The organism is Micropruina sp., assembly GCF_047602385.1.
Taxonomy (GTDB): Bacteria; Actinomycetota; Actinomycetes; order Propionibacteriales; family Propionibacteriaceae; genus Micropruina.
On the sequence record NZ_JASGHL010000005.1, the window covers coordinates 398,879 to 456,549 of the forward strand.

Annotated in this window: 45 protein-coding genes, 3 tRNA genes and 2 CRISPR repeat arrays (2 of these 50 running past the window's edge); of the genes, 10 read left to right on the forward strand and 38 right to left on the reverse strand. The window is 68.4% G+C overall.

Annotated elements, in window-relative coordinates; genetic code table 11:
* Positions 1–464 carry the 5' portion of an ABC transporter permease gene (locus QM711_RS17395; RefSeq protein ID WP_415101648.1) on the reverse strand. Its footprint begins 355 nt before the window's first position, so the window shows 464 of its 819 coding nt (coding positions 1–464); the start codon lies at positions 462–464; the stop codon falls past the left edge of the window.
* 195 nt (positions 465–659) lie between these two features.
* On the opposite strand from QM711_RS17395, the gene QM711_RS17400 reads away from it, so the two are divergent.
* On the forward strand, positions 660–1,613 hold the full coding sequence (locus QM711_RS17400; RefSeq protein WP_415101650.1) for a LacI family DNA-binding transcriptional regulator: 954 nt from the start codon (positions 660–662) through the stop codon (positions 1,611–1,613).
* 101 nt (positions 1,614–1,714) lie between these two features.
* Here the strand turns inward: QM711_RS17400 and QM711_RS17405 are convergent, their stop codons facing one another.
* Genes QM711_RS17405 through QM711_RS17415 form a run of 3 tightly spaced genes read right to left on the reverse strand, consistent with a single transcriptional unit; the run spans position 1,715 to position 5,468 of the window.
* Positions 1,715–2,623, reverse strand: a complete 909-nt coding sequence (locus QM711_RS17405) for a 1,4-dihydroxy-2-naphthoyl-CoA synthase (protein WP_415101652.1) — start codon at positions 2,621–2,623, stop codon at positions 1,715–1,717.
* Positions 2,624–2,649: 26 nt separating this feature from the next.
* Positions 2,650–3,363 carry a glycerophosphodiester phosphodiesterase gene (locus QM711_RS17410; RefSeq protein WP_415101654.1) on the reverse strand — a complete coding sequence of 238 codons (714 nt, stop codon included), beginning with the start codon at positions 3,361–3,363 and terminating at the stop codon, positions 2,650–2,652.
* A 2-nt stretch (positions 3,364–3,365) separates the two neighbouring features.
* Positions 3,366–5,468, reverse strand: a complete 2,103-nt coding sequence (locus QM711_RS17415; RefSeq protein ID WP_415101656.1) for an acyltransferase family protein — start codon at positions 5,466–5,468, stop codon at positions 3,366–3,368.
* Between the two features lie 86 nt (positions 5,469–5,554).
* Here QM711_RS17415 and QM711_RS17420 point away from each other — a divergent pair, with 86 nt between their 5' ends.
* Complete coding sequence (locus QM711_RS17420) at positions 5,555–7,219, forward strand: DUF885 domain-containing protein (protein ID WP_415101658.1); 1,665 nt, start codon at positions 5,555–5,557, stop codon at positions 7,217–7,219.
* Between the two features lie 73 nt (positions 7,220–7,292).
* Here the strand turns inward: QM711_RS17420 and QM711_RS17425 are convergent, their stop codons facing one another.
* Both QM711_RS17425 and QM711_RS17430 read right to left on the reverse strand, forming a co-directional pair.
* Positions 7,293–9,206, reverse strand: coding sequence for a M3 family metallopeptidase (locus QM711_RS17425; RefSeq protein ID WP_415101660.1), 1,914 nt, complete (start codon positions 9,204–9,206; stop codon positions 7,293–7,295).
* Positions 9,207–9,325: 119 nt separating this feature from the next.
* Entirely contained in the window at positions 9,326–10,261 is a 936-nt protein-coding gene (locus tag QM711_RS17430) for a DNA-3-methyladenine glycosylase family protein (RefSeq protein ID WP_415101662.1), read from the reverse strand.
* A 136-nt stretch (positions 10,262–10,397) separates the two neighbouring features.
* Here QM711_RS17430 and QM711_RS17435 point away from each other — a divergent pair, with 136 nt between their 5' ends.
* Positions 10,398–11,930 carry an ATP-dependent DNA ligase gene (locus QM711_RS17435; protein ID WP_415101664.1) on the forward strand — a complete coding sequence of 511 codons (1,533 nt, stop codon included), beginning with the start codon at positions 10,398–10,400 and terminating at the stop codon, positions 11,928–11,930.
* A 51-nt stretch (positions 11,931–11,981) separates the two neighbouring features.
* Here QM711_RS17435 and QM711_RS17440 read toward each other — a convergent pair whose 3' ends face one another.
* From QM711_RS17440 to cas7u, 15 genes are all read right to left on the reverse strand, one after another.
* Positions 11,982–12,278, reverse strand: a complete 297-nt coding sequence (locus QM711_RS17440; RefSeq protein ID WP_415101666.1) for a hypothetical protein — start codon at positions 12,276–12,278, stop codon at positions 11,982–11,984.
* A 264-nt stretch (positions 12,279–12,542) separates the two neighbouring features.
* Entirely contained in the window at positions 12,543–13,496 is a 954-nt protein-coding gene (locus tag QM711_RS17445) for a histidine phosphatase family protein (protein ID WP_415101668.1), read from the reverse strand.
* Between the two features lie 130 nt (positions 13,497–13,626).
* On the reverse strand, positions 13,627–15,402 hold the full coding sequence (locus tag QM711_RS17450) for an ABC transporter permease subunit (protein WP_415101670.1): 1,776 nt from the start codon (positions 15,400–15,402) through the stop codon (positions 13,627–13,629).
* Positions 15,399–16,952 (reverse strand): ABC transporter substrate-binding protein, encoded by a 1,554-nt coding sequence (locus tag QM711_RS17455; RefSeq protein WP_415101672.1) that lies wholly within the window; start codon positions 16,950–16,952, stop codon positions 15,399–15,401. The genes QM711_RS17450 and QM711_RS17455 overlap by 4 nt, the downstream gene beginning before the upstream one ends.
* On the reverse strand, positions 16,949–17,761 hold the full coding sequence (locus tag QM711_RS17460; RefSeq protein WP_415101674.1) for an ABC transporter ATP-binding protein: 813 nt from the start codon (positions 17,759–17,761) through the stop codon (positions 16,949–16,951). The genes QM711_RS17455 and QM711_RS17460 overlap by 4 nt, the downstream gene beginning before the upstream one ends.
* On the reverse strand, positions 17,758–18,453 hold the full coding sequence (locus tag QM711_RS17465; RefSeq protein WP_415101676.1) for a dipeptide/oligopeptide/nickel ABC transporter ATP-binding protein: 696 nt from the start codon (positions 18,451–18,453) through the stop codon (positions 17,758–17,760). Before QM711_RS17465 ends, QM711_RS17460 begins: the two co-directional genes overlap by 4 nt.
* Positions 18,454–18,653: 200 nt before the next feature.
* Positions 18,654–20,135, reverse strand: coding sequence for a phosphatase PAP2 family protein (locus QM711_RS17470; RefSeq protein ID WP_415101678.1), 1,482 nt, complete (start codon positions 20,133–20,135; stop codon positions 18,654–18,656).
* A gap of 296 nt (positions 20,136–20,431) precedes the next feature.
* Positions 20,432–21,106 (reverse strand): carbonic anhydrase, encoded by a 675-nt coding sequence (locus QM711_RS17475; protein ID WP_415101681.1) that lies wholly within the window; start codon positions 21,104–21,106, stop codon positions 20,432–20,434.
* A gap of 58 nt (positions 21,107–21,164) precedes the next feature.
* Positions 21,165–22,442: a hypothetical protein gene (locus tag QM711_RS17480; RefSeq protein ID WP_415101683.1), complete on the reverse strand. Its 1,278-nt coding sequence runs from the start codon at positions 22,440–22,442 to the stop codon at positions 21,165–21,167.
* Positions 22,443–23,126: 684 nt separating this feature from the next.
* Positions 23,127–24,776: a CRISPR direct-repeat array (repeat unit 36 nt; unit sequence TCCTCAACGAAGGGCCGGCCCCGAAGGGCCAGCGAC).
* Between the two features lie 93 nt (positions 24,777–24,869).
* Positions 24,870–26,337: a CRISPR direct-repeat array (repeat unit 36 nt; unit sequence TCCTCAACGAAGGGCCGGCCCCGAAGGGCCAGCGAC).
* A gap of 178 nt (positions 26,338–26,515) precedes the next feature.
* On the reverse strand, positions 26,516–26,818 hold the full coding sequence (gene cas2 / locus QM711_RS17485) for a CRISPR-associated endonuclease Cas2 (protein ID WP_415101685.1): 303 nt from the start codon (positions 26,816–26,818) through the stop codon (positions 26,516–26,518).
* Positions 26,815–28,239: a CRISPR-associated endonuclease Cas1 gene (gene cas1, locus QM711_RS17490; RefSeq protein ID WP_415102300.1), complete on the reverse strand. Its 1,425-nt coding sequence runs from the start codon at positions 28,237–28,239 to the stop codon at positions 26,815–26,817. Before cas1 ends, cas2 begins: the two co-directional genes overlap by 4 nt.
* A gap of 169 nt (positions 28,240–28,408) precedes the next feature.
* Positions 28,409–29,431 (reverse strand): hypothetical protein, encoded by a 1,023-nt coding sequence (locus QM711_RS17495; RefSeq protein ID WP_415101687.1) that lies wholly within the window; start codon positions 29,429–29,431, stop codon positions 28,409–28,411.
* Positions 29,428–32,136 (reverse strand): type I-U CRISPR-associated helicase/endonuclease Cas3, encoded by a 2,709-nt coding sequence (gene cas3u, locus QM711_RS17500; protein ID WP_415101689.1) that lies wholly within the window; start codon positions 32,134–32,136, stop codon positions 29,428–29,430. The genes QM711_RS17495 and cas3u overlap by 4 nt, the downstream gene beginning before the upstream one ends.
* Complete coding sequence (gene csb2, locus QM711_RS17505; RefSeq protein ID WP_415102302.1) at positions 32,133–33,707, reverse strand: type I-U CRISPR-associated protein Csb2; 1,575 nt, start codon at positions 33,705–33,707, stop codon at positions 32,133–32,135. Before csb2 ends, cas3u begins: the two co-directional genes overlap by 4 nt.
* Before the next feature lie 19 nt (positions 33,708–33,726).
* Positions 33,727–34,917: a type I-U CRISPR-associated RAMP protein Csb1/Cas7u gene (cas7u, locus tag QM711_RS17510; RefSeq protein ID WP_415101691.1), complete on the reverse strand. Its 1,191-nt coding sequence runs from the start codon at positions 34,915–34,917 to the stop codon at positions 33,727–33,729.
* A gap of 278 nt (positions 34,918–35,195) precedes the next feature.
* Here cas7u and QM711_RS17515 point away from each other — a divergent pair, with 278 nt between their 5' ends.
* Entirely contained in the window at positions 35,196–35,441 is a 246-nt protein-coding gene (locus tag QM711_RS17515) for an AbrB/MazE/SpoVT family DNA-binding domain-containing protein (RefSeq protein WP_415101693.1), read from the forward strand.
* The gene (locus QM711_RS17520; protein WP_415102305.1) at positions 35,438–35,875 is read left to right on the forward strand and encodes a PIN domain-containing protein; all 438 of its coding nucleotides are present in this window, start codon (positions 35,438–35,440) and stop codon (positions 35,873–35,875) included. The genes QM711_RS17515 and QM711_RS17520 overlap by 4 nt, the downstream gene beginning before the upstream one ends.
* Here the strand turns inward: QM711_RS17520 and QM711_RS17525 are convergent.
* Positions 35,831–35,906, reverse strand: a tRNA-Arg gene (locus QM711_RS17525). The genes QM711_RS17520 and QM711_RS17525 overlap by 45 nt on opposite strands.
* A 167-nt stretch (positions 35,907–36,073) precedes the next feature.
* Between QM711_RS17525 and QM711_RS17530 the strand changes: the two genes are divergently transcribed.
* The gene (locus tag QM711_RS17530) at positions 36,074–37,912 is read left to right on the forward strand and encodes a phosphoenolpyruvate carboxykinase (GTP) (protein ID WP_415101695.1); all 1,839 of its coding nucleotides are present in this window, start codon (positions 36,074–36,076) and stop codon (positions 37,910–37,912) included.
* A 34-nt stretch (positions 37,913–37,946) separates the two neighbouring features.
* On the forward strand, positions 37,947–38,552 hold the full coding sequence (locus QM711_RS17535; RefSeq protein ID WP_415101697.1) for a hypothetical protein: 606 nt from the start codon (positions 37,947–37,949) through the stop codon (positions 38,550–38,552).
* On the opposite strand, the gene QM711_RS17540 is transcribed toward QM711_RS17535, so the two are convergent.
* The 12 genes from QM711_RS17540 to QM711_RS17595 all read right to left on the reverse strand — a co-directional run bounded on the left by QM711_RS17540 (position 38,553) and on the right by QM711_RS17595 (position 52,780).
* A complete protein-coding gene (locus QM711_RS17540) occupies positions 38,553–39,797 on the reverse strand; it encodes a hypothetical protein (RefSeq protein ID WP_415101699.1) in 1,245 nt (414 codons plus the stop codon). It lies immediately after the preceding gene.
* 252 nt (positions 39,798–40,049) lie between these two features.
* Positions 40,050–42,434, reverse strand: coding sequence for an ATP-binding cassette domain-containing protein (locus QM711_RS17545; protein ID WP_415101701.1), 2,385 nt, complete (start codon positions 42,432–42,434; stop codon positions 40,050–40,052).
* Positions 42,435–42,501: 67 nt separating this feature from the next.
* Positions 42,502–43,311 (reverse strand): ABC transporter permease, encoded by an 810-nt coding sequence (locus tag QM711_RS17550; protein ID WP_415101703.1) that lies wholly within the window; start codon positions 43,309–43,311, stop codon positions 42,502–42,504.
* Positions 43,308–44,033 (reverse strand): ABC transporter ATP-binding protein, encoded by a 726-nt coding sequence (locus QM711_RS17555; RefSeq protein ID WP_415101706.1) that lies wholly within the window; start codon positions 44,031–44,033, stop codon positions 43,308–43,310. Before QM711_RS17555 ends, QM711_RS17550 begins: the two co-directional genes overlap by 4 nt.
* Positions 44,030–44,602 carry a TetR/AcrR family transcriptional regulator gene (locus QM711_RS17560; RefSeq protein WP_415101708.1) on the reverse strand — a complete coding sequence of 191 codons (573 nt, stop codon included), beginning with the start codon at positions 44,600–44,602 and terminating at the stop codon, positions 44,030–44,032. The genes QM711_RS17555 and QM711_RS17560 overlap by 4 nt, the downstream gene beginning before the upstream one ends.
* Positions 44,603–44,990: 388 nt before the next feature.
* Positions 44,991–45,587, reverse strand: coding sequence for an alpha/beta hydrolase (locus tag QM711_RS17565; RefSeq protein WP_415101710.1), 597 nt, complete (start codon positions 45,585–45,587; stop codon positions 44,991–44,993).
* Entirely contained in the window at positions 45,542–45,796 is a 255-nt protein-coding gene (locus QM711_RS17570; protein ID WP_415101712.1) for a hypothetical protein, read from the reverse strand. Before QM711_RS17570 ends, QM711_RS17565 begins: the two co-directional genes overlap by 46 nt.
* 151 nt (positions 45,797–45,947) lie before the next feature.
* On the reverse strand, positions 45,948–46,838 hold the full coding sequence (locus QM711_RS17575) for a LysR family transcriptional regulator (RefSeq protein ID WP_415101714.1): 891 nt from the start codon (positions 46,836–46,838) through the stop codon (positions 45,948–45,950).
* 1,054 nt (positions 46,839–47,892) lie between these two features.
* A complete protein-coding gene (locus QM711_RS17580; protein WP_415101716.1) occupies positions 47,893–48,783 on the reverse strand; it encodes an ATP-binding protein in 891 nt (296 codons plus the stop codon).
* A gap of 1,424 nt (positions 48,784–50,207) precedes the next feature.
* Positions 50,208–51,041, reverse strand: coding sequence for a hypothetical protein (locus QM711_RS17585; protein ID WP_415101718.1), 834 nt, complete (start codon positions 51,039–51,041; stop codon positions 50,208–50,210).
* A 603-nt stretch (positions 51,042–51,644) separates the two neighbouring features.
* A complete protein-coding gene (locus QM711_RS17590; protein WP_415101720.1) occupies positions 51,645–51,800 on the reverse strand; it encodes a hypothetical protein in 156 nt (51 codons plus the stop codon).
* Between the two features lie 14 nt (positions 51,801–51,814).
* Entirely contained in the window at positions 51,815–52,780 is a 966-nt protein-coding gene (locus QM711_RS17595) for a GAF domain-containing protein (protein ID WP_415101722.1), read from the reverse strand.
* Positions 52,781–52,828: 48 nt separating this feature from the next.
* Here QM711_RS17595 and QM711_RS17600 point away from each other — a divergent pair, with 48 nt between their 5' ends.
* Positions 52,829–53,521, forward strand: coding sequence for a tyrosine-type recombinase/integrase (locus QM711_RS17600; protein WP_415101724.1), 693 nt, complete (start codon positions 52,829–52,831; stop codon positions 53,519–53,521).
* Positions 53,522–53,737: 216 nt separating this feature from the next.
* Here the strand turns inward: QM711_RS17600 and QM711_RS17605 are convergent.
* Positions 53,738–53,830: transfer RNA gene (locus QM711_RS17605), tRNA-Ser, on the reverse strand.
* Between the two features lie 148 nt (positions 53,831–53,978).
* Between QM711_RS17605 and QM711_RS17610 the strand changes: the two genes are divergently transcribed.
* The gene (locus QM711_RS17610) at positions 53,979–55,550 is read left to right on the forward strand and encodes an LCP family protein (RefSeq protein WP_415101726.1); all 1,572 of its coding nucleotides are present in this window, start codon (positions 53,979–53,981) and stop codon (positions 55,548–55,550) included.
* Between the two features lie 16 nt (positions 55,551–55,566).
* Here QM711_RS17610 and QM711_RS17615 read toward each other — a convergent pair whose 3' ends face one another.
* Together QM711_RS17615 and QM711_RS17620 are read right to left on the reverse strand one after the other, a co-directional pair.
* Positions 55,567–56,013: a hypothetical protein gene (locus QM711_RS17615; protein WP_415101728.1), complete on the reverse strand. Its 447-nt coding sequence runs from the start codon at positions 56,011–56,013 to the stop codon at positions 55,567–55,569.
* Between the two features lies 1 nt (position 56,014).
* Positions 56,015–56,099: transfer RNA gene (locus tag QM711_RS17620), tRNA-Ser, on the reverse strand.
* Between the two features lie 152 nt (positions 56,100–56,251).
* Here QM711_RS17620 and QM711_RS17625 point away from each other — a divergent pair.
* Complete coding sequence (locus QM711_RS17625; protein ID WP_415101730.1) at positions 56,252–57,226, forward strand: NAD(P)H-quinone oxidoreductase; 975 nt, start codon at positions 56,252–56,254, stop codon at positions 57,224–57,226.
* Positions 57,227–57,600: 374 nt separating this feature from the next.
* Here the strand turns inward: QM711_RS17625 and QM711_RS17630 are convergent, their stop codons facing one another.
* Positions 57,601–57,671: the end of an ABC transporter ATP-binding protein gene (locus QM711_RS17630; protein WP_415101732.1), read on the reverse strand. 1,888 nt of this gene lie beyond the right edge of the window; the window shows 71 of its 1,959 coding nt (coding positions 1,889–1,959); its start codon lies off the right edge, out of view — the gene reads right to left on this strand; the stop codon is at positions 57,601–57,603.

The window sequence follows — 57,671 nt, forward strand, 5'->3', positions numbered from 1 at the left end:
AGCGGCAGGAACAGCTGGATCAGGCCGAGCACGATGGCGAACTCGCTGGCCAGCAGTTGCGGCGGCGTCTCGACCAGGTGCGACCCGGTCAGCAACCGGCCGAGCACTCCCTGGGAGCCGAGCACCACCAGCCAGCCGAAGGTCCGCACCACGTTGCTGAGGAGCAGCGGGAAGATCGCCAGCGCCAGCCACAGGCCGACCCAGCGCGAGGCGCTGCGGGCCAGCATGTACGCGATCGGAAAGCCCATCGCGACGCACAGCCCGGTGACCACCAGGCCGATCCACACCGTCCGCCACAGGATGCTCAGCATGAACGGATCGGTGAAGAAGCTGCCGAAGGCGGCCATCACCTCCGCCGGCCCGGAGCGCCGCGGGAAGAACAGCATGCTGACCGCGGGGACGATCAGGCCAACCACCAGGATGATCAGGCCGGGCACGAGGAGCAGGACGGCACGGCTTCTCATCGAGCTCCCTCCTGGATGACGCCGAGACCGGGTCATCCTGCAATCGTTTGCATTCGGACGCAGGAAAGCTATCCCATGCATGCGGCGACCGGTACCGTCTCGGGTAACGATTACGAGACGGCGCCCTCCTTCGGCCGGGCTCCGGGTCGCCGAGAGTAAGCCAGGACGCCCGAGGGGCGCGCGGGGAGGAGTGCCGTGGCCACCCTGTCGGACGTCGCGGCCCGGGTCGGCGTCTCCAAGGCAACGGTCTCCCGAGCGCTCAGCCGTCCGGAGTTGGTGGCGCCGGCCACCGCCGAGCGGATCCGGCAGGTCGCCGACGAACTCAACTTCGCGGTGAACCGTGCCGCCCGAGGGCTGGTCACCGGCCGCACCGGCGTGATCGCCCTCGTCGTGCCGACCCTCGACAACCTGTTCTTCACGCCGATCATCGTCGGCGCTCAGCGCCGGGCGGCGGCGCAGCAGCGACACCTCACCATCACCGCCAACCCGTTGATCAGCCAGGACGAGGTGCGTGACCTGGAGCGGTTCGCCCGCCAGGTGGACGGCCTGATCCTGGCCGCTCCGCTCGGTGCGGACGACCACATCCGGCAGCTGTGCCGGGTTCGCCCGACCGTGCTGGTCGACCGCGAGATCGCCGGCGTCCGCTCGGTCATCGCCGATGCCGCCACGGCGTTCGGACGGCTGGCCGGGCATCTGGTCGAGGCCGGTCATCGCCGGGTCGCCTACCTGGGCGGACCGCGCGGATCCTGGCAGGACGCCCAGCGCAGCCGGTCGATCGCCGAGCAGGCCGCGGGCCGGGCCGAACTGACCGCGCTGGGCCCGGTGCCACCCACCTTCGCCGCCGGGGCCGGGGCCGCCGACGACGTCCTCACCAGTGCGGCGACCGCGGTGATCCCCTACGCCACCCAGGTCGGGCTGGGCCTGATCTTCGCGCTCCGGGCCCGCGGCGTCGCCGTCCCGGACGATCTGGTGGTGACCACCGAGAGCGTCGTCACCGCCGCGCTCGGCGACACGCGCACCCCGGCGATCGACGTGGACGGCAGCGAGCTCGGCGCCGCCGCGATGGAATTGCTGGCCGAGGAACTGGACGCCGCCGGCCCGGCCGCCGCTCGCACGCTGCGGCTACCGGTCCGGGTCACCCTGCCGTGACCGTCGCGGCTCGAATCGCATCGGCCCCGGTTTCGCGGCTTCGACAAGGAGTTTCGGCGCCACGATGAGCAGCAGGCGAATCCGGGTGGCGGTCAGCCGGATCAGTAGTAGTACGGAAACCGGGACCAGTCCGGACGCCGCTTCTCCAGGAACGCGTCCCGGCCTTCGACCGCCTCGTCGGTCATGTAGGCCAGCCGGGTGCTCTCGCCGGCGAACACCTGCTGGCCGATCAGGCCGTCGTCGATGGCGTTGAAGGCGAACTTCAGCATCCGCTGCGCGGTCGGCGACTTGCCGCAGACCAGCGCGGCCCACTCCAGGCCGACGGTCTCGAGCTCGTCGTGCGGCACCACCTTGTTCACCGTGCCCATCTCGTAGGCCCGCTGGGCGTCGTAGGTCTGGCCGAGGAAGAAGATCTCCCGAGCCACCTTCTGGCCGACCTGGCGGGCCAGGTAGGCCGAACCGAAACCAGCGTCGAAGGAGCCGACATCGGCGTCGGTCTGCTTGAACCGGGCGTGCTCGGCGGACGCCAGGGTCAGGTCGCAGACCACGTGCAGGGAGTGGCCGCCGCCGGCCGCCCAGCCGTTGACCAGGGCGATCACCACCTTGGGCATGAACCGGATCAGCCGCTGCACCTCGAGGATGTGCAGGCGTCCGCCCTCGGCCTGCGCGCGACCGGCGTCGACGGTGTCCGAGGTCTCCCCCGCGGCGTACTGGTAGCCGGAGCGCCCGCGGATCCGCTGGTCGCCGCCCGAGCAGAACGCCCAGCCGCCGTCCTTGGCCGACGGACCGTTGCCGGTCAGCAGCACGCAGCCGATCCCGGACGCCTGCCGCGCGTGATCGAGGGCTGCGTACAGCTCGTCGACGGTGTGCGGCCGGAAAGCGTTGCGCACCTCGGGACGGTCGAAGGCGATCCGCACCGCGGGCACGTCCCGAGCCTGGTGGTAGGTGATGTCGGTGAAGGAGAAGCCGGGGACCTCGTCCCACAGTTCCGGACGCCACGGGCTGGTCATGGGCTCAACCTATCGCCGGCGGCCGGCTACCAGTTCGGTCCCGGCTTCATCACGTCGGTGAAGATGCCGTCCACCCCGAGCCGCAGGCAGCGCTGCCGCTGGACGGCCTTGTTCACCGTCCACACCCGGACCAGGAAGCCGGCCCGGTGCGCCCGGGTGACGAAGCCCGGCACCATCAGCACGTGCCGCGGCGGGTGTACCGCCTGGACGTCCAGCTCGCGGAAGTACCGCCAGGGCTCGCGCAGCATGCCGTCGTGGACCGCGGCCAACTCGCCCGTCCAGCCGCGCTCGCGCAACCGTTGCAGCGAGTAGTGGTTGAACGACGACAGCACCACCCGGGCGCCGAGCCCGCGCTGGTGGACCAGGCCCAGCACCTTGCCCTCGAGGCCCTTGTACGGCTTGACGCTGTTCTTCAGTTCGATGTTGATCCGCTGACTGCCGGCGGCCAGCAGGTCGAGCACCTCGGCCAGCGTCGGGATCCGGGTGAGCATCGGGTCGGCCTTCGGTTTGAGCAGCGAGCGGAGCTTCTGCAACTGGTCCAGGGTGAATCCGGACACCCAGCCGGTGCCGTCGTGGGTGCGGTCCACCTTCTCGTCGTGGATCACCACCGGCACGCCGTCGGAGGTGAGCTGCACGTCGAGTTCGACGCCGTCCGCGCCGGCTTCCATCGCGGCGGTGAACGCGGCGATCGTGTTCTCCGGCTGCCGCGCACTCGCGCCACGGTGTGCCCAGATCTCCATCGTCACGCCCTTTCGATCGCCCGGATCAGCCTGTCCCGGACGAGGTCCGTCGTCGTCTCGACATAGTCCCTGGTCAGGTGATGCTGGTCCATCCACACTCTCACATTCCCGATGGTGGGCACGCAGAGCCGCTCGGGACACACCAGCCCGGACAGGTCGAGGGCGTTCAGCCCCTTGACCCGCTTGGCCAGCGGCGCCAGCGGGTCGGGCGTGGTCAGGATCGGATGGGCGGACTCGCACGGGGCGTCGTCGGGTTTCCGGGCAGCCTCGCACTGGCTCAGCCCCGGATCGGTCCGCGGGGTGTCACGCATCACCAGCACGACGCGTCCCGGCCGCAGGTGCTCCTGCAGCGTGTCCAGCCCGGCTTCGAGCACCTCTTCGCCGTCCAACGACGACCGGGTGCCGAGGGTGATCAACAGGCCGGGGGCGAGCGGCTCGATCGCGTCGAAGACGTCCGGCCAGAAGTCCGCGCACTTTTCGGACTCGTTGCCGGGGTCGCCGGGCGGCGCCAGGTAGCAGTTCTGTTCGTAGATCAGCAGCACCTGCCAGCCGCGTTCCCGGCCGATCGCGCGGATCGCGGTGGCCCACTGCTGCACGTGCGAGTTGCCGGCCAGCAGCACCCGGGTGACGCCCTCGGGCACGGTCAGCGGCAGTTCGGACGCCGAGGTCACCCCGCCGGCGCCGGCGTCGTCGAGGCTCGGATCGGTCAGCACCTGGCATTGCTGCTGGGCCCGGGTGGGCAGCCTCCAGGCGGCCGGGCAGGCGGGACCGGCCAGTGCCCACTGGTAGGGGATGTCGGCGATGGTGGGGATCGGCGGCACGGTCGGAGTGGGTGCGCGGAAGGACGGGTCGAGCACCCGCGCCCCGGGATGCTGGGCCAGCGCGTACTGCCGGGCCTGCTCGGCCTGCGCCTGTTGTTCCACTTTCGCCCGCTCGGCCTGGGCGCTGAGCAGCTGCCGCCAGCCCGTCACCGTGCCCAGCACCAGCGCGATGCACAACCCCACCAGGACGGCGTCGCGCCACGGCCGCCAGGACGCCGTCCGCCGGCGCAGCGGCACCTCGATCAGCCGGTGCAGCGCGACCGCCAACAGCAGCGACACCGCGATGATGACGCCGCCGGCGAGCAGATCGGGCTGGCTGCTCTCGCTCGCTACCACGTAGCCGATCAGGATCGGCCAGTGCACCAGGTACAGGGCGTAGGACGCGTTGCCGAGCCCGGCCAGCCAGGGGTGGCCGAGCAGCCGTCCGACGCCGCGGCGTCCGGGATCGTCGCCGACCAGCACCAGGACGGCGGCGGCGCTCAGCGGCAGCAGCGCGATCCAGCCCGGGAAGGCGTTGCGCACGTTCACCACCACGCCGACCAGCAGCACCGCCGCGAGCGCCGCCCAGCCGGCCACCGTGCGCCAGCGGGCACCGGGGACGCCGAGCGCCCCGGCGCGTCCGGCGAACAGGGCCAGCAGCGAGCCGAGGGCGAACTCCCACAGCCGCGCCCGGGTGTCGAAATAGGCGAACGCCTGGTCGGTGGCGGTGATCCACACCGACCAGGCCAGCGAGGCGACGAAGATCGCTCCGAACACCCAGCCGAGCAGCCGGCGTCCGGAGAGTTGGGGACGGTAACGGACGAGCAACGCGACGGCCGCGAAGATCAGCGGCCAGGCCAGGAAGACGGTGCCCTGGATCGACAACGACCAGAAATGCTGCAGCGGGATCGGCGCTCCGCCGTAATAGTTGACGTCATTGGCGGCGAGCCACCAGTTCTGCAGGTACAACGCGCTGGCGATCGCCTGCTGCTGCACGTCGGGCCAGATCGCGATCGGCAGCAGCCATTGAGCGGTGGCCACCACCGCCACGATGGTCAGGGTGGCCAGCGGCACGATCCGGGCGAAGGTGCGGGTCCAGTAGCCGACCAGGGCCAGCGGCCGACCCTCGTCGAGTTTGCGGGCGAACGAGGCGGTCAGGAAGTAGGCCGAGAGTGCGAGGAAGATGTCGACGCCGCCGGAGACCCGGTCGAGCCAGACGTGGTAGACCACGACCAGTAGGACCGCGACGAATCGCAGGCCCTGGATGTCGGCGCGGAGCGGCCGGGCACGGGTGGCGCTGGTCATGGGTCGGTCAGTGTAGACCGGCTGGCTGTCCGCGGTTCACCTGGCGTCCGCCGGGACTGTCCGAGCCCGGGCGTAGGGTCAAAGCCATGACTACCCGTGAACCGAGCGAGGTCGACGCCCTCGCCGACGCCTACACGCTGGCCCGCGCCGAACTCGACCCGGTCTTCGCCACCGAGATCGGGCTCACCGGCTACGACCACCGGATGAGCGAGGCCGACCCCGACTTCTACCTCGCCGAGGACGCCCTGAACGCCGACACCCTGGCCAAGCTGGACGCGGCGGCACCCCGAGACGCCGTCGACCGGGTCACCATCGCGGCGATGCGGGAGCGGCTCGGGCTGGCTCGGGAGTTGCACGCCGCCGGTGAGCAGTTCCGGGACCTGAACAACATCGCCTCCCCGCTGCAGGGCTTCCGCGACGTGTTCGACGTGATGCCCACCGACACCGACGAGCACTGGTCGAACATCGCCTCCCGGCTGGCCGGCGTGCCCCGGGCCGTGGACGGCTACCTGGCCTGCCTGCGCGAAGGCGTCCGGCGCGGCGAGATCCCGCCGGCGCTGCAGGTGCAGGAAGGGATCAGCCATGCCGCCGAACTGGCCGAGCCGGCAACGTCGTTCTTCACCACCTTCCATCGCGGAGCCACGAGCTCAGACGCCCTGAGCGGCGACCTGGAGCGGGCCGGTGCCGCGGCCGCCGAGGCCTACGGCACGCTGACGCAGTTCCTGCGCGACCTGGCCGCGGACGCGCCCGCGGCCGACGCCGCCGGCCGGGACCGTTACCAGTTGTGGTCGCGGTACTTCCTGGGCGCCACCGTCGACCTCGACGAGACCTACGAGTGGGGGCTGGAGGAACTCGATCGGGTCGCCGCCGAGCAGGACGCCGTGGTCGAAGCGATCGCCGGGCCGGGAGCCTCGATCGAGGACGCGGTCGCCGTCCTCGACGCCGACCCGGCTCGCCGGCTGACCGGCACCGACGCGTTGCGGGCCTGGATGCAGGAGACCGCGGACGAGGCCGTCCGGGAACTCGGCGGCGTCCACTTCGACATTCCGCGCGAGGTGCAGCGGATCGAGTGCATGATCGCCCCGACCCAGAACGGCGGCATCTACTACACCGGCCCCTCCGACGACTTCTCCCGGCCCGGCCGGATGTGGTGGTCGGTGCCGCCCGGCGTGGAGACCTTCAACACCTGGCGCGAGAAGACCACCGTCTATCACGAGGGGGTCCCCGGCCATCACCTGCAGATCGGCCAGGCGGTCTACAACCGGGCCGAGCTGAACCTGTGGCGGCGGCTGGTCTGCTGGATCTCCGGGCACGGCGAGGGCTGGGCGCTGTACGCCGAACGGCTGATGGAGGAGTTCGGCTACATGGACGACCTGGGCGACAAGCTGGGCCTGCTCGACGGCCAGCGGATGCGCGCCACCCGGGTGGTGCTCGACATCGGCGTCCACCTCGGCAAGCCGGCGCCGAAGCGCTGGGGCGGTGGCACCTGGGACGCCGAGAAGGCCTGGGAGCTGCTGCGCGCCAACGTCAACATGGACGCCAAATTCCTCCGCTTCGAGCTGAACCGCTACCTCGGCTGGCCGGGCCAGGCGCCGTCCTACAAGATCGGCCAGCGACTCTGGGAGCAGTTGCGCGCCGAGGCGTCCGCGCAGGCCGGCGAGGCGTTCTCGCTGAAGGACTTCCACGCCGAAGCCCTGAACCTGGGTGCGCTGCCGCTCGGTGTGCTGCGGGACGCGGTACTGGCCGACTGACCCTGATCGGCTGGGGGTCCGCTCGTCCACCTCCGCGCTCCCCTAGGGAAGCGCGGGGCTGGGCCGCGACGGGTCAGCGGTCGAGCCAGGTGGCGAACGCCTCGGTGTCGTACGGACGGCCGAGGAAGTCGGCGACCAGATCGGCGGCGTCCTTGCTGCCGCCCGGAGCCAGCACGGCGTCCCGGTAGCGCGCCGCCACGCCGGGCTCGAGCAGGTTGCCCGGATCGAAGGCGCTGAACAGGTCCTTGGCGATGACCAGGCTCCACATGTAGGTGTAGTAGCCCGAGGTGTAGCCGGCAAGGTGACCGAAGCCGGCATAGAAATGGGTGTCGGGCAGCGGCTTGACCAGGCTGTACTCGTCGTACAGCCGAAGCATCAGCGCGGTCGGATCGACCGGTCGCTCAAGGTGGAACCGGTAGGCCAGCGCCGCGTAGAACATCTGGGTACGCGCCATGAAGCCCTTGCCGAACTCCTCCGCCGCCTTCAACCGGGCGACAAGTTCGGACGGGATCGGCTGCCCGTCCGCGTCGGTGGCGAACAACTGCAGGACGCCGGCGTCCCAGGCCCACTCCTCGAGCAGCTGGCTGGGTGCTTCGACGAAGTCCCATTCGGTGGCCACCCCGGAGAACCGCACCCAGTTCTGTGCGCCGCCGAGCAGGTGGTGGATCAGGTGCCCGAACTCGTGGAAGAGCGTCACCACATCGCGGTGCTCCATCAAGCCGCGGGGGAAGTTGCAGACCAGCACACCTTCGGGCAGCTGCCGGTCGCGAACGCCGGCGACCAGGTCGAACTGCGCGGCGTGGTTGTACTTGCGGTCGCGCGGATGCAGGTCGAGGTGAATCCGTCCGATCGTCTCCTCGCTGTCGGCGAAGCCCACGTCATAGCTGGTCACGTCGAGATGCCAGGGGCGCACGACGCTGTCGTCGACCGCGGTGAAGCGCAGCCCGAACAGCTGGCCGGTGATCTGCAGCAGACCGTCGTGCACCTTCCCGAAGTCGAAGTAGCGGCGGACCTCGTGGGCGTCGACGCCGTACTGCTCGCGTTTGACCAGCTCGCAGAAGTGCCGCCAGTTGGACGCGTCGATGACCGCCTCGCCCTCGGCGGCCGCCCGGGCCTCCAGGATCGCGATCTCGCGGGCACCGGCCGGCCCGGCCTCGGCGCTGACGGTGTCGATGAAGGTCGCGATGGCCTCGCCGGAGCCGATCATCTTGACCTCGGCGTCGTAGTCGGGCCAACCGGAGTAACCCAGCAGCGTGGCCAGCTCGTGCCGGGTCTGCAGCAACTCGGACAACACCGAGTCGTTGTCGGGGTAGGCGATGCCGAACATGGTCGTGGCGACGGCACGCCGGGCCTCGGCATCGGTGCAGAAGGTGAGGAAGGGCAGCACGTCGGGGTAGTCGGTGGAGACCACCACCAGCCCGTCCGCGTCGGCGGGATGGTCCGCCACATAGTCCTCGGGCAGGCTGGCGAGCGCGCTCACCGGCACCCTGGTCTCGCGACGGCCGTCCCTGATGTTGCGTGAGAACGCCTGGCTGAGCTCGGTCAGCCGGGCCTCGAGCTGCCGTACCTGCTCGCGGACGTCGTCGCCCCGGTCGACGCCGGAGCGGCGGAAGGCCTGCAGCGCCTTGGCCAGCATCCGGCGTCCGTCGTCGTCGAGGGTGTCGGGCGCGACCGAGCTGAGGGCACGGAACACCTCCGTGTCCAGATGCAGGTCGGTGGAGAATTTCTGCACCTCGACCTCGATCTGCTCGGCCCGCTCGATCACGTCCGCGTCGGGATGCACCGACGACAGCAGTTCGGCCACCCCGCCGGCGTTCCGCAGCGCGATCGCGGCGTCGTTCCACAGCTGCAGGATGCGCAGGCTGCCCGGTTGGGTGCCGACTAGGGCTGCGACACTGGTTCGCGCCGCATCGAGTTGACCTCCACCGCGTTCGTCGAGCCAGGTGAGCCAGTCGTCGGCCGGCAGTGCCAGCGGTGTCAAAGCCATGCCGGGCACATTACGGGCTCCCTGCGACACTTCAAAGAAACGCCGCCCGGACGGACAGCTCCGGATCGGGCCGATGTTGAATTCCGCGGGTCGGCGACGCGGTGGCCGGATGGGTCGATCTACTCGGCCGACAGATGGGTACGCGGCGCCAGTCGTGGCCCGTGCCGTTCGCGCCAGCGGCGGGTGCCGAGCAGCGCCTGCACCCGGTGCCGGTGCGGCCGGTACGGCTCCAGCAGTTCGGCGAGGGCGTCGTCGTCGAGGTCGTGGCCGAGTAGCGCGTGCCCGATCTCGTTCGGAATGTGGTAGTCGCCGAAACTGACCGCGTCGGCGTCCCCGTGGGCGCGGAAGCGGACCTCGGCCGACGTCCAGACACCGATGCCAGGCAGGGACCGCAACCGCCGGTCCGCCTCGTCGGAGTCGACCGCCAGGGTGCGTTCGAGTGCGTCGGCGAGTCGCGCGCAGTGCATCAGGGTCCGCGAGCGGGCCGGGTCGATGTGCAGCTTCAGCCACTGCCACGACGGGATCAGCCGGACGACGTCCGGGCCGGGCGGCACCCACAGCCGCAGTCCGGCACCCGGCCCAGGAGCGCGCTCGCCGTAGAAGTGGACGAGACGGCGGAAGCCGCCGAACGCCTCCTGCCCGGTGACCTTCTGTTCGATGACCGCCGGCAACAGCGCCTGCCAGACCAGGCCACCACGTCCCAGCCGCCAGTGCGGATGCTGCTTGAGCGCTTGGGCGACCTGGGGGTGTCGCGGGTCGAAACCGGACGGGTCGTCGTCGGCGCCCAGCATCGCCGGCAACCGGTCGAGCACCCAGTCGGCGCCCGGGCCCCAGGCCTCGGCCCGGATCACCCCGGCGGCGTCCAGCGGCCGGACGGCGAGGGTCGCGGGGCCGATCGGGGTGCGGATGCCGCGCCAGTGGCGTCCGGCCTCGATCCGGTAGCTGGGGTCGCCGGCGCCTTTGCGCCAGTGCGCCCAGACCGATCCCACCGGGCACGGCCACGCGGGACGCCAGTCCCGCGCCCGCGGGGCGCCTGCGCCGGCGAGGATCGTCATTGGGTGTGGTGCCTATCCGCTGGGGTTCGAAGGCGAGCGTAGCCGCCCGGTTCCCGGAGGCGCCCGGACCGTCGGCTGCTCGCGTCCCGAGCCGCCACTCCCGATTCTGTCGGTGCGCGCCTGCACAATGGTCGCCATGCTGCTGGCTGAACTCGTCACCACCTCGGCGGAGGTCGCCGCGACCCGCTCCCGGCTCGCGAAGGTGGCCGCGCTGGCCGCGACCCTGCGCCGGGCCGCGCCGGACGAGATCGAGATCGTCACCAGCTACCTGTCGGGAGCACTGCGGCAGCGCCGCACCGGGGTGGGCTGGCGCTCGGCCCGCGCCACCGTGCCGGCCGCCGCCGAGGCGTCGCTGACAGTGATCGAGGTCGATGCCGTTTTCGCCGAACTGGCCGAGCTCTCCGGGCCCGGGTCGCAGACCGCCCGCAAGGCCCGGCTCGACGAGTTGATGGGACGCGCGACCGCCGACGAGCAGCGCTGGCTGGCCGGGCTGATCACCGGCGAGACCCGGCAGGGCGCCCTGGAGGGGGTGATGGTCGACGCCGTGATCAGCGCGTCCGGGGTGCCGGCCGGGGTGATCCGCCGGGCGGTGATGCTGGCCGGCACCACCCCCGCGGTGGCGGTGGCCGCGCTCAGTGGCGACGCCGACGCGGTGGCCCGGATCGGGCTCGTGGTGGGACGTCCGATCAAGCCGATGCTGGCGGCCAGCGCCAAATCGGTCGATGAGGCGATGGCCGCGATGCCCGGCGAGGTGGCGGTCGAAGCGAAGCTGGACGGCATCCGCATCCAGGTACACCGCGACGGCGACGACATCCGGGTCTTCACCCGCAGCCTGGACGAGGTCACCGACCGGTTGCCCGACGTGGTCGAGGCGGTGGCGGCGCTGCCCGCGCGACGGCTGATCCTGGACGGCGAGGCGCTCGCGCTGGCCGTCGACGGCCGTCCGCGGCCGTTCCAGGAGACGGCTGCCCGATCGATGAGCAGCGACGCCGAAGCGCTGCGCGGCCGGACGCCGATGACGCCGTACTTCTTCGACCTGCTCGCCCTCGATGAGGAGGAACTGCTCGATCTGCCTGGACGCGAGCGGGTGGCCCGGCTGGCCGAGTTGGTGCCCGAGTCCGCCCGGGTCGGCCGGATCATCACCGACGACCCGGCGGTCGCCGAGCGGTTCACCACGGCAGTGTTGGCGTCCGGTCACGAGGGGGTCGTGGTCAAGGCGCTCGACGCGTCCTATGAGGCCGGACGCCGCGGCTCGTCCTGGGTGAAGGTGAAACCGGTGCACACCCTCGACCTGGTGGTGCTGGCGGTCGAATGGGGGTCCGGACGCCGGCGCGGCTGGCTGTCCAATATTCACCTGGGCGCCCGCGACCCGGCCACCGGTGGATTCGTCATGTTGGGCAAGACGTTCAAGGGCATGACCGACGCGATGCTCGCCTGGCAGACCGAACGCTTCCTCGCGCTCGAGGACCACCGTGACGACTGGACGGTGTACCTACGCCCCGAACAGGTGGTCGAGATCGCCTTCGACGGCCTTCAGCGCTCCACCCGCTACCCCGGCGGGCTGGCGCTGCGTTTCGCCCGGGTGCTGCGCTATCGCGACGACAAGACCGCCGCCGAGGCCGACAGCATCGAAACCGTGCGCGAGTTCGCCGGGCTACCGACGCAGTGAGCGGGTGCCCGCGAACTCATCGATGAGCGGGGCGGACCGCAATCGCACCGGTCAGCAGCTCCTGATGCCGTCGAAGCGTCCCGCGACCCCGGTCGAGTGCTTGAAGGTCTTGCCCGGCGCCAGGGTCTTGCATTCGCGGTCCGGCGCGAACGCCCAGATGATCTTCACCCGCTGCGTGGACTTGCAGTCGTTGCGGATCTTGACCCAGGGAAAGCCCCAGCTACGTCCCGAATCGATGTGCTTCACGCAGGACGGCGCCACCGCGGCCGCCGCCTGCGGAGCCGTCAGGACCACGCTGCCGAGCGTCAGGCTGAGTGCCGCCAGGCCCACTCCGAGTGTGCGCTTCATCTCACTGCTCCTTTCGGGGCCGGCAGTTCGCCGCCGGCTGGCGTCACGCTACGCGAGGGCCGCCACCGACCGCACGCAGTTGCTCACCAGACGACCAAGGGATACAGATGCGACCTCGACGGTCAGCCCTCACAGACCAGGCGGACGCCGTGCTCGAGGGGCGATGGCGCAGTTCGACTACCCAACGGGGCCGCTCGGCGACGAGCCCCCGCAGCGCGTGCTGCGGGGGCCTCGTGGTTCAACGCCCGGGCGCGGCGCCGACGGTCACTGGCGGTAGCTGGTGTCGCCGACCGACTTCACCGTCCAGACGCCCTTGGTGTATTCCAGCTTGCTGATCGCGACGTTGGAGATGGCCGTGGTCACCCGGGTGCCCAGCGAGTCGACGGCGCAGGTGATGGACAGGCCGCTGGAGACCACCAGCACTCGCTTGTCGTGATTCCGGACGGCCTTCTTGGCGATGCTGTTCAGCGACGCCATCATCCGCTTGCTGACGTCGGTGCAGTTCTCGGCGGGGAGCGTGACACCGGTCTCGGTCGGCGTCTCGGCCAGTTCCTTCATGGCCGCCATCAGCGCCGCGACACCCTTCTCGTTCACCGCCAGCAGCTGCATGGTCTGCCAGCCGCCGTTCTGTCCGGTGGTGTCCACCGGTGCGGTGGCGGGGGCGTCGTGGTTGACGGTGTAGCCGAGGTGCTCGACGATGTCGGTCCACATCTCCTTGTTCTCGGCGCCCTCGTACTTGCCGAAGTTCACCTCGCGCAAGCCGGCGTCCTTGCTAATCTTCAGCTTCTGACGGGCGCCTTCGAGCAGGTAGCGGGCGGTCTCCTGGTGGCGCTTCATATCCGCCGAGTACGCCGCGTCGAACCGTCCGTCGCGGGCGCGGACGTTCGTGCCCACCGTCACCGGCAGAATGCGCGCGTCCAGCACGGAGCCGTCGCGGTTGGTGCCGACGACCAGCGGCGAGTCGATCCAGCCCTGCACCCGCTCCAGCGTGTTGAGAATGGTCTGGCCGTGCCGGGTGAGATAGATCGTGACAGTGCGGTCATGCTGCCCGTGCGGATGCTCGGGCAGGACGATCGCCGGGGACGCCGCTTGCTGACCCGACTCGGGCGCGGCGGCACGCTGGGGGACGGCGCCCGAGGCGGACGCGCCGGCACTGAGCGTGCCGGCGGCCAGCGTGAGCGCGGCGGCCAGCGCGGCGCGCGAGATGAATGGCTTCATGATGGTTGTCTCCTTCGACGGGTCCCGGAGGAGGGATTGCCGGGACTGGCAGGAAACCTAAGCCGTTTCGGGATCTCTCCGCAAGGCCCCGGCGGGGTGGTGTCCGTGAGCTCGTCCGGCCCCGAAACACTCAGTCCCGGTCGGCGGCCAGGCCCACGGCGATCATCGCGGTCACCACCAGCGCGGCGGTGGGGGCGAGCACCGCCCACGGGGCGCGCTCCAGGTAGCCGATGCCTTCACTGACCACCAGGCCCCACTCCGGGGTCGGCTGCCGCGGACCCAGGCCGAGGAAGCCCAGGGACGCCAGCGCCAGCGCGATCCCGGGCAGCCGCAGCATCGCGTGCCGGAACACCGGTCCCCAGACGGCGGGCAGCAGGTACTGCCACAGCATCCGGACGCGTCCGACGCCGAGCACCGGCAGCAGCGCCACGTACGGTTTGGCGCGCTCCTCCTGCAGCAGCGCCGAGGTGTGTGCGGCCAGCGGCGCCCAGCTCACTGCGGCGACCGCGATCGCCGCGCCGAACACCGACGGTCCCCAGACGGCGGCCACCAACAGGCCGGCGATCACCGGCGGTGCGGCGTTGGTGACCTCGATCGGACCGGTGGCCAGCCGCGGCACCAGCCCGATCGCCAGGCCGAGGGCGAGGCAGAGCAGGGTGACCGCGACCGCCGTCCCGACGGTGGTGAGCGCGCCGTGGGCGACCCGGGCAAGCAGGTCGCGGCCGCTGGCGTCCGCCCCGAACGGAAGCCACGGCGACAGCGACGGCGGCTGTAGCCGGTGGAAGTCCGAGGCGTAGGGGCTGCGCGGCAATCCCAACGCGACAACGGCGATCACCAGCGCCGAGCCGATGATCGGCACCCACCGGACGGCCTTCGAGGTCGCCGTCGGCGCGGCGGCAACGCCCATCGCGCCGGCCCGCAGCGAGCCGCCGAGCAACAGCCGCCGGAGCACTTGGACGACCACGCCGGCGGCCACCGCGACCAGAACCAGGGCCAGCACGCCGGCCTGCAGCGCCGGCAGGTCCTGCGAACTGGCGGCCCCGAGGGTGGCGCGACCCAGGCCGGGAATGGCGAACACCTCCTCGACCGCGACCGCTCCTCCGGTCAGCCCGACCAACGCGAGGCCGACCTGACCCAGCACGGACGGCAGCGCGCGCCGGACGATGCCGGCCGCGACCCGTGCCCGGCTGAGCCCGGCGAGCGTCCAGGTGGTGACCCAGCGTTCCGCGGCGGCGTCCGCGAGGGCGTCGGAGACGAGGCGTCCGATCAGCCCACCGGCCGGCAGGCCCAGCGCGAACGCCGGCAGCACCGCGTAGAGCGGGCCGTTCCAGCCGTACGGCGGGAACCAGCCGAGCCAGACCGCGCCGAGCAGCAGCAACAGCGCGGCCAGCACGAACTCGGGCAGTGCCGTCAGCATCGCCGCGACGGCGCCCGCCCCGCGCCGGGGCACCCCTCGGACGCCGGCCAGCAGAGCCGGCAGACTGATCAGCGCGGCGACCACCGCCGCGACGGCCAGGGCGAACAGCATCAGCGTCAGCGACACTCCGAGCGCCGCCAGCACGCCGGGCAGCACCGGCGTCCCGGTGATCCAGGAGTCACCGGCATCGCCGTGCAGCAGGCCGCCCACCCAGTCGGCGAAGATCACCAGCGGGCCACGGTCGAGACCGAGTTCGGCGCGCACCATCGCCAGATTCTCCGGCGTCACCTCCAGGTCGGCGTAGCGGGCGCGCAGGATGGTGTACTCGGCGCCGTTGCCGGACAGCCAGGGCAGCAGCCCGAGGAACACCACCAGCGCCAGGATCGCCGCCGCCCGGGAGACGCCAACCACCCCCGAGCCCAGCGCCCAGGTCCGCAGCGCCCGGGCGGCCGGGCCGGTCGCCCTGGAACGCTCGGCGACCGCGGTCACGAACCGACCGTGGACTTGGCGGTGAGCAGGGCACGCTCGCGCGGGTCGCGCTCGACCCCGGTCACTCCGGACGCCTCGCCCTGGATGACCCGTTCGTGCAGCATCGGCACCGCCGCGTCGTTGCCGAGGATCAGCGCCTCGGCCTTGGCGATCGCGGCCCGGCGCTGCTCGCCGGCCGGCGCCGCGGCGGCCGCCTTCAGCGCGGCGTCCACTTCCTTGTCGCAGAACTGGGAGATGTTGAACGATCCCTCGCAGGCGAAGTCGCTGTAGAGGTACGCGACCGGGTCGCCCGAGTCGAGCACCGTGGCGCGGGACAGGATGAACGCGTCGAAGTCGCCGTCGAGGGCATCGGCCTCGATGTACTGGTATTCCCGGACGTCCTGAGTCACCTCGAAGCCGACCGCCTCCAGCTGCTGTTCGAGCAGGACGGCGACCTCGGGCAGTTCGGCCCGGTCGGTGAAGGTGCCCAGGGTGATCTTCACCTTGTCCACTTTGGCCGGCTCGGCCCTGTGACCGTCGCGAAGCCCCTTGTAGGCCTCGTTTCGCTGGCCCGCCATCCAGGGCAGCGCCGGCCCGAGCAGGCCCTCGGCGATGTCGGCGCGACCCTCGTAGACGTCGCGCACCAGCCGTGCCCGGTCGATGGCGGCGCGGGCGGCGGCACGCACCGCCGGGTCGGCGAACGGCCCCTTCTTGGTGTTCAGGTAAAGCGTGTTGGTGCGCGGCATCGGCACCTCGTGGATCAGCGCCTGGTCGACGCTGGCGGCCTGCCCGACCGGGACGGCCTCGACCACCTGGGCGGTGCCGGTGCGCAGCGCGGCGGCCCGGGCGGCGCCGTCCGGAACGAAGTTGACGTCGATGCCGGTCGCCAGCGCTTTGGTGCCCCAGTAGCCGTCGAAGCGCTGCAAGGTGGCGCTGCTGGTGCCGTTGACGGCGGTCAACTCGAACGGCCCGGTGCCGGTGCCCACCGGTGTGACCGCCTTGCCGGCGTAGGCCTTGGCGGCCAGGATGACCAGCTGCGGGCTGGACATGCGCTGCGGCACCAGCGGGTCGGGCGTCGCGGTGGCGATGGTCACGGTGGACGCGTCGTGGGTGATGGTGAGCGTGACGCCGTCCAGGATCCGCGGCTTGGGGCTGGCCTTGGTGGCGGCGGTCAGCGACGCGGCGACCCGCTCGGGGGTCAGGTCGGTGCCGTCGTGGAATTTCACGCCCTGCCGAATGGTGAACACCCAGGTCTTGGGTGCGGTCTGCTTCCACTCGGTGGCCAGCCCGGGCTGCGCCTCGCCGTTGGCGTCCAGCATGATCAGCGTTTCGGCGGTCGCCCAGCGGGACAGCTTGAACGCGTCGTCGCTGAGCGGAGTCAGCCCGGAGCGCGGCGGCTGCAGCATGGCGAGCGCGATCCGCTTGCCGCTGCCCTGGCTCTGGGGAGCCGTGGCGGTGGCATTGAAGCATCCGCCGAACAAGGTCAGGCAGGCCAGGCCGGCGAGCAGCCGGGTCGCCGGTCCGCGAACGGAACCGGGTCGGGCGGCGCGGGCGGGCGCGGAGTCAGTCATGGGGTCCTTTCGATGGAGGCTGTGGCAGGTTCGGCGAGCCGGCCGTCGGCGAGCAGCAGGGTGCGGTCGCAGAGCCGGGCGACCGCTTCGGGATCGTGCGAAACGAACAGCACGCCGAGCCGGCGTCCGCCCTTGCCGGCGCCACTTCCACCGGCATCGAGGGCGTCGGCGTCGAGGCTCAGCTCGTGCAGCAGGTCGAGCACCTGGTCGCGCAGGTCGTGGTCGAGCCCGCTGACCGGCTCGTCGGCGAGCAGGATCGCCGGCCGCAGCGCCAGCGCGCGGGCTACCGCGACCCGCTGCGCCTGTCCGCCGGAGAGTTCATGGGGACGGCGTCGCCAGAACTGTTCGCCGAGACCGACCCGCTGCAGCGCCCAGCGGGCGATCTCGAGCCGGGGCTCCGGGGCCTGCAGCCGGTTCAGCGGAAGCAGCACGTTGCGTTCGGCGCTCAGCCGTGGCACCAGCGAGGCGGCCGGATCCTGCGGGATCAGCTGGACGCGCCGCCGGTAGTCGCGCAGCGAGGCCAGTGGCCCGGGCCGGATCTCTTCGCCGTCGAAACGGACGGCGCCGGCGTCCGGGGCGGCCAGGCCGAGCAGGATGCGCAGCAGGGTGGACTTGCCGCAGCCGGAGCGTCCGACCAGGCCGACCCGCTCGCCACTGCCGACCCGCAGGCTGACCCCGTCGAGCACCAGGTGTCCGGACGGCGAACCCGGCCGGGGCGGGAACCGGAACCGCAGGTCGTCGGCGACCAGCGCGGATCCGGTCGCCGACGCCTGCTCGGCCGAGGCGGCCGGAATCTCCTGGATGCTCACCCGTCCGCCTCGCCGTCGATCAGCCGGCCCTGCGCCATCCGGATCGCCCGGTCCGTCCGGGTGGCGGCCACCCGGCGGTCGTGGGTGATCAGCATCAGAGCCGTGCCGTGTCGTTGCCGGACGCGTTCGATCGCATCCAGTACCTGCTCCTGAGTGTCCACGTCGAGGGCGGTGGTCGGCTCGTCGGCGACCAGCAGCTTGGGCCGGCACGCGAGCGCGATGGCCAGGCAGACCCGTTGCCGTTGGCCGCCGGAGAGTTCCGCCGGGTAGCGCCACAGCAGCGTGTCCGGATCGTCGAAGCCCACATCGGCGAGTAGCGCTGCGGCCACCGACGATGCCACCGACGCCCGGGTGCCGTGGGAACGCAGCACCCGTGCCAGTTGGTCGCCGACCCGCAGCAACGGGTTGAGCGCGGTGCTCGGATCCTGATGGACAGCGGCGACCCCGGCGCGCGAGCGCGGCAGCCGTCCGGGCCGCACCTCACAGCCGCAGACGCTGATCGCGCCGGACGCGTTCAGGGTCACCGGCAGCGTGCCCAGCACCGCGGCGGCAGTCAGCGACTTCCCCGAGCCGGACGCCCCGACCAGCGCGACCCGCTCCGCCTCGTCCAAGGTGAACGAGATGTCATCGACCAGCCGGGTGCCGGACGCCGTCCGCACACTCAGGCCGCGCACGTGCACGGCATGCCTCATCAGATCCCCCTTCGACGCCGAGGATACTAATGACAATCGTTCTTGTTATCAACGTGGCACGTGCTGGTCGAGCCTGTCGAGACCCACCCCCGTTGATCGAGCTCGTCGAGACCCAGGCCCGTTGGTCGAGCCTGTCGAGACCCGCATGCACGCAGAAGTGCCCGGCGTCACCGCGGACGCCGGGCACTCCCTTCCACAACTCAGTGCTTCAGATGGCGGACCTTCACCTTGCCGCCGACGCCGATCACCTTCACGCTGCCATCCACTCGGACGACGACGGACGCCGACATCGCCGCGGCCAGGTTGAGCCGCTGCCAGGAACCGGGGGCGGTGCCGATCCGGCTGGTCAGCGTGGTGTCCAGGGGATGCCCGGACCTGATCTCGGTCTGCGCCAGGATCGACCGGCGCTGCTTGTTGTTCAACGTCGGGAAGGTGGTCCGGAGCAGCGCCTCGGCGCCCTTGGGCACCGAGGGCGAGAGCCGGGTCGAGAAGACCGGCGCGAACCCGTAGGACAGCCGCTCGGTGTACACCTTGAGCGCCGAGCTGCGATCGGTGACCCGCTGCTTGCTGCCGCCGGGGATGGTCGCGCCGCCGTAGGAGTTGTTCAGGTAGGGCGTGTCGCTTGCGATGCAGGTGGCCAGCCGCGCCCCGCACTTGGCCTCGAGGTAGCCGACCAGCTCCGCGCGGGCCGGCGCCAGCACCTCGGTGCGGAACTTCGCATCGGACCAGCGCGACGCGAGCGCCACCTGGCCGGAGATCCGGCCGCCGATGATGTCGAGGGCGTAGTGCACGCCGAGCACGATCCGGTTGTTTCCGGCCTCGGACGCCCGGGCGAGAATCTGCGGAGCCAGCTCAGGCAGCAGCGTGGCCAGGGTGATTCCGGCCTCGTAGGCACTCGTGGTGTGCCCGCTCGGGTACGAACCGCCCGTGCACAACCCCGCCTCGCCGTAGATCGGGTCGAGGGTGACGTCGGTGCCGGCGAACGTGTGGGTGGTGTCGACCGTCGCCGGGACCCGAGTGATCTTCAGATTGCCCTTCGCGTCGGCCCAGCTCTTGCCCTTCCGGATGGGTGCCAACGACGAGCCGTTCACCTTGCTGGGGGCGCAGGCGTCCGTGTCGCCCTCGACCTTCGGCGCGCTCGGGTCCACGTTCAGGAACGGACGCGGGTAGCTGAAGGCGGCCTTGGCGTTGGTCGTGCTGACGTACCCACCGGCGGTGCCGGACGAGCTGTTGATCAGCGCGGCCACCTTGGGCAGAGCGCCATCGATCCGGCCATGGGCGTAGAGGCGCCCAAGCTTCTGGCCGAGGCCGTCGGCGATCGAGTTGGACTGGTCGTAGCCGCTGCCGTCCGAGTTCAGGTAGGCGGCGTTCTGCAGCGCCCGGAACTGCTGCGCCTTGGTGGCGTGCTGGTTGATCCAGCTGGTCACCCGGTCGTTCCACTGCAGCGTCGCGCTGTTCTTGACGGTCCCGTGCAGGTCATTCAACCCGGACGTCTGCCACAGCGAGCTGTAGCCGCTGAGCGGGGCGACCAGATCGGGCTTGGTGTCACTCGGATACGGCGCCGCAGCCTGGGCCGGCGTGACGCCGACGGGCGCGAGCAGTGCCGCGGACGCGCCGACGACCGCCGTGGCGGTGAGGAGTCGCCGCAGTCGCGGGATTGGGCGTGAGGTGGAGAGGGCCATCGGGCCGCCTTTCCTGATCGGGACGGCGGTAAGTCCGCTCGCCGTCAGAAAGCTAAGGAGGCCAGGTTTCCGGGGGCCGTCGCCGTGACAAGTCCGAGGTGAACGGGTCATGAACGAGCGCCCGGTCGGGCGCCCGCTGGCGAGGCTGTCGAGCCCCTGGTTGCCGGTCGAGCTTGTCGAGACCCCGATCGCCAGTCAGCCCTCACCGCTGGTCGTGCCTGTCGAGACCCTGACCAGTCACATCCCCACCGCTGGTCGCGCTTGTCGAGACCCGTGCCCGGTCGGCGTCAAGACTCTCAGCTGCCGTACCGCGTCGAGTCCGGCCGCTGCGGCGGGTCGCACTCCTCGACGAAATCGTCCGGCTCGTCCGGCAGGAACGCGATCTCCCGAGTGACCGGGTCGAGAACACCGCCGGCGATCTTCACCTGGCCGCTGCGGGTCAGTGTGAGCAACGCGTCCGCCGCCCGCAGCCGAGCGCGCAACGCACGGACGTGACCGAGCGCCGGGTCTTCGCCCGCAGTCCCGGCCGACGCGGTCTGCACCCACTCGGCCAGCGAGGGTGACAGGTTGAGCCCAGTGGCGCGACGAGCCGCGCGGGCGGACGCGAGCGCCGCGCAGCCGGGGTGCGCCAGCACCAGGACGACGCCGACGTTCTGCACCAGCGCGGCGAACTCGATCGCTGCCATCGCGTCCGCCCCGAGGCTTGGACCCGCCGTCCGCACACACTCGATCGCACCCGGCCGTTCGGCGAAAAGCTCCTCGCCGGCCGCCCCCGGCTCCATGCAGCCGACCACCAGCGCGTACGGAAAGTCGGCGGGCGTGATGTCCCCACCTGCCGACTCTCCGCTCAACTGGCGCAGGTGCCGGTGGTTTCCCGACCGCAGCCGTTGCAGCGCCTGCGCGGAGGGCATCCGGTGCGGTGGCAGCCCCCGAGGTCGCATCCAGTCGGGCACGCTCGGGGGCAGGACCATGGCAACCGAGGGTAGTGAGCGCGAAACCGCTTGTCGAGAAGCCTGATCGGGGACGCGTTCACCATCTCCTGATGATGTCCGAGGTCGCGAGCGTCCGGCCGGCCGAATCGACCAGCCTCGCCTGCGCATTGCGATAGCCGATCTGCCGTCCGGACCACCAGTCCATGTGCCTCACCGAGGTGCGCTGCCCCTCACCCTCGCGCCACCAGGTGACCACCAGCCGCGCACCGGTAGGCGCTCCGTTGGCCTTGAACCCGAAGCTGCTTTCACGCTGATCGGTGATCTCGATCGACTGAGCCGCCGGAATGTAGTCCCGCTCGACCGCCTGCAGCTTGTCGAACGGGAAGGCTCCGTACTGCCAGTTTCTGCCACCCCACATCACGTTGTAGGTGTCCGCTTTGCCGAGCAGCTCAGGGTAGGGATCCTTGGCGAACGTGGACGCGTTCTCGAGCGAGATGTTGATGCCGATGCTGCCGTCGGCGACCATGAACCCGTGCTCTTGCACGCCCTTGGCGATGATCCTGGCGACCGGGTGCAGATTCAGGGCGTCGATGTCGAGATCGGCGGGCAGCCGCAGCAGCTGGCCCTCGGAAATCGTGTTGTCGCTGCGCGGACGGTTGCCGTCGGTCCGGGTGGCCGGCTTCGAGACGTACCGGTCGAGCACCTGCGGCGGAAGATGGATGCCGATCGCGTGGTCGATCCGCCCCGCCCGAAGCTCCGCGACCTTCACCGTGTAGGGCTCAAGTGCCAAGCCGGACGCCGACACCCCGCTCGGCACGGGGAAGATCCCTTCGGACTCATAGGAGTTGGCGATGGACCCACCCCAGCAGGCGTACCACTTTCCCTCCGCCTTGAACGCCTGCCACAGATCGACGTAGCGGCCGGTGTCGGCATTGAAAATGACCATCTGACCGTCGCTGCCGGCAGACTGCTTGGCCTCGTCCGGGATGCGCACGCCCTTCAGACTCTGAAACTCCCTAGGCAGATACCGCTTGTTCTGACAATCGCTAAATTGAATGTCATAGCTCGGGTCAGAATTCCGCGCGACCCAGAGCGGGTTCGAGAACTGCCGCAGGGCCAGGTTCATCGACGGCAGGTTCCGAGCCTGGACGCCGTACTGCTCGATGCCGTAGCGCTTGATGTTCTGCACGATGGCTAGGCTGTTTACATCGATGGGTGCGTCAGCGGGCAGTCGCTGGTAGGCCGGCGCGGTGGCCGCCCAGATGCGCCGGTAGGTGGTGGACTCGGCTTTGGCGATACCAGTCGCCGCCGGTGTGGCCGCAATCAACGTGAGTGCTGCGGTGAGCAGCAGGGAGCGCCGTCGGAGGGTACGCATGAAAGCTCCTTATGTCGTCGAATCCCCCGACGATCAGAAGCTAGAAGATCTGCTCGGAACCTATTCTCACTAGGCGGAGAATGGACACACCTCGGCCGACATACCGTGGCCCCTTGCTGAAAAATCAGATTGATCCTCGCCCCAGATGACGCGACCTCGTGCTCATCCCAGCGCCGACCTGTGCCCAACCGTGCCCCCATAGTCCGCCGCGCTGCCGCGATTCGCGCAACCGGCACGAAGAGCCGATCACCCCCCGGTGACCGAACAGCACCACTTCACCGCCGCCGATCCCGTCTTCGAGCCTCAACGAAGGGCCGGCGACGCGACCGCAATGTTGGAGCGGTCTATCCTCCGCCGAAAGAGCCTCAACGAAGGGCCAGCGACCGCGACCGAACCGATCACGGTGCGACCGCGGTCCTCAACGAAGGGCCGGCCCCGAAGGGCCAGCGACCCGCTGGCGCCACTCGCCTCCGCATCGTCGGCGGCAGTCCTCAACGGAGGGCCAGCGACAGACAGCATTGCGCCGAACGGAGGCGTGGCCGCGGTCGTATCCTCAACGAAGGGCCAGCCCCGAAGGGCCAGCGACTCGCGCGGATCCACCCGAGTTCCCGTACGCCGTCCCGCCTCCTCAACGAAGGGCCAGCGACCGGCGGTCGGAATCTCCCGGATGATGTCGCGGACGTATCCTCAACGAAGGGCCGGCCCCGAAGGGCCAGCGACCCGGCTGGGCGACCGCCGCCGGGGCTATTGCTGTTCAGTCCTCAACGAAGGGCCGGCCCCGAAGGGCCAGCGACACATCCGGTTCGTAGGTGTCGGTCTTGGGGTAGTAGGAGCCTCCTCAACGAAGGGCCAGCCCCGAAGGGCCAGCGACTCCATGCGACGGGGATGCTTCCGGGCGGTGTCGCGCTTCCTCAACGAAGGGCCGGCCCCGAAGGGCCAGCGACTCAAGGCGTCGATCGTCAATCCGGTCAACACTGCGTCCTCAACGAAGGGCCGGCCCCGAAGGGCCAGCGACCGCGACCGCAGTTAGCGCGGCGGTGGTCAAGGTCCTCAACGAAGGGCCGGCCCCGAAGGGCCAGCGACGAAGCACTACCGATGCTGATGCGTGCGCCGGACGTCCAGAATCCTCAACGAAGGGCCGGCCCCGAAGGGCCAGCGACCTTGGATGGTGGCGGTGCACATGCCTGCCACGTCCCATCCTCAACGAAGAGCCTGCCCCGAAGGGCCAGCGACCGGGAGATTTCGCCGCGGCGGGTGAGGTAGGTGAGGACTCCTCAACGAAGGGCCGGCCCCGAAGGGCCAGCGGACTCGGAGCGCAGCCGCACATCCCGGCCAGCATGCACGATCCTCAACGAAGGGCCGGCCCCGAAGGGCCAGCGACCGGGTAGAGGCGGTCGTCGTCCTGCATGCGGGAATCTCCTCAACGAAGGGCCGGCCCCGAAGGGCCAGCGACACGAGCGTGCCTCCCGCGGAGGCCCGGTAGGCCGTCTGTCCTCAACGAAGGGCCGGCCCCGAAGGGCCAGCGACCTCACCGAACTGCGCGGAGCAGAACTGACCCATGCCGATCCTCAACGAAGGGCCGGCCCCGAAGGGCCAGCGACCTTGGCGATGACGTCGAAGGCGGGGCCTCCGTTAAGCCATCCTCAACGAAGGGCCGGCCCCGAAGGGCCAGCGACCCGCGCCAGTCGCCTGGCGTGGTGGAGGTCTTCGAGACTCCTCAACGAAGGGCCGGCCCCGAAGGGCCAGCGACGATGAATCTCCAACCCGGACTGGCCCGATTTGCATCCTCAACGAAGGGCCGGCCCCGAAGGGCCAGCGACCGCCTCCGGCAAGTTCCTCTTCGTGAACGTCCATTCGCATCCTCAACGAAGGGCCGGCCCCGAAGGGCCAGCGACTGGCGTGGGGGGCTCCGGTGGCGCCTCGGTAGGGCCTCCTCAACGAAGGGCCGGCCCCGAAGGGCCAGCGACCACTACGCCCCACGTGCGGCCCTCTAGGTCCATGTGAGCTCCTCAACGAAGGGCCGGCCCCGAAGAGCCAGCGACATCACGTGGCCCGCGAACACCAGCAATCTGGCCCGGTCCTCAACGAAGGGCCGGCCCCGAAGGGCCAGCGACCCGGGGTATCCCCCCGGTAGTACCTAGTTTAGTTGATTCCTCAACGAAGGGCCGGCCCCGAAGGCCAGCGACCGGCGTTCTTCGCGCCCGGCACGTCCGACGGCTGGAGTCCTCAACGAAGGGCCGGCCCCGAAGGGCCAGCGACTTGGCGCACACGGTCACCCCGTTGCACGTCTCGATGTCTCCTCAACGAAGGGCCGGCCCCGAAGGGCCAGCGACACGTAGGGGGCGTTGTCGTTACCGCTGTCGAACCACTCCTCAACGAAGGGCCAGCGACCGCCTGGTCGTCCGGGTCGTCAACCTCGGGGATCAGTCCTCAACGAAGGGCCGGCCCCGAAGGGCCAGCGACGCCCGTCCCTCAATCTGAGGAACCGGGCTCTCGCTAGTCCTCAACGAAGGGCCGGCCCCGAAGGGCCAGCGACGGGTGCTGGTCTGGGCGGCCCGTGAGCAACAGCACCATCCTCAACGAAGGGCCGGCCCCGAAGGGCCAGCGACGTCGGTGCTGCCGAATCAACCGTCTTCACCGAGGGCATTCCTCAACGAAGGGCCGGCCCCGAAGGGCCAGCGACGGCACCAAGAGCATGCTCCGCGCCGGCCGCTCGGTTCCTCAACGAAGGGCCGGCCCCGAAGGGCCAGCGACCGTCGACTACGCCACCACGCTCGGCAAGAGGGTTGCGCATCCTCAACGAAGGGCCGGCCCCGAAGGGCCAGCGACCGTCGACTACGCCACCACGCTCGGCAAGAGGGTTGCGCATCCTCAACGAAGGGCCGGCCCCGAAGGGCCAGCGACGGTCCGGTTGATTGGTGGCGCGCCACTGATTGCGTCCTCAACGAAGGGCCGGCCCCGAAGGGCCAGCGACTTGCGCCTGCCCCATCACCTGGAGGGTCCCGTCGACGGGATCCTCAACGAAGGGCCGGCCCCGAAGGGCCAGCGACGTTCAAGTCGAGACCGGTGACCTCCACGTTGGGGAATCCTCAACGAAGGGCCGGCCCCGAAGGGCCAGCGACTTCCTCGTGATCGACGACGAGACCGACGAAGTGCTCTCCTCAACGAAGGGCCGGCCCCGAAGGGCCAGCGACCACGCTGCTGGGCTGCCGGTGATCATCGGCGAGTTCGGTCCTCAACGAAGGGCCGGCCCCGAAGGGCCAGCGACCGAAGGGCTTCGGGCTGCAGACGCCCGGCGTCCATCCTCAACGAAGGGCCGGCCCCGAAGGGCCAGCGACGCTGGCCTCGCTGCCGAGCTTCAAGGAGGCGATCTCCTCAACGAAGGGCCGGCCCCGAAGGGCCAGCGACTTGCCGTTGCGCGCGTAGGCCGTCGTCCGTGCGCCCTGGCTTCCTCAACGAAGGGCCGGCCCCGAAGGGCCAGCGACCGAACCCGTCGAAGGTGATGTTGCGCATATGCAGCGGTCCTCAACGAAGGGCCGGCCCCGAAGGGCCAGCGACTGCCAGTCAGCAGCCCATATGGCCGCCCAGGAAGGCTCCTCAACGAAGGGCCGGCCCCGAAGGGCCAGCGACACCATCCACGCCGGCTGATTCGCCGCGCACATGACCGCTCCTCAACGAAGGGCCGGCCCCGAAGGGCCAGCGACTGCCCGGGGTGAGGTTCGTGAACCCCGCCCCGGGAAGGTCCTCAACGAAGGGCCGGCCCCGAAGGGCCAGCGACCTCTGATTCCCGCGCAGCAGCTGATCCTTGAGGATCCAGCGACTGCCCGGGGTGAGGTTCGTGAACCCCGCCCCGGGAAGGTCCTCAACGAAGGGCCGGCCCCGAAGGGCCAGCGACTGCGGCGCAAATATACTGCGTCTGACAACGGTCAATATCGCAATCCGCGAGCGGTCCGTCGGATTGTGGTCAACAAAGCCTTACCCGATGTGCCATCGGCACGCGAAGCAGGTACTGACAAGGACTAACGTTGCACGAGCGCTCCTGGCCCAGAGGTGGGCACCGAGGCCTCTCGCGGTCACAGAATGAATGAGTCCAACCCTGTGATCGACTTCTGGCGACCCAGGTAGACAAACCGGGTTGCCTCAACTGTTGCGAGGCTGCCAAGGTCGCAGAACAGGACGGAATCCTGCTTCAGGTCGGCGACATCTTCAACAGCCCGCCTCATCCGGTTCAGTGCGACCGGCGTTCCATCGACCACAAACACGCTGTACTGCACCCGGTCACCAAACGACCTAAGTTTCTTCGCAAGTCGATTTCGGCGCCGGTCGTCGGTCACGTCGTAGCACACCAGGATCCTGCGGCGGTCCGCGCGGGTCATCGGACCCGAACCCCAATGTAGCGATCGCAGCTTCGGTCGAGTACGCCCAAGATCATCCGGGCCTGGACCTCGACCGCACGTCGCCAGGTGATCTTGTATCCATAGGTCGGATGGGTGAACTCCGTCCTGATCCTGCGTTCAAAAGCCGCCAGGAGCGCGCGACGCCCGGTATCTCGCAGGCGAGTGCCACCCAGCACCGTGGTAACCATGGTGGCCGCGAACTCACCGTTGTTGACAGCCGAGATGACGACCGAGTCAGCGATGACCGGGCGAAATTGCTCCATGAGATCAAGTGCCAGAGCAGGCTTGTTCCGTCCGCTCGAGTGGACGAAGCCAGCATGCGGGTCGAGCCCGGCCGCGACCACTCCACGGATGACTTCACCGAGCAGAACGCCGTACACGTAGTTGAGCGCGACATTGAGCGGGTCGCCCGCGCCCCTCCCTTGCCGCCCTGGCCAGGTGGAGCGACACCAGTCCCCTTGTGGCGAGGCGATCAGCTGGTCGAACCTGCCGAAATAGAGAGCGGCGGCGTCACCTTCGAGGCCGAAGATCTGCTGGACGTCACGGGCCGTGCGGCACTCCCCGGCCAGCGCCCGGATCTTGCCGGCCGCCGCTGCGCCGTCCCCTCTCGCGTTGCGCCTCAGTTGCGTCGCCTGATTCGCAATCTTCGACGCGATGAGTTCACGTGCCAGATCGAGGCGCCCTTCGCGGGACGCGGTGTGCTGCTCGACCCGCGCCTGACCATTTGGCGACCATGCCGAACGTGCGTACCCGATCAACCGGCCGGTCCACGACGTCCAAAGCACCTGCTTGCGGTGGAACATCAACTCCCGAATGAGCGCTGAGGACACGTCGACGTTGCCGTAGAGGACCAAAGCGTCAACGCGCTCGATCGGGACGGACCCAATCTCCTCACCCAAGGCGGTGACTACTGCGCGTCCGCCACGCAAAGCGACCCGAGCACCTGGGTGGGTGACGTGGAGGACCTCCCCGTTGGGATCGCGGACACCGATGCGTCGTGCCGTGTGCTTCTCGCGGGACTCGTCGGGCAGACACACCGAGACGTGGGAACATGAGCCGCACCGCCGGTCGTCCACCAAGGACGCGGGCGGTGTTCGCAACTCGACCAGCGCACGTGTTCGTCGGACGAAGTCAATCGCCTCCGTGAAGTCCGCCTCAGCGAGATCGACCGGCACGGTCCGACGCTGTGTCGTGAAATACACAGCTTGGGATCGAACGGCGAGGCCCGTTCGCTCGAGGCACAGCCGTTGGAGGGCCAACTGCACCCGCTGCGCATCGGTTACTTCGGCTAGCCGCCGAAGTGGCGACGACTTGAACTCGATCAAGTCAACCGTGTCACCGTCCACCTTGACCGTGTCGCACTTGCCAATGATCCCGAGGCCATCGTGAAAGAGGTCGATTCACCTACGGAGGTTCATCCGCTCGTCAGCGCGTCTGTCGACGGCCTTATGATCGGCCAGCCCCTGTTCGATGGCAACACTCCCGACCTGTTCTCCCGACGCTTCGAGCCACGCACGTCGCTCGCAGAAGACCGTGTGGGCCACCAGGCTGATCGGCAGCGGGTCCGAGCTACTCACGTCCATTCAGAACCTCCAGATCACCGGCGAGGATCTGCCGTTCCGGTGCGCTCGAGCTGCCGACCTTCTTGACTTCGAATCGAACCAGCGCACGGACCCCTTGCTCGGCAAGCCACTTACGCGCGGTGTCGGCCCGGAGTTCGGCTTCCGGGTCCGGCCTGCCGCCCAGTCGTGCCCCCGCTCGATCGAGCGAGATGCTCGCGCAGATCTCCGCGAACCGCCTCGGCGACACCGGCTCGGTGAATACTGGCAGGACAGCGGTCCGGGGATGAACTATATGGCGTGGCCACACGCATGCCGACTGGCTGACGGAACTCCGCCGCGCGATCGTCGGCATCGCGTGCAGGCCCCAGAGAGCACACCAGGCGACCGCCGAATCCGTCGGACCCGGGGTACGCAAGCCCGTGGCAGTACGGGAGGTGGCGCCACTGCCCAGTTCGTCGATCACAGCACACCCGCTGAGGCCCGCAGCGATGTCGCCGACTTCCCGCTCGGCAACGACTCGTCCGAGTGGCACGAATCGGTGGACGAAGAACTCCTCGCCCCGATTGCGCGTCTTCATCTCCCATCGTGAGCCACCATCGTCCAGGGATCGGCCCTGCACATCAATGAGCCACCAGGCTGGCTCCCCGAGCGCCGTCAGGAGACGTTCGCCGAGTCCCGGACCGACCAACGCCCGGCGTGACCGCCGACGCTGCTCGCCATAGGCTGCCCACTCGTCTGGCCTAACGCCCTTGGCCCGAACGCTAAACAGGCCGGCACCATGACGCGGCCCACCTGACGCGGTCCGTAGCGCCCAGGAGTCCTCGGACGACTGCTCCTGAGCATGCTCTCGGACGACCGCCGCGAGGCTCTCGAGGTCGAGACCGACCTCAAGCGTGGCGACGGGGACGGACTCGTCCGACCAGTAGAAGTACGCTGCATACCCCGCCTGCCGAGCAATGGCGGCAGCGCCGACCGCGACAAAGTGGCTGAGCGCCTCGCCGATGCGTCCGGTCAGCGCGATCGCGGTCATGACCCCTCCCGGGATACGGTTCCGTCGGCCGCGCGAAGCACGGCTTCGAGGTAGGCGATCCCCCAGACCCCGTATCGCTCGTCGGTACGTTCGAGTACCTCCGACCAGCCCCCACCCGTTTGATAGAGCGAGCTCGCGGCATCGAGGACGCCGTCGGGTAGACCCTCTCCTCCCACCAGCCCCAAAGCTCCATGGGGAAAGAACGGCCGTCCATGGCCGTGACTCGTACCGACGAGCCGAGCAACGATAGCAGCATGGTCGTCTGTGCCCAGTTCAGCGAGCGCATACGCCGCTGACAACTGCTCGTGCCGCCACCCGGGACGTAGTGAGCTCGCCCGACGCGCTCGCTGCGAACTGGACCCCACCGACTTGGCGAGAGGGTCGGCGGAGATCGGCACTGGACTCTGCGAAACGTCACGCAACATCTGCTGAAAGGCAGGAGACTTCTTGCCGTCGTCGTGGTGCAGCCCGGCGTCGCGGAGAGCAGCGATCACGTCGGATGGCAACCCGACCTGCCCACCCATCTTCTCGGCGCGATCCGCCACGGCCTGCTGGTGACCATCCAGGAGGACGAGAACCGGATCGCCCAGCGCGGATGACGGGCTCCAGGTCTGACGTACGGTCTCGTCCAGTGCGACGGCGTCGTTTCGTTGAAGTACGACCCATGGAAGAGGATCGACACCGTCCGAGAGCTCCGGCGCGATACGTACCTGTCGTCGTCTATCGTCCTGCCGGTTGTCGCCGACTAGCGCGTCAAAGACCTCCTGCGCGTCATCGACCGACACACCTGCCAGTTCGGCGCACAAATCTATCCCGGCAATCCAACTACTCGTGTCGTTGGGCCATACGACATGCGTCATGTCACCACTCCACAATGGCTGCAGCGGGCCCGATGAAGGCGGCTCGGGCACAAGCACGTTGCGACGCGCCACCCGCTGATCGTGGTCGACGACGATCGTGTCCCCTGGCCGGACGTCGGTCGACTTCGATAGCAGTGCAACCTCGTCGTCGACCTTGAACGCTCGCGGCCCGTGCCCGCCACCGGCACTCACGCCCGCGAGCGCTCGATCGACAACCCGCCTAGCCTCCGCCACCGTGGCGGGGAATACCTCCGGGGCTTCAACCGGGGTCTGAGTCAGAAGCGCCGCGGCAGCCGAGTCGTCGTCGGGCAACTGCCGCAGAACCAGGCTCACGGGCGACTGCTCGTCATCCAAGTCGTCGCGCAGCCAGAAGGCCAGGTCCGGCTCCTCGAACAGATCCTCAGTGGTCCGAGCAAGCAGTTCGGCGTCTCCGGGCCACAAGTCGCTGTATGCCAAACGGCGGTCGCGCTCGACGGGCGGCGGAGACTCGTGCAGCCGCCAGGGGCAGACATCTCCCCCGTCACCCACTCGGGCCAACCACTCTCGAGCGTCCTCAAGATCCTTCGCAGCATACGGCGGAGCGTCTGCAAGCTCCCCCGCCGGCACGACTACTCGGACCGTGGCCGACGGACGCTCGCCGAGACGGTTCACGCGTCCGAATCGCTGAGCCAGCGCCGAGCCTGGCGCCAGTTCGGTCACCATCGCCGCGCAATCCAGGTCGACACCGACCTCGGCCGTCTGGGTCGCGACGAGGAACCAGGTGTCCCGGTGGCCCGCCGTCGTGAGGATTCCGGGGCGGTCGTCACGCATCGACTTCAGATCCATCGGGCGCATCCGACCTGCCCAACAGGCGACGCGCTCCTCGCCAACACGTTCTGCCAGCGCATCGGCCACAGCCGCCGCGGTCAAACGGCGATTGACGATGACGAGCACCGTGGGCTTCGCGTCTTCGGAGACGGCGCCGCGAAGCTCGAGCGCCTGGTCGGTCAGGAAGTCCGTGTACCTCGACCTTGTAGGCGCCTCTCTACCCGGACCGGGAACGTGTCGGATGGACAGTGTCTTGGTTGTCTGCATTCGACGTGCAAGCTGCCTATCGACATCGAAGTCCCCGGCCTCCACGCTAACGCGCTCGTCCACGGGCCCGACACGGGTGGCGGTGGAAGACACGACGTTGAGCGTGGGCACGGGATGAAGGGGCGCAGCCGTGGCCGCCGCGATCAAGGACACATTCTCGGCCGTACGCGCCAGCTGCCGGCTCAGGTGCGCCTCGTCGACTACGACGACGCTGTCGATCGCTAGAAGACCCGCATCCCGCGGCCTGGCTCGCCTTGATGTGGCATAGCCCCGGAACATCAGCCTGCTGCCCCACATGTCGGGCGTCGCCGCGATGATCATAACCGCGCCCGGGTCGTCCACCCAGGTTCGGTCGGTCGGCTGCCCACCACGGAGACTCACCACCCTCAGCGGGCCACCCTCATGCCTCAGCTGAAAGCTCATGGACGCGATCGCCGAAGCCGCCTCGGCCAACACGCCATCGGTGGCGTCCTGCAGCTTCTCGGCGAGGTCGTGGGCGCGGTCGAACTGGGAATCGACCAGCGCCCGGCGATTGACCACCGTCGCGAGTCGTCGTGGCACCCGGGCGCCGACACCAGCACCGTAGAGAGCATTGGCGAAGACGTGAATGTCGACGACACTCGACTTGCCTGCGCCAGTGGGAGCGTCGATCACGGAGGGCCACTTTCCGGTCGTCACGACGTGCTCAAGCAGACGGATCTGCCACTGGAAGGGCACGAACCCGTACAGCGCTTTGTAGAACGGGACAAACGCGCTAACGGCGATGCTCATGATCGCACCTCGCTCACCGCCGGCGCAGCGACGATGTCAACCGGCACGAGCAGACCGCCACCAAGATGTCTCGTCTGGCCGATCGCCGACGCCGACTGTGGTGATGCCAGGTCGCCCAGGTCGACCAGGCACGTGTACGGCTGGACGACCACGTTGCGAGGGGCCTTGTGGACGTACCGCGAGACGTGGCTGTCGAGAAGCAGATGCGCGTCGTACACCGCGACCCCTCGTTCCTCGACCCCAGCCACGAGCTCGGCTCGTGACGACGCGGCCGGGAGCAGATCACGCCAGACGTGACCGATTGACACCTTGGCCGCCGTTTCCAAGTCCCAGCCGTGCCGACGATGTGGCCGCACCTCCGGTATTAGTGGCACCCTCGGCGCCCAAAGCCGTCGGACGCCCGCGCCAGCTGGCCGCCAGAACCGATGCGCATCAACCACGGCATAGTCGTGAACCACGACTTGCTCGACAACCGGACCCGAGTCACTCTTGCGCCGGGCACGCGCCGAGATGCGAACAGTACGCAGTGACGCCAACGCTCGATGCAAAAGCAATAGATCATCTGCCCGGACGGACTCGGGAATCAGGATCACAAAAGCGGGACCCGTCGCATCGAACGCGACCGGCGCCCCGGCAGGAAGGCACTGGATCGCGACCCTATTGGGCGGGCGGTCCGCCCCCGCCGGGTAAACGCCGGTAAGGATCGGTGGCGCATCATCCCCGGCACACGCGGCGATCGCGCGATGCATCGCGACGGCCCACGCCACCGAGCACCGGGGATCACCGAACGACGGGCCGGCCGTCGAATCGACCGGTACCACGATCGCGTGCGTCCATGGGGCGCTGCTCGTCGCGGCTTGAATCGGGCGGTAAGTCAGTTCGTGCACTCTCCGGGTCGAGGGCTGTGATTCCAGCGGCAGTTGCGACGTCGTGTGCTTGTCCTGCGCTACCGATGGCCGATGGATACCCCAACCAAGGTCGTAGTCGGAATTGAGCTCGTCGAGGCGCCCGGCAACCGGAGTTCGAACGGCGAGGCCGCCCGGCCTCGCGAAAGCGGTCTGGACTTCTGCGATTCGGTGGGTCGGCTCGGTGGGTGTGTCATCGACGGTGAGCCGCGCAGGGCTATCGGCTTCGCCCAGACAGGAAACGTCTCCGACCAGGTCCACGCACACAGACCGGACCTCAGCCGGCACGTCGTACCAGATCCACGCGAAGGATCCCCGAACCGCCACCCCATCCGACTGGCGCTTGAGGGTCTTGCGACTCTGGATCGCCGATCCCCGCTTCTCGAAGACTCCCTCGGCACGCCAAGCACTGGCAGAGCGCGCCGAGACGAAACGCAGATCGGGGTGCACCAGGGCAGCCGGCGGATGATCCTCCAGCCAACGCAGTGTGGCAGCGCTGGCGGCGCTCATCCGGAGATCGCCCGCCCTCTCAACCGCCGTGATGCCTTTGCTCGCGGCATGAACCAGTGCTGAGAAGAGCCTTGTGGTATCCGGAAATGGAGCGCGCTTGCCGACATCATGGTGCCCCAGGAACGTGCCGAGCGGGAACTCGGCACGAATGGTCATCGTCGTCACGACACACCTACTACTCGGCGTCGTCGGCAATGCCGCCGGCCACGGCAGGGTCACCGACGATGTCCAACGTCTGCCCGTGCCAGTCGACACCATGGCGTTCGGCTCGTACGAGTGCCTGTTCGAGCAAGTCATCGGCCTCCTCGATCGACGGTGGGCGCCGTTGCCCGACCGCTCCCTGACGTTGGTCGATCTCGATCACCGTGGGCGATGCCTCGATCAGGTCGCAGTTCGCCCGCAGTGCCAGCTCCGAGTTGCTACGGACTAGCCCGTTGAGCGCGAGCGCGGCCAGAAGCGCTCGCGCTGCGGCGTCACCCTCGACGCCGAGCCCGAACCGGATCTGGCGAAGCGCCGCGAAGGACAGGACGTGATGCCGCACGATTCGGCGACACGCGACAAACCCCAGCCCGGTCATCGACGGTGGAATCGAGCCCAGGCCGATGCCTGCGGCGGACACCGGCCCACCCTTCGCCTTGCGGATGTCCTCGCGAATCTTCTTGAGGTTGTTCTCACTGAGCTCCGACGCCTGTTGCGCGACCAGCCGCTCCAAGTCTGTCCCGGACAGGCGAACGCTCGGAGCGATGGTATCGAAGCGGGCCGCACCACGACGTGGAGGCGTGGGTTGAGCCGACTGATCAGCGACGATTCCAATCACCTCGCCAACGAGCGCGCTCCGGTAGCGGGCCTGGCGGGCTTTCCGAGTCGAGTCCCATACGCCCAGGACGAGGCCGACCGGGCTGGCGTGCAGCAGAGCGCTGGCATTCGCCGGAGTGGCATCGCGAAGCGCGCGGTACCTGGGATCGCTTGTCGTCGGCGTTCCGTCGATCGTGCCGGCCCGGAAGTGGGCATCGGCCCACCTGTGCGGAACGTCGAGATCCATCAGAGTCTCCTGACCCTGGTAAGTCACGGTCAGCCTCGGAACCCTGGATAGGACCGGATGACCATCACGAATCGCCTGTGCCACCGGAGCCTCGACACGATTGCCGCTTGAACCCTTTGAGTCGAGCACCACAACTGTGACGGCATCGTTTCCGTCCCAACGAGTCTCGTAGGCGTAGGTAGGCGTGGAGCCGTCGACGTAGCGCGCCGGGGCGACACCAGCTAGGTCGCCGGCGCCTGGCCGAAGTTCGCTGCGCACCGTCAGCAGGCTCGATCCTCCCGCCGAGCAGGCGGCAAGCAAGTCCTCCAAAGTGATTGCGTCCATGACGCCCCTTTCCTGTCAGCGGCGCCTGCCACCGTTGGCATGGACTACTCGGCACCCACTGACTGAGTGTATCCACACACGGTTCATTTCAACCTTCAAATGCAAACTATCTGTCTTGAGAGATACTCTTGAAACGCAGCCCTTCGTTGAGGTTTTGCGTTTGACGGTTGACTTCGTCTCGCTGCAGAGCGAGTGGCCCCAGCGTGGCTGGGGCCACTCGGCGGTCGTTGGGTCGGTAGCGACGCGTCGATCGCATTACTATGTGGTAAGGAGGAGCGATGAGTACAGGGACCATGACCACCAAGGGTCAGATCACCATTCCGAAGGACATCCGCGACGAGTTGGGGCTCGAGCCGGGCAGCCGGGTGAGCTTTCTGAAGAACGAGAAGGGGTTCATCGAGTTGCGCCGCGAGAGGCGTCCTGTGAGCGACCTCGCCGGCTCACTGCGATTCGCTGGCCCGACGCGAACCCTCGACGAGATGGACGCTGCCATCGCAGCGGCAGCGGCAGAGTCCATGCGGTGATCGGCCTCGACACCAATATCATCGTCCGCTATCTCACCCAGGACGACCCCGATCAGGTGGCGCTGGCCACAGCCGTCTTCGACAGCTTGCGGGAGGCCGCTCCCGGCTATGTGACCACCGTTGTATGGGCTGAGCTCTATTGGGTGCTGACCCGCTCCTATGGTTTCAGACGAGATGAGGTCGTCGACCGGTTGGCAGCCCTCTCCCTTGCCGACGAGATCCGGGCCGAGGATCCGGCGAGCGTGGCCGCCGCGCTTAGATCCGCGCGGCGTGGTGCCGATTTCGCAGATGCACTCGTCGACGCGGCGGCGAATCGCGCGGGTTGTCAGGAGGTCGTCACATTCGACAAGCGAGCGGCTGACCGGTTGGGATGGAGTTTGGCAGGAGCCTGGCGCGCCCGGAGGGATTCGAACCCCCAACCTTCTGATCCGTAGTCAGATGCTCTATCCGTTAAGCTACGGGCGCTTGGCGTCCGACGCTGTCGAACCACCGACGGACAACTTTAGTTGATCGCCGAGGACGCGTCCAACCGAGCCCGTTCGGTCCGTCAAACCACTCCAACCCTTCGGCGGTACGGCAGGATGGTGTAAAGCCCCAACCGCTTGCAGCGTGGCAGGCAGAAGGAGTCCGTGATGCCGGTCGATGCACGCCAGATCGCTGAGAACGCGCCGCCGGACGCCACCGAGGCGCTCCTCACCTGGGTGGCCGGGGTCGCCGAACTCACCCAACCCGACGAGGTCTACTGGTGCGACGGCTCCGAGGCCGAGCGTGACCGCCTCTACGCCGAGATGATCGAGGCAGGCACCCTGATCAAGCTGAACCAGGAGAAGCGGCCGAACAGCTACCTGGCCCGGTCGACGGCGTCCGATGTGGCGCGGGTCGAGTCCCGCACCTATATCTGCTCGGAGCACGAGCACGATGCCGGGCCGACCAACAACTGGGCCGAGCCGGCGGAGATGAAACGGACTCTGGCAGCGCTGTTCGACGGCTGCATGCGGGGTCGCACGATGTATGTCATCCCGTTCTCGATGGGGCCGCTGGGCGGAAACATCTCCAAGCTCGGCGTCGAGATCACCGACTCGCCGTATGTCGTTGTCAGCATGCGGATCATGACCCGGATGGGCACCGAGGCGCTCGCCCACATCGGCGCCGGCGAGTACTGGGTGCCTGCCGTCCACTCGGTCGGCTATCCGCTCGTGGACACCGACGGCAACCGCGGTCCCGACCTGCCCTGGCCGTGCAACGACGAGAAGTACATCACCCACTTCCCCGAGACCCGCGAGATCTGGTCGTTCGGCTCCGGCTACGGCGGCAACGCCCTGCTGGGCAAGAAGTGCTACGCGTTGCGGATCGCCTCGGTGCTGGCGCGCGACGAGGGCTGGCTGGCCGAGCACATGCTGATCCTCAAGATCACCGGTCCGGACGGCCGCACCTACCATCTGACCGCCGCCTTCCCGTCCGCCTGCGGCAAGACCAACCTGGCGATGCTGCGTCCGACAATTCCCGGGTGGAAGGTGGAGACCATCGGCGACGACATCGCCTGGATGCGTCCCGGTCCCGACGGACGCCTGTACGCGATCAACCCCGAGGCCGGCTTCTTCGGGGTCGCGCCCGGGACGTCCGAGAAGACCAATCCGACCGCCCTGGCCTCGCTCGACCACGACACGATCTTCACCAACGTGGCGCTCACCGACGACGGTGACATCTGGTGGGAGGGGATGACCGACGAGCCGCCGGCGCACCTGATCGACTGGCAGGGCAACGACTGGACGCCCGAGTCGCCCACTCCCCCCGCGCACCCGAACAGCCGGTTCACCGTGCGGGCCGACCAGGCGTCCTCGATCTCGGACGACTGGGAGGACCCGGCCGGAGTCCCGATCGACGTCATCCTGTTCGGTGGACGCCGGGCGCACAATGTGCCGCTGATCACCGAGACCTACGACTGGCGCCAGGGCGTCTTCGTCGGCGCCACCGTCAGTTCCGAACAGACCGCGGCCGCCGAGGGCGCGGTCGGGTCGCTGCGCCGGGACCCGTTCGCGATGCTGCCGTTCTGCGGCTACAACATGGCCGACTACTGGGCGCACTGGCTGCGGATGGGCGAGGTCCTCGGTGAGCACGCGCCCCGGGTCTTCCAGGTGAACTGGTTCCGTAAGGACGCCGACGGCCGCTTCCTATGGCCGGGCTTCGGCGACAACGCCCGCGCCATCGAATGGGCGCTGAGAAGGGTGAACGGCGAAGTGGACGCCGTCGATTCGCTGAACGGACGGCTGCCGCGCCGCGAGGACTTGAACCTGCACGGGCTGGATCTCACCGACGAGCAACTCGACGAGCTGTTCGAACTGGACCCGGCCGCCTGGGCGCTGGAGGCCGACCTGACCCAGGAGTATTTCGCGCAGTTCGGCGACCGGCTGCCGACCGCGCTCACTGAGGAACTGGAGGCCCTGCGTCGGCGGATCGCCGAGGCGTCCTGAGCGCAACGTCGTAGTCCCCCGGTAGGCTCCCCGGATGTTGACAGCTCGCCGTCCGCTCGCCCTGCTGCTGGCCGTCCCGGCCCTCGTGGCCGGGTGCAGCGCCACCCCACCCACAACCGCTCCCGCCTCGACGCCGCCGGCGATCAGCGCCAACCCGACGCCGGTGTCGACGGCTGCAACGACACCTGCCACCACCGAGACGGCTTCGACGCCGGCCACTGCAGGCTGCCCGGCCGGCGACTACAAGGCCACCGGTTTCACCGCCACCGGGCTCGATGCCAGCGTCGGCAAGGGCACCGTGACCGACGTCGACGTCACCTTCGGCAACGGCCGCTACGAGTTCGACTTCGACGGCGACCATCCGGCCAAACTCACCCTGGGCAAGAGCACCGGGAAGCTCCGTATCGACGGCGAGTTCACTGGCACCTATTCGGGCCAGCCCGACGCCATCTCCTTCACCCGGGGTAAGGCCACCGGATCGGCTCGGTTCGTCGACAAGGGCAAGTCGCGGTCGGTGACGATGCAGCAGGTGGCCAGGATCCTCGCGCCCCAAGGCAAGGGCTCGGCGGTCTGCGACGGCGACAAGCTGACCATCAAGGTCGGAACCCTCAGCTGGAATCTGGTCCGCGACCCGGACTGATCAGTCGGACGTCGTGCGCACGTCGGACTCCGGGCGCACGTCGGACTCCGGGCGCGGCTCGGACTCCGGGCGCGGCTCGGGCGCAGGGAATCGTTTCAGCGCCACCAGCCGGGCGGCGCAGGCCTGCCGGATGTCGTCCTCGACGTCGTCCCGGAGTCCTTCGCGGAGCACTGGATCGGTCGCGGATACGACGGCGAAGTAGAAGCCCGAGAACACCGCCAGGAAGCCACAGACCCGCAGGTGCTGCAGGGTGAGCGCATAGCTGTGCCGCTCGGTCGCCCATTGCAGCAGCACCTCGGGCGGCGCCTGCGTCCAGGCCTGCACGACCTCGGCGTTCACCGTGATCAGGCCCAGCAGCACGAAGAACACGAACACCGCCAGCCCGACGACGGTGGCGATGGTCAGCCGGGAGATCACCCCGACCAGCCGCAGGTTCCGGCGCTGGTCGAGGGTCAGTGGGCAGACCGCGGGCGTCGCCACGTCCCCGCCCGCCAGCGGCGTCCCGGCGACCTGCTCGGCGACCTCACCCGGCCGCTCGAACCGGGCCAGGGCGTCCAGATCGAGGCCCCTGGTGTGCAGGAACAGCCAGCTCAGTCCGACGAAGAGCAGCACGGCGAGCAGGTAGGCCAGCGGCGAAAGGCGCCCGAACGCCTGCCACAACTCTCCGGTGAAGAACAGGAAACCGACCACGCCGAGCAGCAGCGGCAGGGTGCGGCCGATCGCCGTCCCGCCGGCCAGGAACGACGACACCAGCCGGCGCCACAGCCACGGGCCCAGCGCGATCACCCCGCTGTAGGCCAAGAGCGTGAGCAGACCGAGCAGGATCAATTGCCCCAGCACCATGCCGGCCGCGATCAGCACGCCCGCCGCGAAGCCGGACAGCTCGAAGTCCTCGGCCTGCAAGGCGTCGTGGGGTGTAGCCAGCACCACCAGGCCGGGAAAGAACAGGAACACCGCACGGTCGAGGGCGGTCACCCGATCGGGGAGGGCGAACGGCGGACGCCGCCGCACCAGGTTGCCGATCACCCAGGTGAGCCCGACCACCGCGAGCGACACGGCCAGGGTGACCCACAGGTTGCGGCCGTAACGGGGCACCTCGATCAGCATCACCCCGACGAAGACCACGGCGAGCGCCCGGGCCAGCCGAGCCGCCCGGCGCCGCCGCATCGAGGTGCCGTCCAGCAACGCCGTGAAGCCGCGCCGCATGAACCAGCGCTCGACCTCACGGGTGTCGGAGCTCGGCATGGCGGTCAGCTTAGGGAATCACCAGCCACCGGTGGTCACCGGGGGTCTCGACAGGCTCGACCAACGGTGAGCGGAGTGGACGTGTGGGTCTCGACAGGCTCGACCAACGGTGTGCGGAGCGGACGTCCCCGGTCTCGACGAACTCGACCGACGGTGAGCGGCATAGACGTGTGGGTCTCGACAAAGCTCGACCAACGGTGTCCGGAGCGGACGTCCCTGGGTCTCGAGGGGCTCGACCGACGGGTGAGGCGGTCAGCCGTTGAGGTAGGTCGCCAGGTGGGTTCCGGTGAGCGTATCCGCCTTCGCGAGGTCGGCGGGCGTCCCTTGGAAGACGATCCGGCCACCGTCATGGCCGGCTCCGGGGCCGAGGTCGATCACCCAGTCGGCGTGCGCCATCACCGCCTGGTTGTGCTCGACCACGATCACCGACTTGCCCGAGTCGACCAGCCGGTCGAGCAGGCCGAGCAGGTTCTCCACGTCGGCCAGATGCAGTCCGGTGGTGGGCTCGTCGAGCACATAGGTGCCGCCCTTGGTGGACATATGGGTGGCCAGCTTGAGCCGCTGCCGTTCGCCGCCGGACAAGGTGGTCAGCGGCTGACCGAGACTCAAGTAGCCGAGTCCGACGTCCGCGAGGCGTCCGAGAATGGCGTGCGCCGCCGGCACCCGCGACTCGCCCGAGCCGAAGAACTCGCCCGCCTCAGCCACCGGCATGGCCAGCACCTCGGCGATGTTCCGCCCGCCGAAGGTGTAATCGAGCACGGCGGGCTGGAACCGCTTGCCCTCGCACGCCTCGCAGAGGGTCGACACCGTCGCCATCACCGACAGGTCGGTGAAGATCACCCCAGCGCCGTTGCAGGCCGGGCAGGCGCCCTCGGAGTTGGCGCTGAACAGAGCCGGCTTCACCTTGTTCGCGGTCGCGAACGCCTTCCGGATCGGTTCCAGCAGCCCGGTGTAGGTGGCCGGGTTGCTGCGCCGCGATCCCCGGATCGGGCTCTGGTCCACCGACACCACGCCGGCGGTCAGCGGAATCGACGAGTGCACCAGCGAGCTCTTGCCCGAACCGGCGACCCCGGTGACCACCACCAGCACGCCCAGCGGAACGTCGACGTCCACCTTCCGCAGGTTGTTCGCCGTCGCGCCACGGATCTCGAGCACGCCGGACGGCGTCCGTACCGACTTCTTAACCCCCACCCGGTCTCCGAGGTGGCGTCCGGTGACGGTGTCGCTGGCTCGCAGCCCGGCCACGGTGCCCTCGTAACAGATCCGGCCGCCCTTCGAACCGGCGCCCGGACCGAGGTCGACGACCCGGTCGGCGATCTCGATCGTCTCCGGCTCATGCTCGACCACCAGCACGGTGTTGCCCTTGTCGCGCAGTTGCAGCAGCAGGTCGTTCATCCGCTGGACGTCGTGCGGGTGCAGCCCGGCGGTCGGCTCGTCGAAGACATAGGTGACGTCGGTCAGCGACGAACCGAGGTGCCGGATCATCTTGGTCCGCTGCGCCTCGCCGCCGGACAGCGTCCCCGACGGCCGGCTCAGCGACAGGTAGCCCAGGCCGATCTCGACGAACGAGTCCAGCGTGTCGCGCAGCCCCTCCAGCAGCGGCGCCACGGACGGCTCGTCCAGCCCCCGGATCCACTCGGCCAGGTCGGTGATCTGCATGGCGCAGGCGTCGGCGATGTTGATCCCGTCGATCTTGGACGACCGCGCCTCCGGCGCCAGCCGCGTCCCCTCGCACTCGGGGCAGTCGGTGAACGTCACCGCTCGCTCGACGAAGGCCCGGATGTGCGGCTGCATCGCGTCCACGTCCTTGGCCAGCATCGACTTCTGGATCTTCGGGATCAGGCCCTCGTAGGTGATGTTGATGCCCTCGACCTTGATCTTGGTCGGCTCCTTATAGAGCAGGTCGTGCAGTTGCCGCTGGGTGAAGTCCTTGATCGGCTTGTCCGCATCGAAGAACCCGCAGCTGCGGTAGATCCGTCCGTACCAGCCCTCCATCGAGTAGCCGGGCACCAGCAGCGCGCCCTCGTTGAGCGATTTGTTCTCGTCGTAGAGGGCGGTGCGGTCGAAGTCGGTGACGCTGCCGCGTCCCTCGCAGCGCGGGCACATGCCGCCGAGCACGCTGAACGACGCCTTCTCGGCGATCGTCTTGTCGCCCCGTTTGACCGTGATCGCGCCGCTGCCGGACGCCGAGGGCACGTTGAACGAGAACGCGTTGGGCGGCCCGATGTGCGGCTGGCCGATCCGGCTGAACAGGATCCGGAGCATCGCGTTGGCGTCGGTGACGGTGCCGACCGTCGAGCGCGGGTTGGCTCCGATCCGCTCCTGGTCGACGATGATCGCGGTGGTCAGGCCGTCCAGTCGATCGACTTCGGGACGAGCCAGGCTGGGCATGAAGCCCTGCACGAAGGCGCTGTAGGTCTCGTTGATCAGTCGCTGGCTCTCGGCGGCGATGGTGCCGAAGACCAGCGAGCTCTTGCCCGATCCGGAGACACCGGTGAAGACGGTCAGCCGCCGCTTGGGCAACTCGACGCTGACGTCCTTGAGGTTGTTCTCGCGCGCACCCTGGACCCGGATCAGGTCGTGGCTGTCCGCATGCGTCCCACTGGCGGTTGAACCCGCCGTAGCCGTGCCTGTCATCGTCGCTCCGATCATCGGGCCGCCGCACGATCGCGTTCGGCAGACCACCCTACTGGCCGCGGACGGCTCAGGTGTCGCTCAGGCGTCCCCATTGCCAGGCCACCACGAGGACGGACGCCGGGCCGACGGCGGCGGTGAGCAGGATCGATCCGACACCGATCTGGCCGGCCACCTCGTCCCCGCCCATCCCGGTGAGCAGGGACGGCACGGCGAATGGGAACCAGACACCGGCCCCGAGGACGACGACGATCTGAGTCACCATCACGACACCGAGCAGGACGCCCACGGTGCCCAACTGGCTGCGGGTCAGCGTGGCAACGCAAGTGAACGGCGGCACCAGGCCGACGGCGAGGAGGCCGGCCAGGATCGCCACCGCCGCTTCCTGCCACGCCCCGGCACCCGGCCGACCACCCACCATCAGGCTGAGCAGCAGCGTGACGAGGATCGACACGACCACACAGCCGATCAGCCAAGTGACCAGGAGTAGAGCCTTGGCCAGCCCCACCGACCGGCGCGGCACCGCCAGGCCCGCCAGAGCACCGGCGGTACCGTCGCTGAACTCGCGCCCGTAGCTCCAGGCCGCCGCGAATCCGCCGGCGGTGAGCAGCGCAACGGAGAGAATCTGCCCGGCGACCAGCAACTGGGTCGTGGCCAGGTCGCCGACCGCGTAGGGCGCGAACTTGACCGCGGCCGCACCCGGTAGCTCGGGCGAGCGGGCCAACGCCACCGCGCCGACCGAGCCCAGCGGGACGACGACAGTCAGCAGCGGCGTGATCAGGCGAGCCATCATCGACCGGCGGAGCTTCAGGAACTCCACGCTCCACGCGGTACACAGCAGGGGTGCCCATCCGGTTCGGGTCGCGATCCGATCTCTCATCGGTCGGCCCCCTCATCGGCGTCCGCGGCCAGCAGCATGGCGAAGAACCTCCGCTCCATTTCGGCTCCGGGCGCGAGCGTGCCGATCAGCCGTCCGGCATGCGCGACGACGATCCGGTCGGCGACCCGGGACACCTCGTCCAGATGATGGCTCGAGACCAGGACCCCGGCGCCACGCGCTGCCAGCGAGCGCACGGCGTCCCGCACGATCACGACTCCCGCGGGATCCAGCGCACTCGTCGGCTCATCGAGGATGACGGCGTCCGGACCGTGCAGCGTGGCGCAGGCCACTCCGAGTCGTTGCCAGTTCCCGGCCGACAGCGCGCTCACCCGCCGATCGGCCCAGCGCCCGAGGCGATAGCTCTCGATCGCGGATCCGGCGGCCTCGCGCGCGGCCGCACGGCTCAGTCCGTGCAGCCGGCCCGCGGTCATCAGGTTCTCCCGCACGGTCAGTTCGCCGTAGGTCAGCGGAGGGCCGATGAGCTGGCCGAAACGGCGGGCGACGTCGACCCGCAGCCGATGCGAGACCGCGCCGAGCACCCTGGCCAGGCCGGCGTCCGGCCGCAATCTGCCGGCCAGCACCCGCATGGCCGTGGTCTTGCCGGCCCCATTGAGCCCCGCCATGGCAACGACCTCGCCTGGGGCCACAGCGAGGCTGAAACCACGCAGGGCGGGCGAGCCGCCGAAGGCATGCCGGACATCCTGCAGCTCCAGCGCGTTCATCGTGGCTGCCCGGGAGCCAATTGACCGAGGGCACGGCGCACCACCGCGTCCAAACTGACCTCCGCCGGCAGCGCGGACCAGGCGAACAAGGCGGCCGAGATCGCGCCCAGGCAGGCGGCGGTGACGACGGCGGCATCCAGCGCATCCACACCCTGAGCGACCAGCGTGGCGACCACGGCGTCCTGAGTTGCCTGAGTGGACGCCGCGAGTGCCCCTCTGAGCTCCGGCAACTCGGCAGCCACCGCCACCCGGCGGCGGGCCGTGGCGTCCTCGGTCGGGGTGATGCCGTCCAACGCGGATAGGAACCCGAGTCGGACGCGTTCCAGTGCGGGCAGCTCCGGCGGTTGCGCACCGACCGCTTCGGCGATCAGCGGATCGTACGGATCGGTGACCAGCACCGAGTCCTTGGTCGGGAAGTGCCGGAAGAAGGTCATGGACGTGACTCCGGCCGCGTCCGCGATCTGCGAGACCGTGGTCGCTCGGTAGCCCTGCCGTTCGAAGAGTTCAAGCGCGACCAGCAGCATCCGCTCGCGGGTTCGCTTCGCCTTGCCTCTCAGTTCCTGGGGCACAGCATAATGTTAGCAACTAACATTCTCTGAAACAGGACTTGGGTGCAACTGGCGTGCCTCAACTGACCGGCAGGGTAGGCGTCAATCAGCGACCGATTTGTGGGACGCCGCGCCTGACTCGCCTCCAAGCACGCCGGAATCGGTCGCTATTCGACGCACCCGAGAGCCGCTCGCTCCTCCGTCCTCCGGCGAACTCGCAGCGGTGGCGGAACGTGCTGTCGTTCATCGCGCGCCACCGTCGTCGTGCAGACCTCCAGCCGGACGATCCGACCCTTTCTCGACCCCGAGATCTGAACCGGGACGGAGACGGTTCCTTCGCGGGGTGAAGGAACCGTCCCCGCCGATGACGTCCGGCCGTGGTCGACTCGCCGTCAGGAGGCCGCCCGCGTCAGCAGACGGACCGCGCCGCGTCGAGGATGACCTTGGTGACCAGCTCGGCGCTGGCGGCCGGCACGTCGTGGCCCGAGTGGGTGGTGACGACCCGGGCGTGGGCGCGCTGCGCCATGAACCGCTGGGTGACGGTGGGGATCGCGTTGTCCTCCAGCGCCACTACGTCCCACTTCGGAGTGCTGGCCGGCGGGTCGACGGTGGCCGCCTCGCTCAGGGCGGACGCGGCGATCGGCCGTTGGGTGACGGCGGCGAGGGCCGCCTTGGCCGGAGAGAGTCCGCCCGCGTAGACCTTCAGGAAGGTTGCTGGGTTGACGTACAGGTCGGTCCCGGTGGGTTCGGGCCGGGCGACGAGGTTGTCCCCGGTCAACAGCGAGCCCGGGTCCTTGTAGGTCAGGTCGGCCGGCGACTCCCCGGCCCGCGGAATGTATGCCGCCACGTAGACCAGTGCCTTCACGTCCGGATCACCGGCGGCCGCCGCACTGATCAGGAAGCCGGCGTAGGAGTGGCCGACCAGCACGATCGGGCCGGGAATGGTGGCCAGCACACTCCTCAGGTAGGCGGTGTCGGAGGCGACGCCGCGCAGCGGGTTCGCCACGGCGACAACCTCATAGCCTCGCTCTGCAGCCGCCGGATCTCGCCGCTCCAGCTCGACGAGTCCGCGAAGGCTCCGTGGACGAGCACGATGGTCGGCTTCTTGGGAGCGTGCTGGCCGGCGGTGTCGGCAGCGCTCGCGTCGGTGCCGGCGGACGTCAGCAGCGTCAGAGTCGCCGCGGCCACCAGCCAATTGCGTAGCAGTCGTCGCATGGTCAGGTCCTTTCGACCAGGAGGATGAGCCCGGCTGGTTCGGCCGACACAGCCTGCGCGCGGTGACTGTTCGCTACCTGCCAGACGTTGTCGGGCTCCGGATAGTCACATCGTCGCCGAGCCTGGCGAAGTCCCGCCAATGCCTATTCGGCTAGCCCTTATGCCGGATCGGCATCAGCCGGGCCGGCTCGGTCGTGCGGGCCAGCAGCTCAGGCAGTCCAGCGATCGCCGGGCCCAGTTGCTCACGGCAGATCGCCACGAAGGACGCCAGCTGCGGCAGCACGCGCCGGCGGTCGTAGGCCAGAGCCACCTCCACGCAGGGTCCGTCGGCGAGCACGAGGTAAGTGATCCCTGGCTCGCGGTAATAGGCAGCCAGGCCGGCCGGGATCAGCGCGGGCCGTCCCTTCGTGATCGCCGCCAGCAGGACGTCGTCGACGGACGGGGCGCCCGGGCCTACCGAGGCCGTCACCAGGTCGTACGGCCGACCCAGCTCGGCAAGGCTCACCGTGTGCCGCTCGGCCAGCGGGTGGCTCCGCGCGATCGCGACCATCAGGGACTCGTCGAACAGCGGAACTATCTCGAGCTCTCGTGGCCCGATCGGCAACCTGGTGAAGGCGATGTCGACCCGCCCGTCGGTGACGAAGTCAACCTGGTCGGCAAGGCTGGTGAAGACGGCATCGACTTCCAGGTCGGGATGCCGGCCCTGGAACGCGGCGATGATCGCGGCTGCGTCCGTGCCTGGCATGAATCCGATCGTGAAGCGGGCGTCTCGGCGAGCGGTCGTCCGGGCGGTCCGTTCCAGCGCCGTCGCGGCCGCCAGCAACTCGCGGGCCTGGTCGAGGATCTCGCGACCAGCGGCAGTGAGCTCGGTGCCCTGGCGGGAACGCTCGAACAGCCGCGTGCCCAGCGACCGCTCGAGCGCGGCGATCTGGCGGCTCAGCGCGGGTTGGGTCAGGTGCATGGCGGTCGCGGCTCGGACGAAACTCAACGAGTCGGCGACCGCAACGAAGGACCGCAGCCGGCGTAGATCGAGATCACCCACGTCCGCAGACTAGTGACGTCTGGACGCCGCAGCTTCGCGTCCGACTCATCGGAAGGGTCCGCATCGACGTCGCACGGATCGCGCTCGCTTCGCGTCCTGACCCGTGCAAAAGCCCCGGGGTCACGGCGGTGTCGGACGCTTACCGTAGGGCGGGTTCGACCATGACCACGTAGCCCCTGACATGCGCCAACACGACCCTGCGCTGCCACCAGGACTGTGGTGTTTCGCATGGGTAGGAGATTCGCGCGGCTACCGTCGCCACCCATTGAGCGCAGCCCCGGCGTCCGAGGCGGTGGCCCGGACAGAGACAGGCGGCCACGCCGAACAGTTGTCGGCGGACTCAAGCCGAGACTGAGACTGCCGGACGAGGGAAACTCCCCCCGCAGATCCGCGGAGGGAGCGTTTCCAGTCATCATGGCGGAGGCGGCGGGATTTGAACCCGCGATGGGCGATTAACCCAAACCCGCTTAGCAGTAGGGCGAGCAACCGGTTGAGACCGTCCGAACATGGTTGCGACAAGGTGGTTTGAGATGGGAGAGGCCAGCCACGGACAGCCCCGGCGGCATGCAAATGAGACTAGAACTGAGACTATGTCGGGGCCGTACCCGTTCGATTGTTGCGTGGCGCTCCCAGCTCCACCGACACCAAGGGTCTCCGCGGCCGGGTCGGCCCGGCCGCTCAGCACCCCTGGCGCGCACCCGACGTCGCGACTCTCCACGAACGCCAGCGAACGATGCATCGCCACACCAGTCACCTCGGCAGAGGCCTTCAATCCCCAATGTCGCGTCTTCGCACGCTGCCGCCCCTTCGCGCACAACGCGGCATCGGCCCTGTCATGGTTCCCGCATCAGGTTCAGGCCTGACTGGCACCGGTGGGTCTCTCGACGGGCGGTCGGGCACTCCAAGCGAGAACCCTCACCCGCCACGGCGACTCTTGAGCGAGCCACCAAGTCACTGTGTGAAGCCCGCACCGGAAGCCTTGAAGAAGGAAAATACCTAGTCAAAGAGCAGTTGCACGGCCACGCGAGGTTTGGCTTGAAATGACGCCAGCCCGCTACAGGCCAGCGTAGAACGGGATGTAGCGGGCGTATCGACGAGAGGACGACTCGGCGTCCATCGGGACGATGAGACCCTCATCCATGGCCTGTTGGATGTGCAGCGACACCAGGGAGCTTCGGCCGTCGGCGAGCCCGTAACGGTTGCGGAACGTGTTGTTGGTCATCGGACGCCGGCCAGCCCACATCCGGCAGGCGTGCATGAACGCGGCCCAGTTCCGTTCCGAGGCCGACATCGTCATGAAGTCGTGCTTGCCGATCAAGACGGCCTTGGTCAACCCGTCCCCGGCGTAAAACTTGGGGTCTGCGGCGCCGGTCTCCTCGTTTGCTTCAAGCGTCCGCTGGACGCCACTGCCGCGCGCCTCGCACATCTTCAGCTCACGCATCATCAACGCGAGCGACAAATTGCGCGGCCGAGTGTCCTCCGCAAACCTCCGCGGATCAAGGAGCGGCTCCCCCGGATTGGTCACCTCAATCCGATCCTCATACAACTCGACCGCAATCAAGGACGGGTGCGCCTGGAAGTCTTGGTGAGCGATCGCATTGGCAAGGATCTCGCGCAACCCAACCGGGTTGTACATCGGCACGTTTACCCGGTGAGCAGCATGGATCCGCTCATCGACAGGAACAGCCGCGTTCACCCGCTCCAGCAGCGGCCTGAACTCGAGCGCATACCCGCCCTCGGTCAGGATGTCCCGACGCGCCGAGGTCCGGGTCGAGCCGGCGTACTGGACAAAACGGAGACGCCGACTCACGAGAGCAGGGAAGTCAGCCATCCGCCGCGCCAGGAGCGAGGCGCCGAGCCCCGTGACGCCGAATCTTCCGCCTTCGTCGGTGAGGATTCCGTTGGCGGCAAGGGCGTGACAGCGCTGGGTGGCGTCCCACCGCAACGGTCGCCCCTCGGAGCCCGAGGCTCGCGGAAGTACTTCACTAGGAGCCTTGAGCAGTGGGACGCCTCGCGAGTTGGGCTCGTCGAAACCGGTGGTGAGGGAGGTCGCGGCAGGCTCGACCAAAGGCGCGCAGCGACTCCCTGAAGGTGACAGAACTGCCGGAACACGCAGCTCGGGCTGGGACGATGCACCCGACCACCTTGCGCGAGGGCTCCCATCGCCGCCTGCGAGTGGTCCGCAAGCGAACCGGGGCGTAGTAGGCAGAGCCGGGAGCCTCCAATCAGACGTCGACGACACCCTGAAACCACGAAACATATGCGCCTTGAGATGGACTGGAACGTGCCCATTTCGGGGCCTGGGGCTGTAGCGTCCCGACATGAGGTGCTTGGTGTGCGGCTACGATGCCCGACACGAAGGTGAGCCCTGTTCTTGTTGCGGCTCTCTCTCGCATGAGGCCCCCACAGCCAAGCACCACGAACCGGTACCGAGTTGCTCACCTGATGCGGTCACTGTGGTGGTGGACACGTTGACCACTGTGGGTGGGGTTGCCGGCGGTATAGCAGTCTTCAAGAGTCTCGTTTCGGAGATCACAAGGAGACTTCGTCGGCGCGAGTCATCCCGGACCTTGGACGAGGCCAGGCTAGACGCGCGTGACGCGATCGAGAGAACCTTCGGAGTCGTGGTATCGACCGATCCGCAAGAAGTTGATGTTGATGATGGCCAATTCACCTTCACATGGGTGGATAGACGGCAAGCATTCAAAGCCATGGGCCGCCTAGATAAAACCTATCGCCAAATCAAGGTAACGATGACGCAATCATAGTAGAGAGTCTAGGGTCAGGGCTAGATAGAAGATAGACGTTCACGTCCTCGGCCAACGCACAGCCTCTCACATTGGATGGGACTTCGAGCTATCCGGTCAATCATCAGCCATGAGCCCTACCGACCAGTCGCGTGCGGAACAGTTCGGCCGCAGACCGCCCTCGACAGGATTGCGACAACACAGTCCCGAAGAACCATTCGATTCTCGCCGCTGACCCGGTACCGCTCCTGCAGCACCAGCGTCGCATCTGCGGCCCACCGGGTGACCGCACCTTCGACTCTCGATCGCTGATCGGTCGGAGTCTTGTTGCCATCTGCTCCAGGTGACGGTCAAGCTCACCGCCCGAACGATCGCCATAGCGCCTGTTGGTACCCGCCCCACCCAATCTCGCTCTCACAGTCGGACACACGTACGATACGCGAATTGCGTACCCCCCTTGGCCATGTCGATGGATGCTTTCTCGGTCCGAAGATCATGCATCAGGACCAATCACCCAACGACGTTGACCCTCCGCGCAAACCGGGGTAACAATATCGAGCATCGGACCGCTGCAGGACTCGCGCGCGGCGCAATGCAGCCCCTTTGCCTGGCAGGTGATTGTTCAATGGCCGTCGTCAGAAACCAGTTTCCGGACGATCACGACCCCTTCCGGCTGGGTGGCCGCCCTCGCCAGAGCCCTCTTTTCCCTCTGCTTCTTGACCCGCCAACTTGCGAATTGATGGTTGGTCACAGTCGGGGCGCTGTGGCAGGTCATACAGACGGCGAGGAGCATTCCCTGGCCACGGACCTTGGCCTCGACCTGGTGCCCGTTCTCGCACTCGAGGATTGGGGTGGGGCGGCCGTGAGCATCCTTCGTCTCGTCGGTGATACGCGATCGAGTGGGTCGAGTCAGGGGGGTGTTGCTAACGTCGAGCCGGTTGTCGCGGTAGAGTGTGAGGACGTGATAACACTGCACGCACGTAAATACCTGGCTGAGGCGACCCGCCGGAATGACTACCGGGAACGAGTTGGGGGGCGAGGCGCAGCCTGTGCAGGTCAGGATCGTGGAGTGATCGGTTAGTCCCGCCATGGAATCGCCGGGGCGCCGTGTGTCAAAGGTGTTCGCCAACTCTGTGAGGGAAGCCTTCGCGTGGGACTGGAACGACTCCAAGGCATGAATCAAATTGAGATCGTAGGACTTGACATCGTGGCTCGGGTTACGAACCCAGCTCAGTGCGCGACCCATTAGCTCAGCGAGTTCCTCGTCCAGCCGCGCAAGCGGCCCCTCGGCAAGTTCCCTGGTATGCGCGAGGGCGGTCCCGCGAGTGATGACTTGATTGGCCGCGACGCCCAAGCAGAAGGCTGACGCCGCAAGAGCGAGTTGACTCGCCAGCCATTCTACCGACCCGACGTTGGGGGCCGGTGTCCTACTAGCTTGGAGGTACAGACCGATCATGAGGAAAGCGCATCCGAAGAGCACCCATGACCCAGTCCAGAGGGGCGCCGCGATAGGTCGGGGAAGCTTTACGGCGAGGATCGTTGAGATGATGAGGATCAACTGAGGCCAAGGAGAGTGGCTTGGAAAGGCAACCCAGTAGCCGCCGGCCAGGATGGCCACGCCGACGCTCATGGTCCAGCCCGCCTGTTGTAGCCACCCAGTGGAGATGCGGGTCGGCGTAGGGGGCACGATGAGGTAGTATAGTTGTTACAGCCACCTCGACGGGGGTGGCGACATGCCGTCCACAGCGGGCGGCCCACTAGAAAACATCCCGATTGGATGTTGCGGTCCGTAACCAGGCGGGCCGACAGCCCCCGCCTAACCAGCGGGGGCTTTTTATGTCTCCAGCACAGAGCGGAGAGCCGGGCGGCCCGCATCCGCGTGGTGGCCGCGCCTCCGCGCATCCTCTCGGCCAAGTGGTCACCAACGTTGCGGGGCATGTCGACACCCTGGCGATCGCGGGGCTAGTCGCCCCTAGCCCAGCGGCGCAGGTCGGCATGAGCGTCCACTCCTGGAGTGTGCCTCCAGGCTCAGGTTTCCGAGGCAGGCCCCGCTGGGGTCTCAGGCGGCGCCCACCACCACGGAGTACTTCACGCCGCGATCCTGGCCAGTCGCGCGCGCAACTGCTTCGGCCTGCTCCTCAGTCAACCGATGCTTGGCAGCACGGGCTGCCAAGCTCTTGGCTGCCTCCTTCTGAGGGATCTCACGTGTCACCATGGGCTAAGTATGCATCAAGGAGATGGAGCCTGAGTAGCCCTACCGGTAGCGGAGTCCGTCTCCCAGCCGGCCAGGTTCACGTAGATGCGAGCCAGTTGGTCCGCGGCCTCGGCCATTCCAAGCGCCACGTCATCGTTGTCGAGATCAGCTGGCGGATCTGACCTGGAGTCCAGGCTCAGCACTCCGATCGGCCGCTGATTGACATTGCGGATCGGGATGGCCGCCACGGCTCCGATGAAGTGTTTGGCCAGGTGTATGTCAAAGTCAGGGTCGCCTCGCTTGCTCGTAACCAGCTTGCCTTCGTTCCACGCCTGGCCGACCGCACCTTGGCCGATCTGCCATGTCCGGCTGGTCGTTGGCGTTTCGGACGGCCTTGCCAACAGATCGCCTTGGCGGATGTAGACGTAGGCCCGTGTCGTCTCGACTGGCAGCTTCAACGACTCCATCATCTCTTCCAGAACGACCCGAATCCCTGCCCAGGTCAGCGTCATGGCCGCGTCAACTGCCACCTGTTCCCTGTCCGACAGATCTCCTGCAACACCCCTGGCCCAGGCTGCTGCCGGCACCCCCGCCTCGACCTGTTGCAGCACGGTAACCTCGGTCGCTTGCCTCTGGGAAACGCCCACCAGCAGCGCCCTTTCGGCAGTCTCCTTCGCGGTCTTGCTGTCCGCGACGGCCTGGTGGACGAGCCGTTTGAAGGTGAACAGGCCAGCCACGCTACCCTCGCTGATGCTGCCCCACAACAGAAGAACCACGACCGCCACCCAGGCCAGGACGACCGGGTCTGTGAGCACGACGGCACGGCAGATGTCTACGTGCCCCGCGTTGTCCTTCTGACCTAGTACCTGCTCGCAGACTTGCGGGTTGCGGGAGATCAGCAAAACAAGGCCAATGACCGTGAGAGCCAGGGCGGCCGCCCATCCCCAGTTCGCCTTCCACCAGTAAGGCTCCGGCTTCGGTTTGGTCTGATCCTGGGGCACGAACGAACCATAGCGGCGGCAGGATGGCAGGGTCGATCCAAACTTGGGGTGAATCCCTACGAGGCTGACGAGATCCGGAAGTTGGTCGAGGCGGCACTCAGTCAGTTCGGCGGCGTCCGATGGATCATCGCCCTGTCGCTGGGGCTCCGACAGGGAGAGCTGCTCGCCCTGCACTGGGACGAGATCGACCTCGTTCGTGGACTGTTGACGGTCGAATACAGCCGCGCCCGGCCAAAGTATCGACACGGATGCAAGCCCCCGTGCGGTCGAGCCAAGCCCGGCTGGTGCCCGGACAAGGTCCGCACGAACCCCGAGCGCGGGGAGACGAAATCCGACGCCTCCCACCGCACGATTGGGATGCCAGCAGAACTGACGGGCCTGCTGCGCGCCCACCGTGCCCAACAGCTCGCGATGCAGATGCGGGCGGGCGACCAGTGGAACGAGGGCGGTTGGGTCTTCACCGATGAACTCGGCCGGCCGCTCAACAACGTTGGCGACTACCGACGTTGGAAGGCACTGATCAAGACTGCCGGGGTCAGGGACGCCCGACTCCACGACGCCCGCCACACCGCCGCCACCACCCTGCTGCTCCTCGGCGTCTCCGAACGCGCCGTGATCGACATCATGGGCTGGTCCACCGGAAAGATGACCCTGGTCTACCAACACATCACCGACAGCGTTCGCAAGGATGTCGCCGACAAGGTCGGCGGCTTCATATGGGGCAACAGCGACGCCTCATGAACAAACAGGGACCCGAAGGTGCGCCGGGCAGCGACCGGACCGGCAGCCCGCTGGCGCACTTCAACAGACCTACGGCGTTGGTACGGACAGGGACGGACGGCCACAATCGAACAGCGTCGGTGGACTACAACTGAGACTAAAACTGGGACTAAGACCTCAGCGGAGACGAGAAACGCTCCTCCCGAGAACCCTCAGGAGGAGCGTTTCCCCTTGTCATGGCGGAGGCGGCGGGATTTGAACCCGCGATGGGCGATTAACCCAAACCCGCTTAGCAGGCGGGCGCCATAGACCGGACTAGGCGACGCCTCCTCAGCCGAGGCCTGAGCCTACTCCAGCGGCGTGTACTACGCCAAAGCGGTGTTCGGCTGGGCCAGACTGCAACCCTCAACCCTCGAATCGCAGCGTCGGAAGTCAACAACTACACTCGGCGTGTCTCAAGACCGGGAGCAGAGGACGAATGACCGAACCGACACGCGCGCTGTCCGATTCCGCGGATGCCGCGCCGGACCCGGACGCCGACCAACCCCGCCGAGCCGTCGGCGCCGGCCGCTTCCGCTGGGCCATGGTGTGGACGGCGCTGGGCGCCTTGATCCCTGGGCTCGGCCTGTGGCATGCCGGACGCCGCGTGGCCGGTTCGATCGTGATGGGGGTGTTCGTCGCACTCCTCCTCGCTATCGCATACCTGGGCCTTGCGGGCAAGGATCGCCTGATCGAGCTGGGCACGAATGTGGACGTGCTGAACGGCCTGGTGGTCGGCCTGGCGGTGCTGGCTGTGGCGTGGGTGGTGGTCATCGTGACAAGCCACCTCTCGCTGCGTCCTGCTCAGCCTTCCGGTGCGCAGCGGTTCGCCGGTGGCGTCCTGGTCGGCATTCTGGCGTTGGCCGTGGCGACCCCGCTCGCGGTCGGTGCCGAGTACGCCCGCTCGACGGCGAACTTCCTCGGCACGGTGTTCGATGACGATCCCGTCCCCAGTGGCCAGCCGACGCCCGACCAGTCCGCCAACCCCTGGGGTTCCAAGGAGCGGCTCAACGTGCTGGTGATCGGCGGCGATTCGGGCACCAACCGTGACCCCAGCCTCGGACTTCGCGCCGATACGGTGATGGTGGCGTCCATCGACTTGAAGACCGGCGTCAGCACGCTGTTCTCGCTGCCCCGGCAGACCGCCCGCATCCCGTTCCCGAAGAGTTCCCCGCTGCACAAGTACTACCCCAATGGCTTCTATGACGGCGTCGACGGCGCGAACAGCAACTATTTCCTGAACGCCATGTACAACAACATTCCCGCCCGGATTCCCCGAAACCTGCTGGGGGACAACGTGAAGAACCTCGGTGCCGAGGTGATGAAGGTGGGGGTCGGCGAAGCACTGGGGCTGGGCAAGCTCGACTACTTCGTGATCGTCAACATGGACGGCTTCAAGCAGTTCATCAACGCCCTCGGAGGGATCACCCTGAACGTCAACTACCGCATTCCGATCGGCGGCAAGACCACTGAGCGGGTCCCCCCGAAGGGCTATATCGAACCCGGTCCCAACAAACACCTCGATGGCCGGCTGGCGCTGTGGTACGCCCGCGGCCGGTACGGCCTGACCACGGGTGACTACAGCCGGATGGAACGGCAGCGTTGCGTCATCAACGCCGTCGTCCAGCAGGCCCAGCCCCAGGTGGTGCTGACCAACTTCGAGAAGATCGCCGCGGCGGGCTCCAAGACGATCCAGACCGACATTCCGCGCCGGATGCTGAAGCCGATGATCGAGCTCGCCTTGAAGGTCAAGAACACCAACCTGCACAGCGTGGTGTTCCAGCCGGGCGTCGCCGGCTGGGTGAGCTCGAACCCGCCCTGGCCGGCGGTGCAGCGGCGGGTGCAGCAGGCGCTTCGCGAGGCCGACCGGGCCGAGGCTGGCAAGACCGCCACGGCCAGCCCGTCAGCGTCGCCGGGTGAGAGTGGTTCGCCGTCCGCCAAGCCGACCAAGAAGCCGTCCGGCAAGTCGGACGACCTCAGCGACTCCTGCGCCTACCACCCGGCGAAATAGCCCGGGACGCCGCCGGTCACGGCAGGGCGTGGTAGCCGCGGCTGGCGTCCAGTCGTTGGGTCAGGTCGGCGGTGAGGTGCACCATTTCAGCGGTGACTCCACGCCGGCTGACCAGCCGGACGCGACGCTCGGGTCCGTGATGAATGGTCAGGGACGTCGGCGCCTGGGTCACCTTGGTCACCTCGGCCCAGCTGCCCTGCTCCTGCGAGCCGGGTCCGGTGATCAGGTAACCCTCGTCGGTGAACTCGGCGAAGACCCGCATCCGTCGCCAGCTCAGGGACGCCACCACGAGTAGCGCCACGGCGCCGCCCAGCAGCACCCAACCGAGGAAGGCGATCACACCCGGCAGCCGCAATGCGGCGGGCAACACGATCAGCGCCGCCCCGAAGATCGCTAGGACGGCCGCCACCGCGACCGCACGCAACGGCAGCGGCGGGGTGAGCACATGGGTACGCGAGGACACGCGGCGAGGGTGGGATTCGAACCCACGGAGCGTTTCCACTCGGCCGCTTTCAAGGCGGCTGCACTAGTCCACTATGCGACCTCGCCCGGCCCCACATGCTAGCCCCTTCGCGCGGTCGCCACCTCCGCGCTCGCCGAACTATCTGGGGCTCGCCGAGTTCGGCGAGCCCCAGATAGTTCGGCGAGCGGTGGGAGCGGATTCCCCGGCGGGGCTCGTCGGACGGTGCGAGGCTGGGGGCATGCAAGCTGTCACGTTCGATTCGTTCGGCGGTCCTGAGGTTCTGCGGCTGGCGGAGGTGCCCACGCCCGAACCGGGTCCGGACGAGGTGCTCATTCGAGTGCTGGCGTCCGGGGTCAACCGGGCGGACCTGTTGCAGCGTCAGGGTCACTACCCGCCGCCACGCGGGGCCAGTGCGATCCTCGGCCTGGAGGTGTCCGGAGTCGTCGATTCGGTCGGCGACGGCGTCCGGGGTTGGCAGTCCGGCGACGAGTGCGTTGCCCTGCTTTCCGGCGGCGGCTACGCCGAGTACGTGGCCGTGCCGGCCGGTCAGGTGGTTCAGCCCCCGCGCGGCACCGATCTGGTCACGGCGTCCGGGCTGATCGAGGTGGCGGCCACCGTGACCTCGAACCTGAGCCTGGTCGGCTTGCGCGCCGGCGAGACCTTCCTGGTGCACGGCGGCACCGGTGGCATCGGCACTTTCGCGATCCAGTACGCGTCCGGGCTCGGCGCCCGGGTGTTCGCCACCGCCGGCACTCCGCGCAAGCTGGAGTTGTGCCGCGACCTGGGCGCCGCGGACGCCTTCGACTATCACGGCAACTGGCTGGCCGCGCTCCGGGAAGCCACCGACGGCCGCGGGGCCGATGTGATCCTGGACGTGATGGGCGCGGCCTACTTGGCGTCCAACCTCGACGCGCTCGCCCTCGACGGACGGCTGGTGGTAATCGGCCTGCAGGGCGGCCGCAGCGGCACCCTCGATCTGGCGAAACTGCTTGCCAAGCGGGCATCGGTGACAGCTACCGGGCTGCGCGGACGTCCAGTCGAGCAGAAGGCGGCGATCTGCGCCGAGGTCGTCCAATTGGTCTGGCCGCTGATCGAGTCGGGCCGGATCAAGCCGGCCACCGAGACCCGCTACGGCGCTGCGGACGCCGCCGAGGCGCACCGCCACCTGGCGTCCGGAGAAGCCGTCGGGAAGGTGATCCTGACCTGGACCTGAGCAGAGTGCGCGGCGGGCGGCTCACATTGTGTGGATGGGACTCAGCCTCGAACGCCTGGTGCTCGAACACGATCCCGAAAACCGGCTGGTCGATTGCTGTTCTCCGGCGTGTCGCCCGCTTCTCGGCTATCGACCAGTGGATTTTCGGGATGCCCACAGATTCGCAGCCGAGCGCCCGGCTTCGGTGACCAAGAGAACCGTCCCCAGTGACCAAGAGAACCGTCCCCAGTGACCGCGAGAACCGGTGACCAAAAGAACCGTCCCCGGTGACCAAGAGAACCGTCCCCGGTGACCAAGAGAACCGTCCCCGGTGACCGCGGGGACGGTTCTTCTGGTCACCCGTCGGCTCAGGAGTCTTCTGGTTACCCCTCGGCTCAGGAGCGCCAGGTGTGCCACAGCCGGGCGTACTCGCCACGGAGCTCGAGCAGCTCGGTGTGCGAGCCGA

Excerpts from the sequence above, each read along its gene's own strand:
- QM711_RS17405 (WP_415101652.1), bottom strand. The coding sequence starts at position 2,623 with ATGACCAGCCCGTGGCGTCCGGAACTGTGGGACGAGGTCCCCGGCTTC.
- QM711_RS17410 (WP_415101654.1), bottom strand. The coding sequence starts at position 3,363 with ATGGAGATCTGGGCACACCGTGGCGCGAGTGCGCGGCAGCCGGAGAAC.
- QM711_RS17415 (WP_415101656.1), bottom strand. The coding sequence starts at position 5,468 with ATGACCAGCGCCACCCGTGCCCGGCCGCTCCGCGCCGACATCCAGGGC.
- QM711_RS17420 (WP_415101658.1), top strand. The coding sequence starts at position 5,555 with ATGACTACCCGTGAACCGAGCGAGGTCGACGCCCTCGCCGACGCCTAC.
- QM711_RS17425 (WP_415101660.1), bottom strand. The coding sequence starts at position 9,206 with ATGGCTTTGACACCGCTGGCACTGCCGGCCGACGACTGGCTCACCTGG.
- QM711_RS17430 (WP_415101662.1), bottom strand. The coding sequence starts at position 10,261 with ATGACGATCCTCGCCGGCGCAGGCGCCCCGCGGGCGCGGGACTGGCGT.
- QM711_RS17435 (WP_415101664.1), top strand. The coding sequence starts at position 10,398 with ATGCTGCTGGCTGAACTCGTCACCACCTCGGCGGAGGTCGCCGCGACC.
- QM711_RS17440 (WP_415101666.1), bottom strand. The coding sequence starts at position 12,278 with ATGAAGCGCACACTCGGAGTGGGCCTGGCGGCACTCAGCCTGACGCTC.
- QM711_RS17445 (WP_415101668.1), bottom strand. The coding sequence starts at position 13,496 with ATGAAGCCATTCATCTCGCGCGCCGCGCTGGCCGCCGCGCTCACGCTG.
- QM711_RS17455 (WP_415101672.1), bottom strand. The coding sequence starts at position 16,952 with ATGACTGACTCCGCGCCCGCCCGCGCCGCCCGACCCGGTTCCGTTCGC.
- QM711_RS17465 (WP_415101676.1), bottom strand. The coding sequence starts at position 18,453 with ATGAGGCATGCCGTGCACGTGCGCGGCCTGAGTGTGCGGACGGCGTCC.
- QM711_RS17470 (WP_415101678.1), bottom strand. The coding sequence starts at position 20,135 with ATGGCCCTCTCCACCTCACGCCCAATCCCGCGACTGCGGCGACTCCTC.
- QM711_RS17475 (WP_415101681.1), bottom strand. The coding sequence starts at position 21,106 with ATGGTCCTGCCCCCGAGCGTGCCCGACTGGATGCGACCTCGGGGGCTG.
- QM711_RS17480 (WP_415101683.1), bottom strand. The coding sequence starts at position 22,442 with ATGCGTACCCTCCGACGGCGCTCCCTGCTGCTCACCGCAGCACTCACG.
- cas2 (WP_415101685.1), bottom strand. The coding sequence starts at position 26,818 with ATGACCCGCGCGGACCGCCGCAGGATCCTGGTGTGCTACGACGTGACC.
- QM711_RS17495 (WP_415101687.1), bottom strand. The coding sequence starts at position 29,431 with ATGACCGCGATCGCGCTGACCGGACGCATCGGCGAGGCGCTCAGCCAC.
- cas3u (WP_415101689.1), bottom strand. The coding sequence starts at position 32,136 with ATGAGCATCGCCGTTAGCGCGTTTGTCCCGTTCTACAAAGCGCTGTAC.
- csb2 (WP_415102302.1), bottom strand. The coding sequence starts at position 33,707 with ATGACCATTCGTGCCGAGTTCCCGCTCGGCACGTTCCTGGGGCACCAT.
- cas7u (WP_415101691.1), bottom strand. The coding sequence starts at position 34,917 with ATGGACGCAATCACTTTGGAGGACTTGCTTGCCGCCTGCTCGGCGGGA.
- QM711_RS17515 (WP_415101693.1), top strand. The coding sequence starts at position 35,196 with ATGAGTACAGGGACCATGACCACCAAGGGTCAGATCACCATTCCGAAG.
- QM711_RS17530 (WP_415101695.1), top strand. The coding sequence starts at position 36,074 with ATGCCGGTCGATGCACGCCAGATCGCTGAGAACGCGCCGCCGGACGCC.
- QM711_RS17535 (WP_415101697.1), top strand. The coding sequence starts at position 37,947 with ATGTTGACAGCTCGCCGTCCGCTCGCCCTGCTGCTGGCCGTCCCGGCC.
- QM711_RS17540 (WP_415101699.1), bottom strand. The coding sequence starts at position 39,797 with ATGCCGAGCTCCGACACCCGTGAGGTCGAGCGCTGGTTCATGCGGCGC.
- QM711_RS17545 (WP_415101701.1), bottom strand. The coding sequence starts at position 42,434 with ATGACAGGCACGGCTACGGCGGGTTCAACCGCCAGTGGGACGCATGCG.
- QM711_RS17550 (WP_415101703.1), bottom strand. The coding sequence starts at position 43,311 with ATGAGAGATCGGATCGCGACCCGAACCGGATGGGCACCCCTGCTGTGT.
- QM711_RS17555 (WP_415101706.1), bottom strand. The coding sequence starts at position 44,033 with ATGAACGCGCTGGAGCTGCAGGATGTCCGGCATGCCTTCGGCGGCTCG.
- QM711_RS17570 (WP_415101712.1), bottom strand. The coding sequence starts at position 45,796 with ATGCGACGACTGCTACGCAATTGGCTGGTGGCCGCGGCGACTCTGACG.
- QM711_RS17585 (WP_415101718.1), bottom strand. The coding sequence starts at position 51,041 with ATGATCGGTCTGTACCTCCAAGCTAGTAGGACACCGGCCCCCAACGTC.
- QM711_RS17590 (WP_415101720.1), bottom strand. The coding sequence starts at position 51,800 with ATGGTGACACGTGAGATCCCTCAGAAGGAGGCAGCCAAGAGCTTGGCA.
- QM711_RS17610 (WP_415101726.1), top strand. The coding sequence starts at position 53,979 with ATGACCGAACCGACACGCGCGCTGTCCGATTCCGCGGATGCCGCGCCG.
- QM711_RS17625 (WP_415101730.1), top strand. The coding sequence starts at position 56,252 with ATGCAAGCTGTCACGTTCGATTCGTTCGGCGGTCCTGAGGTTCTGCGG.